General features: G+C 54.1%; 59 protein-coding genes and 1 tRNA gene (2 of these 60 running past the window's edge). 38 read left to right on the forward strand and 22 right to left on the reverse strand.

The annotated features are described in order from the left end of the window. From RHH27_RS12690 to RHH27_RS12700, 3 genes are all read right to left on the reverse strand, one after another. Positions 1-435 carry the beginning of an RNA polymerase sigma factor, RpoD/SigA family gene (locus tag RHH27_RS12690; protein WP_206200434.1) on the reverse strand. 513 nt of this gene lie to the left of the window's left edge, so the window shows 435 of its 948 coding nt (coding positions 1-435); it begins with the start codon at positions 433-435; its stop codon lies beyond the left edge, outside the window. 355 nt (positions 436-790) lie between these two features. Further along, positions 791-2626: a flotillin family protein gene (locus tag RHH27_RS12695; RefSeq protein WP_302678457.1), complete on the reverse strand. Its 1836-nt coding sequence runs from the start codon at positions 2624-2626 to the stop codon at positions 791-793. Between the two features lie 71 nt (positions 2627-2697). Continuing rightward, positions 2698-3018: a hypothetical protein gene (locus tag RHH27_RS12700; RefSeq protein ID WP_206200436.1), complete on the reverse strand. Its 321-nt coding sequence runs from the start codon at positions 3016-3018 to the stop codon at positions 2698-2700. A gap of 349 nt (positions 3019-3367) precedes the next feature. Between RHH27_RS12700 and RHH27_RS12705 the strand changes: the two genes are divergently transcribed. Then, positions 3368-4909 carry a bifunctional pantoate--beta-alanine ligase/(d)CMP kinase gene (locus tag RHH27_RS12705; protein WP_302678458.1) on the forward strand — a complete coding sequence of 514 codons (1542 nt, stop codon included), beginning with the start codon at positions 3368-3370 and terminating at the stop codon, positions 4907-4909. Positions 4910-4967: 58 nt separating this feature from the next. Continuing rightward, positions 4968-5321, forward strand: a complete 354-nt coding sequence (locus RHH27_RS12710; RefSeq protein ID WP_302678459.1) for a hypothetical protein — start codon at positions 4968-4970, stop codon at positions 5319-5321. 44 nt (positions 5322-5365) lie between these two features. On the opposite strand, the gene RHH27_RS12715 is transcribed toward RHH27_RS12710, so the two are convergent. Continuing rightward, a complete protein-coding gene (locus RHH27_RS12715) occupies positions 5366-5587 on the reverse strand; it encodes a DUF4327 family protein (RefSeq protein ID WP_024123956.1) in 222 nt (73 codons plus the stop codon). A gap of 268 nt (positions 5588-5855) precedes the next feature. Between RHH27_RS12715 and RHH27_RS12720 the strand changes: the two genes are divergently transcribed. From RHH27_RS12720 to recF, 4 genes are read left to right on the forward strand one after another with little or no spacing between them, the layout of a single operon-like run. Beyond that, a complete protein-coding gene (locus RHH27_RS12720; RefSeq protein ID WP_302678460.1) occupies positions 5856-7064 on the forward strand; it encodes a M20 family metallopeptidase in 1209 nt (402 codons plus the stop codon). A gap of 7 nt (positions 7065-7071) precedes the next feature. Further along, positions 7072-7725 carry a response regulator transcription factor gene (locus tag RHH27_RS12725; protein ID WP_149821413.1) on the forward strand — a complete coding sequence of 218 codons (654 nt, stop codon included), beginning with the start codon at positions 7072-7074 and terminating at the stop codon, positions 7723-7725. Positions 7726-7772: 47 nt separating this feature from the next. Beyond that, on the forward strand, positions 7773-8261 hold the full coding sequence (locus tag RHH27_RS12730) for a DUF427 domain-containing protein (protein ID WP_206200441.1): 489 nt from the start codon (positions 7773-7775) through the stop codon (positions 8259-8261). Positions 8262-8271: 10 nt separating this feature from the next. Then, positions 8272-9411, forward strand: a complete 1140-nt coding sequence (gene recF, locus RHH27_RS12735; protein WP_302678461.1) for a DNA replication/repair protein RecF — start codon at positions 8272-8274, stop codon at positions 9409-9411. On the opposite strand, the gene RHH27_RS12740 is transcribed toward recF, so the two are convergent. Together RHH27_RS12740 and RHH27_RS12745 are read right to left on the reverse strand one after the other, a co-directional pair. Next, a complete protein-coding gene (locus RHH27_RS12740; RefSeq protein ID WP_206200443.1) occupies positions 9350-9736 on the reverse strand; it encodes a hypothetical protein in 387 nt (128 codons plus the stop codon). The two genes, recF and RHH27_RS12740, sit on opposite strands and share 62 nt — an antisense overlap. 7 nt (positions 9737-9743) lie before the next feature. After that, complete coding sequence (locus RHH27_RS12745) at positions 9744-10049, reverse strand: cell division protein SepF (RefSeq protein WP_149821405.1); 306 nt, start codon at positions 10047-10049, stop codon at positions 9744-9746. Positions 10050-10286: 237 nt separating this feature from the next. Here RHH27_RS12745 and RHH27_RS12750 point away from each other — a divergent pair, with 237 nt between their 5' ends. From RHH27_RS12750 to RHH27_RS12770, 5 genes are all read left to right on the forward strand, one after another. Then, on the forward strand, positions 10287-11063 hold the full coding sequence (locus RHH27_RS12750) for an energy-coupling factor ABC transporter permease (RefSeq protein WP_302678462.1): 777 nt from the start codon (positions 10287-10289) through the stop codon (positions 11061-11063). Then, positions 11056-11361: an energy-coupling factor ABC transporter substrate-binding protein gene (locus RHH27_RS12755; protein WP_206200444.1), complete on the forward strand. Its 306-nt coding sequence runs from the start codon at positions 11056-11058 to the stop codon at positions 11359-11361. The genes RHH27_RS12750 and RHH27_RS12755 overlap by 8 nt, the downstream gene beginning before the upstream one ends. Positions 11362-11368: 7 nt before the next feature. Further along, positions 11369-12157, forward strand: coding sequence for a cobalt ECF transporter T component CbiQ (gene cbiQ, locus RHH27_RS12760; protein ID WP_302678463.1), 789 nt, complete (start codon positions 11369-11371; stop codon positions 12155-12157). Between the two features lies 1 nt (position 12158). After that, entirely contained in the window at positions 12159-13019 is an 861-nt protein-coding gene (locus tag RHH27_RS12765; protein WP_302678464.1) for an energy-coupling factor ABC transporter ATP-binding protein, read from the forward strand. 116 nt (positions 13020-13135) lie between these two features. Continuing rightward, positions 13136-13498 carry a response regulator transcription factor gene (locus RHH27_RS12770; RefSeq protein ID WP_206200447.1) on the forward strand — a complete coding sequence of 121 codons (363 nt, stop codon included), beginning with the start codon at positions 13136-13138 and terminating at the stop codon, positions 13496-13498. A gap of 2 nt (positions 13499-13500) precedes the next feature. On the opposite strand, the gene RHH27_RS12775 is transcribed toward RHH27_RS12770, so the two are convergent. Together RHH27_RS12775 and RHH27_RS12780 are read right to left on the reverse strand one after the other, a co-directional pair. Next, entirely contained in the window at positions 13501-14763 is a 1263-nt protein-coding gene (locus RHH27_RS12775; RefSeq protein ID WP_302678465.1) for a phospholipid carrier-dependent glycosyltransferase, read from the reverse strand. A gap of 1 nt (position 14764) precedes the next feature. After that, entirely contained in the window at positions 14765-15919 is a 1155-nt protein-coding gene (locus RHH27_RS12780; protein WP_302678466.1) for an HhoA/HhoB/HtrA family serine endopeptidase, read from the reverse strand. A 128-nt stretch (positions 15920-16047) separates the two neighbouring features. Here RHH27_RS12780 and RHH27_RS12785 point away from each other — a divergent pair, with 128 nt between their 5' ends. After that, positions 16048-16908: a prephenate/arogenate dehydrogenase gene (locus tag RHH27_RS12785; RefSeq protein ID WP_225901722.1), complete on the forward strand. Its 861-nt coding sequence runs from the start codon at positions 16048-16050 to the stop codon at positions 16906-16908. On the opposite strand, the gene RHH27_RS12790 is transcribed toward RHH27_RS12785, so the two are convergent. The 4 genes from RHH27_RS12790 to RHH27_RS12805 all read right to left on the reverse strand — a co-directional run bounded on the left by RHH27_RS12790 (position 16885) and on the right by RHH27_RS12805 (position 19813). Further along, positions 16885-17376, reverse strand: a complete 492-nt coding sequence (locus RHH27_RS12790; protein WP_302677354.1) for a phosphate-starvation-inducible PsiE family protein — start codon at positions 17374-17376, stop codon at positions 16885-16887. The genes RHH27_RS12785 and RHH27_RS12790 overlap by 24 nt on opposite strands. Before the next feature lie 2 nt (positions 17377-17378). Then, positions 17379-18134 (reverse strand): MBL fold metallo-hydrolase, encoded by a 756-nt coding sequence (locus tag RHH27_RS12795; protein WP_302678467.1) that lies wholly within the window; start codon positions 18132-18134, stop codon positions 17379-17381. Positions 18135-18144: 10 nt separating this feature from the next. Next, on the reverse strand, positions 18145-19641 hold the full coding sequence (locus RHH27_RS12800) for a serine/threonine-protein kinase (RefSeq protein WP_206200453.1): 1497 nt from the start codon (positions 19639-19641) through the stop codon (positions 18145-18147). Positions 19642-19740: 99 nt separating this feature from the next. Beyond that, positions 19741-19813, reverse strand: a tRNA-Thr gene (locus RHH27_RS12805). A 241-nt stretch (positions 19814-20054) separates the two neighbouring features. Between RHH27_RS12805 and RHH27_RS12810 the strand changes: the two genes are divergently transcribed. The 5 genes from RHH27_RS12810 (at position 20055) to RHH27_RS12830 (ending at position 24846) form a co-directional block, all read left to right on the forward strand. Continuing rightward, positions 20055-21299 (forward strand): protein kinase domain-containing protein, encoded by a 1245-nt coding sequence (locus RHH27_RS12810; protein ID WP_302678468.1) that lies wholly within the window; start codon positions 20055-20057, stop codon positions 21297-21299. Positions 21300-21330: 31 nt separating this feature from the next. After that, the gene (locus RHH27_RS12815) at positions 21331-22002 is read left to right on the forward strand and encodes a DUF1614 domain-containing protein (protein WP_206200455.1); all 672 of its coding nucleotides are present in this window, start codon (positions 21331-21333) and stop codon (positions 22000-22002) included. A gap of 69 nt (positions 22003-22071) precedes the next feature. Then, entirely contained in the window at positions 22072-22524 is a 453-nt protein-coding gene (ndhN, locus tag RHH27_RS12820; RefSeq protein WP_149821379.1) for a photosynthetic/respiratory NAD(P)H-quinone oxidoreductase subunit N, read from the forward strand. A 130-nt stretch (positions 22525-22654) separates the two neighbouring features. After that, a complete protein-coding gene (locus RHH27_RS12825) occupies positions 22655-22915 on the forward strand; it encodes a TM2 domain-containing protein (RefSeq protein WP_206200456.1) in 261 nt (86 codons plus the stop codon). Positions 22916-23040: 125 nt separating this feature from the next. After that, entirely contained in the window at positions 23041-24846 is a 1806-nt protein-coding gene (locus tag RHH27_RS12830; protein ID WP_302678469.1) for a DNA polymerase III subunit gamma/tau, read from the forward strand. Positions 24847-24859: 13 nt separating this feature from the next. Here RHH27_RS12830 and RHH27_RS12835 read toward each other — a convergent pair whose 3' ends face one another. Continuing rightward, complete coding sequence (locus RHH27_RS12835) at positions 24860-25225, reverse strand: DUF309 domain-containing protein (RefSeq protein ID WP_302678470.1); 366 nt, start codon at positions 25223-25225, stop codon at positions 24860-24862. Between the two features lie 71 nt (positions 25226-25296). On the opposite strand from RHH27_RS12835, the gene psb29 reads away from it, so the two are divergent. The 4 genes from psb29 to ruvC are packed head-to-tail and all read left to right on the forward strand — an operon-like array spanning position 25297 to position 28382. Then, positions 25297-25965, forward strand: a complete 669-nt coding sequence (gene psb29 / locus RHH27_RS12840; protein ID WP_302677349.1) for a photosystem II biogenesis protein Psp29 — start codon at positions 25297-25299, stop codon at positions 25963-25965. Beyond that, a complete protein-coding gene (locus tag RHH27_RS12845; RefSeq protein ID WP_206201708.1) occupies positions 25952-26698 on the forward strand; it encodes an HAD family hydrolase in 747 nt (248 codons plus the stop codon). The genes psb29 and RHH27_RS12845 overlap by 14 nt, the downstream gene beginning before the upstream one ends. Positions 26699-26709: 11 nt before the next feature. After that, positions 26710-27897 (forward strand): NAD(P)/FAD-dependent oxidoreductase, encoded by a 1188-nt coding sequence (locus RHH27_RS12850; RefSeq protein ID WP_302678471.1) that lies wholly within the window; start codon positions 26710-26712, stop codon positions 27895-27897. A 5-nt stretch (positions 27898-27902) separates the two neighbouring features. Next, the gene (gene ruvC / locus RHH27_RS12855; protein ID WP_206200461.1) at positions 27903-28382 is read left to right on the forward strand and encodes a crossover junction endodeoxyribonuclease RuvC; all 480 of its coding nucleotides are present in this window, start codon (positions 27903-27905) and stop codon (positions 28380-28382) included. On the opposite strand, the gene RHH27_RS12860 is transcribed toward ruvC, so the two are convergent. Next, on the reverse strand, positions 28332-28601 hold the full coding sequence (locus RHH27_RS12860) for a hypothetical protein (protein WP_206200462.1): 270 nt from the start codon (positions 28599-28601) through the stop codon (positions 28332-28334). The genes ruvC and RHH27_RS12860 overlap by 51 nt on opposite strands. Before the next feature lie 112 nt (positions 28602-28713). Between RHH27_RS12860 and RHH27_RS12865 the strand changes: the two genes are divergently transcribed. The 4 genes from RHH27_RS12865 to RHH27_RS12880 are packed head-to-tail and all read left to right on the forward strand — an operon-like array spanning position 28714 to position 32342. Further along, complete coding sequence (locus tag RHH27_RS12865; RefSeq protein ID WP_206200463.1) at positions 28714-30759, forward strand: NAD(P)/FAD-dependent oxidoreductase; 2046 nt, start codon at positions 28714-28716, stop codon at positions 30757-30759. Positions 30760-30793: 34 nt separating this feature from the next. Beyond that, positions 30794-31213 carry a hypothetical protein gene (locus RHH27_RS12870; RefSeq protein ID WP_206201709.1) on the forward strand — a complete coding sequence of 140 codons (420 nt, stop codon included), beginning with the start codon at positions 30794-30796 and terminating at the stop codon, positions 31211-31213. A gap of 25 nt (positions 31214-31238) precedes the next feature. Next, on the forward strand, positions 31239-31880 hold the full coding sequence (locus RHH27_RS12875; RefSeq protein ID WP_206200464.1) for a MarC family protein: 642 nt from the start codon (positions 31239-31241) through the stop codon (positions 31878-31880). Positions 31881-31919: 39 nt separating this feature from the next. Then, positions 31920-32342, forward strand: a complete 423-nt coding sequence (locus RHH27_RS12880) for a gamma-glutamylcyclotransferase (RefSeq protein ID WP_206200465.1) — start codon at positions 31920-31922, stop codon at positions 32340-32342. On the opposite strand, the gene aspS is transcribed toward RHH27_RS12880, so the two are convergent. Beyond that, a complete protein-coding gene (gene aspS / locus RHH27_RS12885; protein WP_206200466.1) occupies positions 32339-34144 on the reverse strand; it encodes an aspartate--tRNA ligase in 1806 nt (601 codons plus the stop codon). The genes RHH27_RS12880 and aspS overlap by 4 nt on opposite strands. Before the next feature lie 260 nt (positions 34145-34404). Between aspS and RHH27_RS12890 the strand changes: the two genes are divergently transcribed. The 3 genes from RHH27_RS12890 (at position 34405) to RHH27_RS12900 (ending at position 37750) form a co-directional block, all read left to right on the forward strand. Continuing rightward, a complete protein-coding gene (locus RHH27_RS12890; protein WP_206200467.1) occupies positions 34405-34641 on the forward strand; it encodes a hypothetical protein in 237 nt (78 codons plus the stop codon). 83 nt (positions 34642-34724) lie between these two features. Further along, complete coding sequence (locus RHH27_RS12895; RefSeq protein WP_206200468.1) at positions 34725-36473, forward strand: mechanosensitive ion channel family protein; 1749 nt, start codon at positions 34725-34727, stop codon at positions 36471-36473. Beyond that, positions 36473-37750, forward strand: a complete 1278-nt coding sequence (locus tag RHH27_RS12900) for an NAD(P)/FAD-dependent oxidoreductase (RefSeq protein WP_302678472.1) — start codon at positions 36473-36475, stop codon at positions 37748-37750. Before RHH27_RS12895 ends, RHH27_RS12900 begins: the two co-directional genes overlap by 1 nt. Here the strand turns inward: RHH27_RS12900 and RHH27_RS12905 are convergent. Genes RHH27_RS12905 through RHH27_RS12915 form a run of 3 tightly spaced genes read right to left on the reverse strand, consistent with a single transcriptional unit; the run spans position 37684 to position 39591 of the window. Next, on the reverse strand, positions 37684-38445 hold the full coding sequence (locus RHH27_RS12905; RefSeq protein WP_206200469.1) for a carbon dioxide-concentrating mechanism protein: 762 nt from the start codon (positions 38443-38445) through the stop codon (positions 37684-37686). The two genes, RHH27_RS12900 and RHH27_RS12905, sit on opposite strands and share 67 nt — an antisense overlap. Then, the gene (locus RHH27_RS12910) at positions 38445-39209 is read right to left on the reverse strand and encodes a pantothenate kinase (RefSeq protein ID WP_206200470.1); all 765 of its coding nucleotides are present in this window, start codon (positions 39207-39209) and stop codon (positions 38445-38447) included. Before RHH27_RS12910 ends, RHH27_RS12905 begins: the two co-directional genes overlap by 1 nt. Next, entirely contained in the window at positions 39190-39591 is a 402-nt protein-coding gene (locus RHH27_RS12915; RefSeq protein WP_302677341.1) for an AbrB family transcriptional regulator, read from the reverse strand. Before RHH27_RS12915 ends, RHH27_RS12910 begins: the two co-directional genes overlap by 20 nt. A 421-nt stretch (positions 39592-40012) precedes the next feature. On the opposite strand from RHH27_RS12915, the gene RHH27_RS12920 reads away from it, so the two are divergent. From RHH27_RS12920 to RHH27_RS12930, 3 genes are all read left to right on the forward strand, one after another. Further along, positions 40013-41149 carry an ABC transporter permease gene (locus RHH27_RS12920; protein ID WP_302677340.1) on the forward strand — a complete coding sequence of 379 codons (1137 nt, stop codon included), beginning with the start codon at positions 40013-40015 and terminating at the stop codon, positions 41147-41149. 47 nt (positions 41150-41196) lie between these two features. Continuing rightward, positions 41197-42372 (forward strand): SpoIIE family protein phosphatase, encoded by a 1176-nt coding sequence (locus RHH27_RS12925; protein WP_315862934.1) that lies wholly within the window; start codon positions 41197-41199, stop codon positions 42370-42372. Between the two features lie 73 nt (positions 42373-42445). Then, positions 42446-43864: a hypothetical protein gene (locus RHH27_RS12930; RefSeq protein ID WP_302678473.1), complete on the forward strand. Its 1419-nt coding sequence runs from the start codon at positions 42446-42448 to the stop codon at positions 43862-43864. On the opposite strand, the gene RHH27_RS12935 is transcribed toward RHH27_RS12930, so the two are convergent. The 3 genes from RHH27_RS12935 to RHH27_RS12945 form a co-directional block, all read right to left on the reverse strand. After that, complete coding sequence (locus RHH27_RS12935) at positions 43861-45483, reverse strand: MBL fold metallo-hydrolase (protein WP_302678474.1); 1623 nt, start codon at positions 45481-45483, stop codon at positions 43861-43863. The genes RHH27_RS12930 and RHH27_RS12935 overlap by 4 nt on opposite strands. Positions 45484-45515: 32 nt before the next feature. Beyond that, the gene (locus RHH27_RS12940; protein WP_256468078.1) at positions 45516-45650 is read right to left on the reverse strand and encodes a hypothetical protein; all 135 of its coding nucleotides are present in this window, start codon (positions 45648-45650) and stop codon (positions 45516-45518) included. Positions 45651-45714: 64 nt separating this feature from the next. Further along, positions 45715-46530: an FAD-dependent thymidylate synthase gene (locus tag RHH27_RS12945; RefSeq protein ID WP_302677336.1), complete on the reverse strand. Its 816-nt coding sequence runs from the start codon at positions 46528-46530 to the stop codon at positions 45715-45717. A gap of 136 nt (positions 46531-46666) precedes the next feature. On the opposite strand from RHH27_RS12945, the gene RHH27_RS12950 reads away from it, so the two are divergent. The 7 genes from RHH27_RS12950 (at position 46667) to RHH27_RS12980 (ending at position 56045) form a co-directional block, all read left to right on the forward strand. Further along, positions 46667-47302: a Uma2 family endonuclease gene (locus RHH27_RS12950; protein WP_302678475.1), complete on the forward strand. Its 636-nt coding sequence runs from the start codon at positions 46667-46669 to the stop codon at positions 47300-47302. Between the two features lie 155 nt (positions 47303-47457). Further along, on the forward strand, positions 47458-48288 hold the full coding sequence (locus RHH27_RS12955) for an alpha/beta fold hydrolase (RefSeq protein WP_206200477.1): 831 nt from the start codon (positions 47458-47460) through the stop codon (positions 48286-48288). Positions 48289-48291: 3 nt separating this feature from the next. Further along, positions 48292-49626, forward strand: coding sequence for a GGDEF domain-containing protein (locus RHH27_RS12960; protein ID WP_302677334.1), 1335 nt, complete (start codon positions 48292-48294; stop codon positions 49624-49626). 91 nt (positions 49627-49717) lie between these two features. Then, the gene (locus RHH27_RS12965; RefSeq protein WP_302678476.1) at positions 49718-52909 is read left to right on the forward strand and encodes an efflux RND transporter permease subunit; all 3192 of its coding nucleotides are present in this window, start codon (positions 49718-49720) and stop codon (positions 52907-52909) included. 58 nt (positions 52910-52967) lie between these two features. Beyond that, a complete protein-coding gene (locus RHH27_RS12970) occupies positions 52968-53765 on the forward strand; it encodes a phosphate ABC transporter ATP-binding protein (protein WP_206200480.1) in 798 nt (265 codons plus the stop codon). Positions 53766-53939: 174 nt separating this feature from the next. Next, a complete protein-coding gene (locus RHH27_RS12975; protein ID WP_206200481.1) occupies positions 53940-54584 on the forward strand; it encodes an FHA domain-containing protein in 645 nt (214 codons plus the stop codon). Between the two features lie 42 nt (positions 54585-54626). Further along, a complete protein-coding gene (locus RHH27_RS12980; RefSeq protein ID WP_302678477.1) occupies positions 54627-56045 on the forward strand; it encodes a protein kinase domain-containing protein in 1419 nt (472 codons plus the stop codon). Positions 56046-56049: 4 nt separating this feature from the next. On the opposite strand, the gene RHH27_RS12985 is transcribed toward RHH27_RS12980, so the two are convergent. After that, positions 56050-56496 carry the 3' portion of a DUF4335 domain-containing protein gene (locus RHH27_RS12985; protein WP_302678478.1) on the reverse strand. 693 nt of this gene lie beyond the right edge of the window, so 447 of the gene's 1140 nt are visible here — the last part of the coding sequence; its start codon lies off the right edge, out of view; its stop codon occupies positions 56050-56052.

The following is a 56496-nucleotide window of genomic DNA, read 5'->3' on the forward strand; positions in this document are numbered from 1 at the left end:
TGTAATGGCTTGGCGAATCCACCAGTAGGCATAGGTGGAGAAACGATACCCCTTGGTGGGGTCAAATTTTTCTACCCCCCGCTGCATCCCGATTGTGCCCTCTTGGATTAGATCAAGCAGATCCACATTGCGCTTGATGTACTTTTTGGCAACCGAAACCACCAGCCGCAGGTTGGCCTCCACCATTTTGCGTTTGGCGCGCTCGCCATTTTCGATAATTGTCTCTAATTCTGCTTCACTCATGTTGGCGGCGGCGGCCCATTCAGCACGGGTAGGTTCACGGTTGAGTTCTGCTGCGAGCTTTTCGCGAATCTCGTTCATGGCGCTAAGCTGCTGCACCTGTTTGCCGTAGATCACTTCCTGTTCGTGGGTGAGCAATGGCACACGGCCAATCTCCCGTAGGTAAGTGCGCACTAAATCTTTTGAAGTATCCATAGTCCCTATCGCTCGTTCTCAAGGTTGACAGCAGTGATTCGTCCAAGGCCTAGGAATATCGTTTTCTCTATAGGATGGGCGATCGCCCCTGCTAAAGATCGCGGCCAAGCCAACGGTGCTTTAACAGCGTTTTCGTAGATACGTTACATATATTAAGAATCTTAACATTTCTAAATCTGTTCATCGGAATACTAACACCGACCTTTGGTGGTTCTTAATCTTTTTTTTATATTTACCCCATTGAAAAATCTCTATGAATTTTGAAAATATAGATGGAGTTAATAAATCTTTGGTTCACGCCTCAGACCTACTGAAGAGTTATCCATTCTTGCGGCTAGGGGTATGCAGTCGCGTCTTAGGAATGAGACGTATTTTCTTGGAGTAGGGATTTAATTTGTGCTAACAACTGCCCCAGTTTCCCCTCCTCAAAAAGGGCATTGATCAGGGCTAGCCCGCTGGTGGATAGGAGCAGTTTATTGAGATCAGCAGGGGTGCCCCCGTTGGCAAAGGTATAAATTTTGGCATCGCCAATCACCCCCGGTTGCGGGGCAAGGGCTTGGAGAACTTGTGGCAGTTGCGGTGCCAGTTCTGGCCAGAGGGCTGTAATCACTTGAGCTGTCAAGTTAGCCTTGCTAATCACATTTTTGGCCGCGAGCATGGCCTCCATCCCTTCAGCTTCAGCAAGGGCTTTATCACGGTTGGCCGCCGCAAGGGTGCGAATCGCTTCCGCCTCCAGTTCCGCTGCCTGTTGGGCAATTTCCGCTTGCCGCCGCCGCCGAAAGGCATCAATTTCCACAACGTTTTGCTCTAGCACCCGTTTTTCAGCCGCTTCCCGCTCTGCGGCAATAATCGCTAGGTTTTTCTGGCGATTGGCTTTTTCCACTTCGATGGCGGTGGTGACCGCAGATTCTGCCCGTGCCCGCTCGGCTTCGGCAATCAGACTTTCTTTTTTCTTGGTGGCAACGGCGATCGCCACATCCTCTTGGGCAAGACGCGCTTGACGCTCGGACTCCGCAATGGCCACCTGTGCTTGCAAACGGTTGGCCTCCACCTGCTGCTGGCGACTGATCTCGGCGATTTCTGCCTCCTGCTGTTGCTGGGCTTGCGTTACCTTCAGGAGTTTATTTTTTTCCTCCAGTTCAATGCTGGCCTCGATTTCCTTCTGTTGGATGGCAAGTCTTTTGCGGATTTCTTCTTCCTCAACCGCTTGGGCTTGGAGCAACTTTGCCCGCTGAATCGCGGCTGCCTCTGCTGCTTTGGCCTCCTCAATTTCCCTTTCCCGCTGCGCTTTTAGGGCTTCCACCTTCAGGCGTTGGCTTAACAGTGCCGCTTCTTTTTCCTCTTCAATTTGCAGGGAGCGTTTTTGGGCATCCAGTTCCTTTTGTTCGATCGCGACCCGGGTTGAGAGTTCGACTTCCCGCTTTTGTTGAATCGAGCGTTGAATCGTTTCTGTGCGCAGCCGCACCCCCTGAGCATCAAAAAAGTTGTTTTCGTCGTAGGTGTCACTCTCTTGGACTTCTGAGATGGCAATGTTGTTGAGGGTGAGTCCAACTTTTTGCAGATCCTGCTGCATCAGGTTGAGTACCTCTTGGGCAAACCCTAGTTTGTCGGAGTCAATTTCAGCCAAGGACTTGTGTTTTGCAGCTGCGCGAATGGCATCGTCCGCCCGTTTTTCAAGGGCATTCTTGATGTCTTCGGGGGTAATGCGGTTATTTTGGGAAAGGCGAGCGGCGGCAGTGAGGACATCCTCTTCGGTGGCATTGATGCAGACATAAAAGGTGACCCGCATATCAGCCCGCAGATAATCTTGGGTACGCACCGCCAATTTGCCCGTTCGCTCTACGTCAATGGAGATTTCCCGCAGCGGTACCCGTGTCAACTCATGGAACCCCGGCAGGGCAATGCAGCCACCATTGAGAATGACTGTTTTTTTCTTAACAAAAATCCCCCCCGTGCGCACAAAGGCTTCGTTGTTGGGGGTAATGACATAGACGCGCGTGTAAGCCCAAATGCTCAGGAGCAGTAAAATCACAATGCCGGCAATCACACCGGGAAAAAAGAGCAGCCCACCCAGATTACCCATGACAATGGGGGGAGACTCCGCCAGTACTGTGGCTTTGGTTTGGGTGCGGGGAGGTGCTGGCAATTCTGGTGTCGGTAATGCCTGCAAAAATGTCAGCCAGTAAAGCATAGAACTGCCCCCTCAGCGTTAATTTCAGTGTGGCATTTTGGGGGCGATCGCCCGCTATTTTTAAGGGTTCTTTAATTCGCTGGAGCCACTTCAGTGGTTGAGGCCACGGCGGCATCTTTGCGCTTTTTCTTCTCTGTGACTGTCACAGGTCGCATTTCAATATGGTTGAGCAGTGTCGTGACAAAGGCAAAGAGCAAAAAGGGCAAGGTTAAGACCAAAATTAGCCCCCCGACCAGAAACGCCTGCACGGGATTGTTGTAGAGGGTGAGGGATGCGGCCAAACCAATAAAGATCACAATCAGCCAAACAATGACTTGGCCATAAATATCTCCGAAGGTGAGGGTGCAGACGAAACGGTATTTTTGTAAGCTGTTTTGTAGTTCATTGGCCATAGGGGCTATCCTCGCGGCGTATGCTGAACAGTTCCAGTTAAAAAATAAGCTTTTGGCTCAGGGGGAGTAAAACGGAGGTTGCGTGACAGGGTTGGCAAGTACAGAGAAACGAAGGTACCTGAATTTTAGAAAACCTGCCCCCAAGATTAAAGCCCTTGCAACAAATGTACAAACTTTGGTTAGAAAAAGCGGGCACGGGCATTGGACAGCCCTTTTCTAACATTGGGATCCACCAAACCCGCCTCTCTGATCGTGGCTTTCAGAAGCTGGCGTGTCTTCTCTCGGTGTGAAAAGGGCTGTAATATGACAGATTGTATCAAAACTGCACCGATCGCCCCCGAAGCACTCTATGGGTAAGTTTTACCGTTTGACCACCACGGCGGGTTTACAGGCTGCCCTCGGCACATTACCTCCCGCAACCACCCTTGGTTTTGTGCCGACAATGGGGGCACTGCATGGGGGGCATGCCGCCTTGATCCAGCGGGCACGGCAAGAGTGTGATGTGGTCGTTGTCAGTATTTTTGTCAACCCGCTTCAGTTTGGCCCCCAAGAGGATTTGGAGCGCTATCCCCGTGCCCTTGAGGCGGATACGGCACTTTGTCAGCAGTTAGGGGTGGATCTGCTCTTTGTGCCCAGTGTGGCTGAACTGTATCCAGCGGGGATGGAGAGTCTCACGGTAGTTGAGCCACCAAGGGAGTTAACGGAACGCCTCTGTGGGCGATCGCGCCCCGGCCATTTTCGCGGGGTAGCAACAATTGTGCTGAAGCTCTTGCATTTGGTGCAGCCCGATCGCGCCTATTTTGGCCAAAAGGATGCCCAGCAGTTAGCAATTATTCGCCGCTGTGTGGCGGATTTGAATCTGGACGTGGAGATCATTGGCTGCCCCATTGTCCGCGATGCCGATGGCCTTGCCCTCAGTTCCCGTAATCAATACCTCAGTGCGGGCGATCGCGCCACCGCCTTAGCCCTAAGTCAGAGCCTAGAGGCAGCGACTGCTGCTTTTCGTCAAGGTTGCTTTGCTGCCAGCGATCTCTTGGAGCAGGTTCACAACCATCTGCGCCAGTTTCCCCAGTTGCGCCTCGACTATGCCGAATTGGTGCATCCCCAGACCCTTGTGCCCTTGGAACGCATTGAGACCGTGGGACTGCTGGCGATCGCGGGTTGGGTGGGGCAAACGCGCCTCATTGACAATTGCCTATTGGATCGCCGCCTGCCGATTCTGGCTGTGGATGGCCCTGCCGGCGCGGGGAAGTCAACCGTGACGCGACTAGCAGCCCAAGCCCTAGGGTTGCAGTACCTTGACACCGGTGCCATGTATCGAGCAGTAACTTGGTGGTGCTTGGACAATAACATTGATCTCAGGGATGAGCCAGCCGTCGTAGAGGCGATCGCCCATTGTCAGTTGCGTCTTGAGAGCAGCGATCCCCCTCAACCCACACGGGTGTGGATCAACGATTGCGAGGTCAGCCAAGCGATTCGTTCCCTAGAGGTGACGCAGCGAGTGTCCCAAATTGCCGCCCTGCGGGGTGTGCGACGACTCATGGTACAACAACAGCGGGCGATCGGAGCCAATGGGGGCATTGCTGCCGAAGGTCGTGATATTGGTACCCATGTCTTTCCCGAGGCAGGCTTGAAAATTTTCCTAACGGCCTCGCCCGAAGAGCGTGCCCAGCGCCGCTGGCAGGAGTTACAACAACAAGGACAATGCGACCTCTCCTACGAGGAATTGCTCGCTCAGATTACCGCTCGCGACACAGCGGATCAGCAACGCACCTACGCCCCTTTTCGCAAAGCTGCCGATGCCATAGAAGTCTGTACGGACAACTTGGGGATCGATGAGGTGGTGAGTAAAATTGTCCATCTCTACCGCAGTCGCTTTCCTCAACCTTGATGAGCAAGGGAGATTTCCCGTACAGTAGCAGAGGAGAGTTCACGCCGAGCACATTTCTATGGATCGCAATCCCCTCGATCTTGTACAACAACTCTACTACACCGGTATTGGAGCGGCTGCTGCTGCCATTGAATCCCTACAGGATGAGGCCAAACGCCAAGAATACCTGACGCAACTGCGGGTGGATGCCCGCCAATTGGCCACCGTCTGTGCTGAGAAAGGCCGCCTCACCGAAGCGCAAGCACGGGAACTGATTCAAGCCTTCATTGCCCAACAGCAGCAACCCTCTTCGACCCCTGAGCCTGCTCCTCGCGAGAGTGCTGACTTAGCCGCAGATATTCAAACGCTTCTCGAAACGCTGCGCGCCATTCGCCAAGACCTACAGCAGGATTCTCAGGCACCCACGTCCTAGGATTTGCGCATTATTGGGAAGTCGGTGCCCTGAATGATGGCTCTTTAGTCGTTGTCCCAGCACTCACGGCCAATGAGGTCGCCAATGCGATCGCGCAGCATAAAATCACAGCGCTCTAGCTCTGCCTCAATGAGGGGCCACTCCCGAACGGGCACAAACTGGCAGAGGGTGTAAATGGGCTGCTGCCGACTCACCACACCTTTGGCCACCAGTCGTCGTGCTTCATCTTTGACGAGTTCGATGGAGTATTGAAGGGATTGAACCATAACATCCTCGTTTGGCTGAAGAGACCCTAGGATTCAGAATTGGCAAAGTGTAATATCCAATACTGAACTATTTTAACTTTTGCCCTAGGGAGCTACCTGTCATAATAACAAATGTTTCCTAAGTCAGGGGGTTCTGATCAAAAAATCCTACTACTGGTGGAAGCGAGTGGCGCGTCACCTGTTCTTGAGGTTACATTGACTGTCACTGCCCCAGAGCATCGTTTATCCTAGAGAAAGGCAATGCTAAACAAAATCTAAAGACTGCCCCATGGCTTTCCATCTTCCCCAATTGAGCTGCCAACTGCGTCCAGAGGTGGCTGCCCTCCAAACCGAACTTGTGCAGTGGCGACGCTATTTGCACCAACGACCAGAATTGGGCTTTCAAGAACACCTGACGGCGGCCTTTGTCAGTGAGAAACTACGGCAATGGGGCATTCAGCATCGCACGGGTATTGCGGAAACGGGAATTGTGGCCGTGATTCCGGGAGCGCGACCGGGGCCAGTGCTGGCGATTCGCGCCGATATGGATGCGCTGCCAGTGCAGGAGGAAAACGATAAGCCCTACCGCTCTCTCCATGAGGGGAAAATGCACGCCTGCGGGCACGATGGTCACACAGCGATCGCCCTTGGGACTGCGAAATACCTTGCTGAGCACCGCGATTTTGCTGGTACGGTCAAAATCATCTTTCAACCAGCGGAAGAAGGCCCCGGTGGGGCTAAACCCATGATTGAAGCGGGAGTTCTCGATGCCCCGAAAGTGGATGGCATTATTGGCCTGCACCTCTGGAACTTTCTGCCCGTTGGTACGGTGGGGGTGCGTAGTGGGCCGTTGATGGCGGCAGCGGAATTCTTTGAGTGTGAAGTACACGGCAAGGGGGGACACGCCGCTTTACCCCAATTTACGGTGGATACGGTTCTCGTTGTTGCCCAGATCATTACGGCTTTGCACACTATCGTCTCGCGCAACGTGGATCCCCTAGAGACAGCGGTGATTTCCGTGGGGGCAGTACATGCGGGCACCGCCAAGAACGTGATTGCCGATACCGCGACCTTTCGGGGAACAGCGCGATACTTTAAGCCAGAGTTGGGGGACTGGCTACCCCAGCGCATTGAACAGGTGATTGCGGGTATCTGTCAGAGTCATGGCGCCACCTATGACTTTCGCTATGAGCGGATGTATCCCCCCACGGTGAACGATGCCAAGATGGCGAAATTAGTGCGCTCTGTTGCTGAATCGGTGGTTGAAGTGCCGGCTGGGGTCACGTCCCACTGTCAAACCATGGCGGCGGAAGATATGTCATTTTTCCTGCAAGCGGTTCCGGGTTGCTACTTCTTTTTGGGGTCAGCCAATGGCACACTGGGGTTAGATTTTCCCCACCACCATCCCCGCTTTGATTTTGATGAAACTGTTTTAAGTATTGGGGTTGAGCTGTTTATCCGCTGTGTGGAGAAGTATTGTGGTCTAGTGGAGACCTAAATTTCCTATGTCCCTCACAGTGCTTATTGCCGATGATGATCCGGGCATCCGCCTGTCAGTAAGCCGTTTTTTAGAGTCTGAAGGGTATTGCTGCCTCACGGCGGGAGATGGTGCCCAGGCTCTCGAAATGATCCACCGCTATCAGCCCCATCTGCTGATTACGGACATTGCCATGCCCAACATGAATGGCTATGAGTTGGTGCGGCAGGTGCGCCAGCATCCCTCATTGCGCTTACTACCAGTAATTTACCTCACCGCACGCACAGAACTAGAAGAGCGAATTCGCGCCTATCGCACCGGGGGCGATGTCTATCTTTCCAAGCCCTTTGACCTCAATGAGTTGGCAGCGGTGGTGCGTAACCTGTTGGATCGGGCGCAACTGGTACAAATCGAATGGCAGCAACGACAGCAACCCTTTGCGGCGCCGAAAACACGAACCCTCAGCGTTGATCTCACTCAACGGGAAAAGGAAGTGCTAGGGTTACTCGTGGCAGGACTCTCCAATGCCCAGATTGGCGATCGCCTGCACTTGAGCGCCCGAACGATTGAAAAGCACGTCAGTAGCCTCTTTCAAAAAACAGCGGTTCACAATCGAGCTGAGCTGGTGCGACTGGCCATTGAACAGGGCTTGGTGGAGCGACAAACCAGTTCCCAAGCTTGAGCCATAGCTGTTACCGTCAAGGAAGAGTGTTGAGGACCTGAAACGCGATGCAACGGATTCCCCCTGCCCCCGGCCAAGAATCGGTTTGGGACTATCCCCGTCCGCCCCGTGTTGAACCCACCTCAAAACACCTGCGGGTGGTCTTTAATAGTGTGGTGATTGCCGACACCCAGCGGGGACAGCGGGTACTAGAAACCAGTCATCCCCCAGTGTATTACTTTCCGCCAGAGGATGTACAGGTGCAGTATCTGGTGCCCTCAGCACGGCAAACCTTTTGCGAGTGGAAAGGACAAGGCGCCTACTACCACGTCAAGGTGGGCGATCGCCAAGCGGATAATGCAGCCTGGTACTATCCCAAACCCACCCCTGCTTTTGCGCCAATCTGCAACTACATTGCCTTCTATGCTGCTTTGATGGATGAATGCACCGTGGATGGTGTGGTGGTGATTCCGCAACCGGGGGGCTTCTATGGCGGCTGGATTACTCCGGACATTGTCGGCCCGTTTAAGGGGGCACCGGGGACTTGGGGCTGGTAAGGGCTGCTAAGTGTTTCTCAAATCACTCCATCTGCGCCACTTTCGCAACTACAGCGAGCAATCGGTGACGTTTGCTGCGCCAAAAACCATCGTCGTTGGGGACAATGCCCAAGGCAAGTCCAATTTGCTAGAGGCTGTGGAGTGGCTGGCCACACTGCAATCCCATCGCACCCATCGCGATCGCGACCTTATTCAGCAGGGACAAGAGAGTGCCCAAATTGAAGCCACCCTAGAGCGCCAAGGCGTCCCCCTTGATCTGGCGGTGAGTTTGCGCCCCCTCGCAGGCCGTGTCCTACAGGTGAATGGCTGTACCGTTAAGCGCACGGCGGAATTTCTGGGGCAACTCAATGCGGTGGAATTTTCCTGCTTGGATTTGGAACTGGTGCGGGGCACACCGGCCATTCGCCGCAACTGGTTGGATCGGATTTTGGTGCAATTGGAACCCCTCTATAGCCAACTGCTGCAAACCTACCAAAAAGCCCTGCGCCAACGGAATGCTCTCCTCAAACAGGCCGGCAGCCAAGGATGGGATGAAGCCCTCTGGCAGGCATGGAATCAGCAATTGGTGATCAATGGCACTCGCATTATCCGCCGCCGACAGCGCCTCATTGAACGCTTGGCACCCTTGGCTCAGGAGTGGCATCGCGTGTTGAGTGGCGATCGCGAGACACTCACCTTGACTTATGAGAGCCATGTGCCCCTTGGGGATGGCACTTCTGAAGTGATTGTGGCTGCCTTTAATGAGGCCTTGGCCGCTCGCCGCACTATTGAACTGCTGCAAAAAACCAGTCTGGTGGGACCGCACCGTGATGATGTGGGCTTGTGCCTCAATGAGCAAAGTGCCCGTCAATTTGCTTCCCAAGGGCAGCAGCGCACGCTGGTATTGGCGTTGAAACTGGCGGAACTGGCTCTTGTGGAAAGTGTGGTGGGCGACACTCCCCTTTTGTTGTTGGATGATGTCCTCGCCGAATTGGATTTGCAGCGGCAGGGAATTTTATTAGAGGTGATGGGCGATCGCTACCAAACGCTGATTACCACCACCCACCTTGCCCCCTTTGCCACCCCTTGGCGGCAACAAGCACAAATTCTCAAGGTGACGGCGGGGACGATCGCAAGCGTGCCTGACACTGCTGCTGAAACCAGTGACTAATCTGGGAAACGGTTAGCTCAGCAATGGGCACCCCCTCCCTTGCAGCAATTTGCCGCAGTTGCTTGAGGGCACTGATTAAAATTTGGCCATACCATGTCATAAACCCCCCTTGGCGCTGCTCCTCCGCTTGCAACTGGGGATCGGCAGCAACAAGTTCATAGACTTGGGCTTCCGTCAGGTCTTCGAGGGGGTTTCCCTCAGTCTTAGCTCGCAAATAGCGCTGGGCATACACCGCCACTCGAATAGCAAAGCGATCTGCGGCCGGTAAGAGCAGTTGATCAATCTCTTGACACTCACTGACGGTGAGCAGATCTGCAGGATTCATGAACGGCTTAGGCCAGTCCAGCGGGTGTCGGTGCTGCTGTGGATTCTTGGATATTAATCACGTTGGGCGTAAAGAGAAAGACCCCATCCCCAAGGCGCGATTGATGGCCATTGATGGCATAGGTGCTACCAGCGGCAAAATCAGAAATGCGCTGTGCCTCGGTGACATCGAGGTGCTCTAGGTTGAGAATCACTGCCTTGTCAGCCCGCAGCGCTTGAACGATCAGGGTCGTATCACTGAGGGACTGCGGCTTGATCACCACTACTTCATAGCCACTACTCAAGGAATGACCAAAGGCAGTCAGTTCACTCATGACAACTCCCCCCTGGGAACATAGCAACAGTACCTACGATTCAATAATGACATTAGACTTCATCCTGTTATACCGACTACATCAAAATTTATGCAAATTCCAGCCTTACAGTCTTGGCACTGCGTGAATTTTTGAGCAGGCATAGCTCTTTCTAATATCGGTTGCAGCCCCCACTGGGCATAGGCAAGTTACTGGTTGCGCACTAGAATAGGCGCACTTAGGTTTAGGACTATCTCAATGATCAAACGTAGCCAAGCGAAGCGATATAGCTCCCTTGGGGCGATCGCCCTTCTGAGCGCGTATCTCGTGGTCGCGAGTCCTCACCCCGCCTTGGCGATGCACATTAGCGAGGGGTTTTTGCCCCTTGGCTGGGCAGTGGGCTGGTGGCTGGTTTTTTTACCCTTTTTGGCATGGGGACTATGGGCACTGCGACAACAGATTCAACAGCAACCAGAGTCAACCCTGCTGATTGCCTTAGCCGGTGCCTATGCCTTTGTCCTCTCTTCGTTGAAGATTCCTTCCGTTACGGGTAGCTCTTCCCATCCGATGGGGATTGCCTTGGGAGCCGTTCTCTTTCGGCCACCGCTGATGGCCGTGCTGGGGACATTGGTGCTGCTCTTTCAAGCCCTGCTCCTTGCCCATGGCGGCCTGACCACCCTAGGCGCTAATGGCTTTTCGATGGCGGTGGTGGGACCTTGGTTGGCTGGGTTGACCTATTGGGGGATGTCCCGTGCCACGGCTAAGCCAGCGATCGCGATTTTTAGTGCTGCTCTGATCAGTAACTTGGCCACCTACTCGGTGACTTCTTTACAATTGGCATTGGCCTTTCCCGATAGTATGGGTGGGGTGGCGACGGCTTTTGCCAAGTTTGCGGCGCTCTTTGCTGTGACGCAGATTCCCTTGGCGATCAGTGAAGGGTTACTCACGGTGTTGGTGTGGAACTGGTTGACCACGTACTGCACAGCCGAATTGCAAACCTTAAAACTCTTGCCTGGAGGGGAATCCAATGAATAAAAAAACAGTGGCCTTCCTATTGGGCGGCGCAATTCTCTTAAGTACACTTCCCCTACTGCTGGTTAAGGGTGACTTTGAAGGTGCCGATGCCCAAGCCGAAGCGTTAATCAGCGAGGTGGCACCAGACTTTGAACCTTGGGCAGAGCCATTGTTTGAACCGCCCAGTGGTGAGATTGAATCCCTGCTGTTTGCTGTGCAAGCAGCTCTGGGGGCGGGGGTCATGGGGTTTATCTTGGGTCAGTACCGCGAACGCCATCGCCAAAGGGCAACCGCTGCCTCAAAATCGCAACAGTCCTGAGCAGTCAATGCACCATCACCTCGATACCTATGCCTATACCAATGGTCTGCGGCATTTGCACCCTGAACAAAAGTTGATTTTTGCGATCGCCAGCCTGTTATTGACGTTTTTTGCTCGTCCCCTTGTCCAGAGTTTGCTTTGGCTGTGGCTGAGCCTTTGGATTCTCGGCTATGCCCGCATTCCGTGGCGGGTTTATTTCACCCTCTTAGCCACAGTTGCTGCGTTTTGGCTGGTGAGTTTGCTAGGGTTAGTGGTGCAAATCATCCCGACGGAGACTTTACGGACTTCGGGGCAAGTGGTTCTCAGTGACATCTCCCTAATGGGCTGGTCGTTCTTTATCAGTGCCGAGAAATTGCACCAAGGCTTAACCCTAGGACTGCGGACAATGGTTGCCAGCACCTGTTTACTATTGATTTTATTGACGACCCCCTTTCCAGCCCTGTTGAGTGTGGCCGAGCGCTGGCGGGTTCCCCATTTCATCCTCGATATTCTGATGTTGATGTACCGCTATATCTTCACCCTCTTAGAAACCGCTTTCGCGCTGCAATTGGCGCAGCGGGCACGGGGCGGCTATCAACGGCGATCGCGCTGGCTCGTTAGTGTCAGCCTGTTGGCGGCTCAACTCCTGCGGCAGTCTCTGTACCGCTATGAACAGGTGAACCTTGCCCTGCTCAGTCGGGGTTTTCAGGGGCAGTTTCGGGTATTGCGCCCCCAGTCCTATGCCTATTCCCAACGGTATGGCCTTGAAATCGTCATTGGTGGCGGTGCCCTCATTCTGCTGAACGCAATCATCTGAGATGTCTGTGCCGCTACTGGAATTTCATCAGGTTGGCTTTCGCTATCCCAATACCACTACCCCCGTGCTGCAAGACTGCTCCTTTACCCTAGAGGCGGGACAGAAAGTTGCCCTTTTGGGGCTGAATGGCTCAGGCAAATCAACGCTCTTTTATCTGGCAGCGGCCCTCTATCGGCGCGATCGCGGTGAAATTTACTGGCAAGGGCAACGGCTCGTCCATCAACCAGAGCGACTGCGGCAGTGGCGGCAACGCATTGGCTTGGCCTTTCAAGACCCCGAACAGCAACTGGTGGCAGGCACCGTGGCGGAGGACATCTCCTATGGGCTGTGTAACTTAGACCTACCCACCGCCGAAATCGAAGCGCGTTTGTACCAAACCCTAGAGAACTTTGATTTAGTGGAGCTTGCCGATCGCCCCCTGCATCATTTGAGTTTGGGGCAAAAACGGCGGGTGGCACTGGCTGGGGTAATGGCCTTAGCACCGACGCTATTACTGCTTGATGAACCCACCACCTATCTCGACTATCAGCAGCGGCAGCAACTGGAGCAGGCCCTAGAGAACATTCACCAGCAGGGAACCACGATTATGATTGCCACCCATGATCTTGATTTTGCCTATGGCTGGGCAGACTGGATTATGGTGCTGGTCAATGGTCAGGTCACCGTGAGCGATCGCGCTTCCCATGTCTTTGGGCAGTGGCCGACCCTTGCCCCTGAATTGGGAACGCCTACCCTACTGCACCTGTGGCAACAATTTCCGCCCTTTTGGCGTCGCCAGCGACCCTTGCCCCGCACCCCCCTAGCCTTGAGTCAAGAATTGGCTGCTCTCTTTCAGGAATTCCAAAGGAGCGATCGCCCCTAAAGACCAAGGTGCCGATGTTCAGGACTCCGGTGAAAATGATAAGCTAGGCGATGGGTAGAATATCCAACTGTTCACTAATTACCAGCGTATTATTTGCGGCATCAGGCAGAACCTTTATGGCCACAATTATGGTTGTTGATGACAGCCCCACCCTGCGGGCAATGATTGTTCAGCTGATGAAAGAGCAGAACTATGACGTTGTTGAGGCTGAGGATGGTATCGAAGCCCAAGAAAAGATCAAGGCTCAATGTCCTGATTTGGTGATTCTGGATGTGGTGATGCCGCGCATGAATGGTTACGAACTGTGCCGCTGGATTAAGGGTGAAGCGGCTTGCCAAAGTGTGCCCGTGATCATGTGCACCACCAAAAGCGAAGAGTTTGATATTCACTGGGGTAAAAAGCAGGGGGTGGATGCCTACATCACCAAACCCTTTGATCCTGCAGAACTCATTGCCACTGTTAAACAACTCCTAGGATAGTCCTAAATCCAAGACGGCAACCACATCCGCCTCAAAAAGTCTTGGGGCGTCAGGGGTAGTCCTAAATACAGGGGGAGCCAGTAGAGGAAGCCCCCAACAACCACCCCTAGGACGGCAATGCCTGCCCAGCGTGCCCAAGCTCCCCAATCGTGGCTGGCTTCCCAGAGCAAGGCCAAGGCCATAAAGCTATAGAGGGCAGCGGGGAGGTAGTGATAGATAAAGACACAGCGGCTCACCAGTGCCCAGGGCAAGAGATTGGCAGCATAGTTTAAGAGCACAAAACGGCCTGCGGTTGTCGTCAATCTAAGGGGGATAAGAGCCAACGTGGCCAAGGTCCCCAGCCACAGGAGGGGGGGATTGAAGAGGGCATAGACGGCATAAACCCATTGGGTATCTGCCGGTGGTAGGGGCGGGCCAATGACGGGCACGGGTTCACTGAGGGTTTGCACCCGCTGAAAAAAGTAGCTCATGGGGCGCAGCAGGAGCGGCCAAGACCACCACGGCGAACAGTAGGGATGGGCAGTACTGGCCACACTGCGGTGAAAGTTAAACATTTGGCGATGGAGGTCAAGTAGGCTCTGGTGGGGATGAAACTGGAGATGGGGTAGCCAGAGCAGAGTATAAACCACAAAGGCGACAACGGGGAGTAGCAGGCACATCTGCCACCACTGGTAAGTGGTCTTCCATTCAGCAGGCAGCGGTAAACTCTGCTGGAGAAGCCAGAAAAGCCCTACCCCCAACAGGAATCCCAAGCCACTCCACTTCACTGCCCCACAGGCGCCAAAGGCAATGCCTGCGGCCATCAGCCAGAGCGATCGCGCCCTTCCTTGGTAGCGCAACCCCCATAGCCAGAGAATCTGTGCCACCACACCCAAAAGCACAAGGGAGATATTGATGAGAGCATAGCGAGACTCCACCAAAAAGAGGCCATCGAGGGCAACAAAGAGTCCCGATAGCAGTGCCACTCGCGATCGCCGCGTCAGGAGATAGGCCAACACTGCCACCGCTATGGGAATCAGTGATCCCATCAGGGCATTCAACCAGCGATAGCCCCAAGGGTGAAAGCCGCCCCCCAGCCAGATGCTCAGGGCAATCAGGTATTTTCCCAAAGGCGGATGGGCATCAAAGAAAGGAACACCGGCGAGATAGTTGCGGCCAAAGCGGGCAAAATAGACCTCATCAAATACCAGTGTGGGAAAGCGAGTCAGCCCCCAAAAGCGGGTGGCAAGGGCAAAGAGCCACAGCAGCAGTAGCCCCAAGGGCATCCTAAGCCGCTCCCTGCAACTCCGCTGTCCGCACTGCAATCCGTTGGCTGCGATCGCCCCGTTGAACGGTCAGGTTGAGAACTTGCCCCACAGCGGCACTATCAACAATCCCCTGCAACTGATCGGCACTGGTAATCGGTTCCCCATCCACGGCTGTAATCACATCCCCCCAGCGCAGACCAGCTTTTGCGGCCGGTGTATTGGGCAACACTTGCAGGACAAGAACGCCATTGACCTCTGGCAGAATCACTGGTGAGTTGGGATTAGCATTGTTTTCCTTGGCCATTGCTGGCGTGAAGGTGGTCATTTGAATGCCAATGTAGGCGTGTTGAATTTTTTCACCGCGAATCAGGCGCTCTTGCAGGGCTTTGGCCTTATTAATTGGAATCGCGAAGCCAATCCCCATGGCATCGGCACGAATGGCAGTGTTAATGCCAATCACTTCCCCCTCTTCATTGAGCAAAGGCCCCCCAGAATTGCCGGGGTTGATGGCCGCGTCCGTTTGAATAAAATCAAGGCGCTTATCGGGGATACCCACTTGGGCGCTGGAACGGTGGAGTGTACTGACAATGCCCAATGTGACGGTGTTATCAAGGCCAAGGGGATTCCCGACGGCGATCGCCCAATCCCCCACTTTCACGTCACTGGAATTGCCGAGGGGCGCAGTGGGTAGGGGTTCGGTGACCCCTTTGAGTTTGACAATCGCTAGATCAGATACCTCATCCACGCCGCGCACTTCTCCCTCAAAGACCCGGCCATCCTTGAGGCGCACCGTCACCGTATCTGCTTGACTCACCACATGGGCGTTGGTCATGACAATGCCACTGGGATCAATGATGAACCCCGACCCCTGACCCCGCAGCCGATCCTCTTGGGGGGGCAAGGCTAAACCGGGGAAAAATTGGCGAAAGAAGGGATCACTCAAGAGGGGATCCGCTGGGCGCACAATCGTGCGTTCGGTATCAATGCGAACAACCGCATCGCCAACCCGCTCCACTGCGGCTGCCACAAAACTATGGTGAGCTGCTGCTGCCCACACCGGTGTACCGCTACTGAGGCACCAAACAAGAGCAAGGCCAAGGCAGCATTTGAGGGTCTGCTGAAGCAAATGGGCAAGGCGTTTCATCATTGGTGGCCTAAAGCGCAACAGAGTCATTTCTGATTGTATCGAAGCCCCCCCTCTGGCTGTGAATCCAAAGCACAAATCTGCATAGGAGGGGAATGTCCCTCAGAACAAGAATCAATGTCACAATCGTAAAGGTATTCAAGTTTAGGGGCACTATGCTGCGGATTGGCATTGTCGGGCTGGGACTCATTGGTGGTTCACTGGGCATTGATCTGCGGGCAAAGGGGCACTATGTGGTTGGGCTGAGTCGGCGTCCTGAAACCTGTGAGCGGGCGATCGCCAAGGGTGCCATTGACTGGGGCAGTACGGAGCCAGAAATTTTGCGTGCCCTTGATCTGGTGTTTCTCTGTCCCCCCATTGGCAGCATTCTCAGTGTCGCCTTGGATATTACCCCCTACCTCAGTCCAGAAACAGTGCTGACAGACGTGGGATCCGTCAAGGGAGAAATTGTCCCCGCCCTCGAAAAACTCTGGCCTCGCTATGTCGGTGGGCACCCGATGGCCGGTACCGCAGAATCCGGCATTGAAGCGGCGCAAGCCCATCTCTTTGACAATGCCCCCTATGTTCTCACCCCAACCCTCTACACTGACAGTGCGGCCATTGACTGTGTGGCTGGTGTGGTCAATGATCTCGGCGCCAAGCTACTCTATGCCACCCCCTCGGATCACGATCGCGCTGTTGCTTGGATTTCCCACCTTCCCGTCCTCGTGAGTGCAGCACTGATTCTTGCGAATGCCCAAGAAGCCAATGAGCCGATTCGGAAGCTTGCCCAGCAGTTGGCTAGCTCCGGCTTTCGCGATACCAGCCGTGTTGGCGGCGGCAATCCAGAGTTGGGACGGATGATGGCGGAATATAACCGCGCGGCGTTGCGCCACTGCCTGATCCACTACCGTGCCACCCTTGATGATCTGATTCGCCAAGTGGAGCAGGAGGACTGGGAGCGGCTGCAAACCACCCTAGAACAGGCGCAAGCCTACCGCGAGCAGGTCTATCCCTCAGGGACGCCGCCGGTAGTTTAAACGACGCACAATCCAGTAACTGGCAGACAAGGCCAAGATGGCGATCGCCAGCCCCAAGAGCTTTGCCACCGTTTCCGGTTGGCCAATATCCAGAATGATAATTTTGCGGGCAATGGCAATTAGAGACGTGACAATTACTAGCTCAACGATTTGCGACGAGACGTGGGTTTTCAGGTAGGCGGTGATATTTTCAAGAATCTCCAGAGCCACAAGCACATTGAGAAAGAGGCCAAAGATTTTCACCAGTTCAAGGCTAAACTGTCCCAAGGGGGGTGAGAATAGCTCCACGGTCAAAATCCGCCCCAAATCAATAATGGCGACGATGACCACCAGCAGCATCCCGATCGCCAGCACCCGGGTCGCGATCCCCTCAATCTGACTGAGCAACTGCAAAAACCGCTGATTGTCCTGAAGTAGAAGAATTACCTCTTGCCAAAAGAGAATCAAAGGCCGTAGCCAGCATCGCATCCCTAGACCTCAGCCAGAAGAACAAGGGGAGTGTAGGCTACTGGTTCCACCAAACGAGTGTTGAGGCCTAGCCGCTGAAACGACACTTGCAGTTCCTCAAGGGTGCCTTTGACCGAGAGCAGTCGCGGTAGCCATCCCTGAAGACGGAGGGTACCATTGCCAGCAGTGGTGATCATCACCTTGGGCTGAAGCCATTGTCCCAATTCCAATGCCGTTTTGCCCCCCTTGAGAATCGCACCCACCATGGGTAAACAGACATCCAACAGCGGCGTAATCACCACATCCACCTTGCCGTAGGTGCGCAGCCACGAATCATGACAGCCGTGGGGTTCATAGTAGAGACTTTGAGTGCCCCAGCGCACAATGTAACCATTTTCCTGTTGACGAGGGCCGATACTGGCGCCCTTGGTGGCTTGGATTGTGAGATCGCGGTACGTGTAGGTTTGGTGGGGGCTAAGGGCAATTACTGTTTCAAAGCCAAGACCTTGAGCAACTTTGGCGGCACTGGGGGAGGCAATGACCGGTAGGGCGCGATCGCAGGTGCGGAGGGTAGGTTCATGGCAGTGATCTGGTAGCCCTTGGGAAAGCAAAATGACATCCCCATCGCTTGGCATGGGGCAGGGGCGCGATCGCTCCGCCTGAAACAGCCAAGGCGTGTTGCCAAAAGTCAGTGCCCCCACAAACCACGGATCAACCAAAATCCGCGTATGACCTAACTTCCACAACCAAGTATTGCTCTCCAACCACGTTAACTGCATTGCCCCGCTCCTACAGTAATCGCGCCAAGATATTGTAAATTAGCAAAAAAATGTTGCCCATAACCATGCAACCCAACCCCACTAAACCACAAATGAGCAGCGCTGTCACACCCCCTAGGCCTGCTTGCAAGAGGGGGACAAAAAAAAGAACTGCCCCTGAAATGACTGCAATGATCAACTGCTCCCAGTGTTCAATCCAGCGTTTGTACTGCAAAAACACCAAAAAGGCAAATAGAGCACCAATCAACCCCGCACTCACACCAACAGGCAACTGCCAAGCGGTCATCAAACTAAAAATCATCAACCCCAAGGCCGTCATTTCAAAGCCCGTAAAGCCAGCACCAATGAGAATTTTCAATGCCGGTAAGGGAGGCGCAGGCTGGCGGGGCGGTTTTGCTTTCGGACGTGGTGTGCTGGTCGGTGGCATCACCGGTCCAGGTGAAGGAGGGGGTGCCGGTTGTGACACTACGGGTGGCGGGGAAGGGGGTGCTACTGTTACTGGTTGTGGCAGTGGAGGCGGTGGTGGGGCGGGGGTAGAGTAAGCATTTAAGTCCGCTAAGACCTCTGCCGCTGATTGGTAGCGATCGCTAGGCGCCGGTTGTAGCATGCGATCGAGAATGGCTTGCAGTTGTGGACTGACTTGGGCATAGGAATGCCAATGCCAGCGGTTGTTATAAGCGTCGAATAGCTCACTGGGATCTTTGCCGGTCAGCAATATGATACAAGTCACTGCTAAGGCATAGAGATCTGAACTGGGATAGACCCGTTCCCCCCGTGCTTGTTCCGGTGGCGCATAGTATTGGGTATAAATACCCGTAAAGTGTCCTTGTTGTCCCCCCGCTTGGGAAATCTGCTTCACCGCACCAAAATCCAGCAGATAGAGCCGCCCTTGGCCGGGAAACTTTGTCTTGCTGGGGTGCTGGCGCATAATATTTGAGAGCTTAATATCACGGTGGATCGAGCCGTGGTCATGGACGTACTGCAACACGGGTAGGAGTTCCCGCAGCACCTGCCGCACCTCTTCCTCACTAAAGCATCCCTTTTGAGCCAGTTCATCCTCGAGGGTTTCGCCGTCAATATATTCCTGTACCAAGTAGAAATACTGCTCTACCCCTTGTCCATCCACACTGGGGACTTCTTCAGCAAAAAATGCTAGTAAATCAGGAATCTGCGCATGCTGCCCCAGTTGGTCGAGAACTTCACCCTCTCGCTCAAAGAGTTCCTGAGCTTTTTGCCGACTCTGGGGATCGGACACGTTGGGACGAAATTGCTTAATCACACACTCACGCCGACCAGGGGTATCCAAATCCCGTGCTAGATAGGCCGCCCCAAACCCCCCCTGACCCAGAACCCGCTCTGCAACGTATCGTCCCCGTAGAATCAAGGGCATCCCACAGGCCGTACAAAATCGCTCCGCCACGCGACTGTAGCGTTTGTTGGGGTTGTCTAAGTCTGGAACATCGTTTTGGGGACAACGACAGTGGGGACGGGTGCAATAGACAAGCATGGCAAGGGTAGCAAGATCGTTTCCTTGATCATCATAGTGCCGTCATGGCAGGCAAGGCTAAGCCAAAGACCCAATACTTTTTGGGCGAACACTGAGTAAAGCTGATGGTCGGACTCGAACCGACGACCTACTGATTACAAGTCAGTTGCTCTACCAACTGAGCTACACCAGCACTACCCCTAGTGTACTACGCTTTGGCAGTCGTGAGAAATCCGAGACTATAGTCTCTTTCATAAAGAATTGCGCACTGTCAAGCCGGATAGACAGTCTAGAGTAGGGCTGCATGCTCCGTTAGAACACTTAGCCTTGGCATCTTGAGCTGTTTATGATTTATTGCAAAACACTGCAGACATCGGCAAAGTGTAGGAAAATAGGCTAAATCTCGATGAGTTTGCTGTGGCAGTTCCACATCCGTGATTATTCTGCACCTGTTAGATCCTTGGAAACGCACCCCGGTCAAAACATGGCGTTTCCCGATTAAAACGACCATCCGTATTGGTCGTGCCGCAGATAACGATGTGATTCTCAATGATATTCTCATTAGTCGCTATCACGCTGAACTGTGTTGCTATCGGGATCCAGAAAATCTCGGGCGTTGGTATCTCAAAAGTTTGGGGGCGATCGGGACGTTTGTTGATGGTCGCCTTGTTGATGAGAGCAAACTTGCCAGTGGCAGTCTCATTCAGCTAGGCCCCACAGGCCCAATTCTTGAATTCCATGAGCAAACCTTTCGCCGCAGTGCGCCCACCCTCAGTGAGTGTACCCATGCCGGTAATATGCCGGGGAATCTGTTTTGCATTCACTGTGGTCAACCCCTCAATGTGCAGCGCACCGTACGCAACTATCACATCCTGCGCCTTTTAGGGCATGGCGGCATTGGCACAACCTACTTGGCCTGTGAAGCGCAACCCTCCGGGGGATGGACTGGCAAGGTACCGGAGGTGTGGGTTCTCAAAGAACTGCGGTCTGATATGGAGGACAATGAAAAGGCACAGGAACTCTTTGAACGGGAAGCTCGCATCTTACAGCTCCTTGACCATGCAGGGATTCCCCGCTTTTATGACTTTTTTGTGGAAGATGGTAAAAGCTATTTGGTGATGGAACTCATTCATGGCATTGACCTAGAGCGCTGGGTACTGCGCAATGGCACGGTGCCGATTCCTCAGGCGGTGCAGTGGATGATTCAAACCTGCGGTGTCTTGGACTATCTGCACAATCAGGATCCACCCGTGATTCATCGGGATCTCAAACCCAGTAACCTACTGGTGCGATCGCGCGATAACCAAATTGTTTTGATTGACTTTGGGGCGGTCAAAGAACTGGGGCATTCCCCCGGTGGCACCCGCATTGCCGTGGAGGGCTACAGTGCTCCGGAACAGATGATGGGTCAACCCACCATTCAGTCGGATCTATTTGCAGTAGGCGCAACCCTAGCCTTTTTGCTGTTGGGGGATAGTCCGATTCGTTTCTATCACCACTGTGATGGCTTTCATCGCCTTGATGTTTCGGATCGCCCCGAGATTCCCGACCCCTTGAAACAGGTGTTGCACCGCGCTACGGCTCCTCTGTTGCCCGATCGCTATCCTTCCGCGATTGCTTTGGCCAAAGCGCTGAGGGAGGCTCTGGCGGCAGTGTCCCAGGCGTCCTCCCACGTTTGAGTCCCAAGTTTTAAGGTCATTTTGCGTTTCTATGATTTATCTGCCTGTTACTGCTCTACTTTTTGTGCTGCTGTTACTGTCGCTGCCTTTCCTTTGGCTAGCGATCGCCCTCGATGCTGTACAAGTGGCCGTTGCCAAGTTGGGCTTTTCACCTACTGCTGCTTCGGTCTTACTGCTGCTTGTGATTCTCGGCAGCACGATTAATATCCCCCTCTATGAGCGGGTTTCTACGGTGGCCATTGTTCCCGACTTTGAAGAACTCTGGCTCAGTCGGTTTTGGGGCATTCCCCTGCGCAAAATTGAGCAAAAGACGATTGTGGCGCTGAATGTGGGGGGCGGCTTGATCCCGACGGTGCTAGCCCTCTATCAATTTACCCGCGTCAGTCCCTTGGCAATTCTCTTGGTGACGGCAATTGTGGCCGCTGTCAGTTACTACTCTGCTCAGGTGGTACCGGGGATTGGTATTCAAATGAATGCCTTGGTCGCGCCCCTAACAGCAGCAATGACAGCCATTTTGATTTCTGGGGGCGTGGCGGCGGCACCCATTGCCTTTGCCGGAGGTGTGCTGGGAACCCTGATTGGTGCAGATTTACTCCACCTACGGGAAATTGAGCGGATGTCGGCGGGAGTGCTGAGTATTGGTGGTGCGGGTGTTTTTGATGGTATTGCCTTATGTGGGCTATTTGCCCTGCTATTAACTTAGGCATACCCGCAGTAGGAATGACCATGATAAAGTGCTGGATGGAATGCTAAAACCTGTGAGAAAGGATCTATGGGTCTGCTGGCTGGCTATCAATTTGTCAAAGATTTAGAATCCGCTGGGGCATTGGCACTCTTTGTTCCCCCGGAGGGTGGTTTTGAGGGTCGTTATCAACGGCGACTGCGTTCCAAGGGCTATACCACCTTGCACATGAGCGCACCGGGTTTGGGGGATTTAGCAGCCTACCTGACCCAAGCGCACGGGATTCGTCCGGCTCACACGGGCAAGGAAGACATTCGCGTTTATTTCCAGCCCCCCCTAGTGACCTACCACTTGGAAAACCTGCCCCCCAATGCCAAGGGACTGGTGCTTTGGCTGATTGATGGCAAGCGGCTCTCAAGGCAGGAATTTGCCTACTTGGCACAGTTAACCCAGACCCTACCGAAGTTCAAAGTGGTGGTAGAAGTGGGGGGCGATCGCACTGTGCGCTGGGAACCCCTTGCTGATTGGGTCGCTGCCGCTTAAGACCAGACACGTCTTGCGTCAATCAATAAACTGCCTACTCACCCCTTGACGGTTCCCCTGAAACCCTGAAGGATATAGGTCAAGAGAGCGCGATCGCGCTGTATCAAAAATAACCATTGGGGAAGGGACAATGACCTCGAATTCCGATATTTCAGGGAAAAAAACTGCAGCCGGCATTTGCGGTATTCTCTTGGGTGCCTTGGGCATTCACAAGTTTGTTCTCGGCTACAACACGGAGGGCTTGATCATGCTACTGGTGAGTCTTTTGACCTGTGGCCTGCTTGCCCCTGTCATAGCCATTATTGGCCTCATTGAGGGCATTATTTACCTGACCAAAAGTGATCAAGAATTTCACAGAACATACATTGCTAACAAAAAAGGCTGGTTTTAGATCCTAGGGCTGGTTCCATCGCAGGCGCATCAGGGGGTCAGCCTATGGCCATCGTTGGCCTGTTAGAATAACATGCGTGGCATTTACCCATCAGCGTCTTCTGGCATATCCATTGCAGCCCAGCAGTGACCTACGAACCCCTGCATCACAAATATCGTCCCCAACGCTTTGCAGATCTAGTGGGTCAAGGGGCGATCGCCACCACGCTTACCCAAGCCCTACTCAAGGAGCGCATTGCCCCTGCCTATCTTTTTTGTGGTCCTCGCGGCACGGGTAAAACCTCTAGTGCCCGTATTTTGGCTAAGTCCCTCAACTGCCTGAGGAGTGCCAAGCCTACCCCCGATCCCTGTGGCCAGTGTGAAGTCTGCCGTCAGGTGGCCAACGGCAACAGCTTAGATGTGATTGAAATTGATGCTGCCAGCCACACGGGGGTGGACAATATCCGCGAACTGATTGAGAAGGCACAATTTGCCCCAGTACAGTGTCGCTACAAAGTTTATGTGATTGACGAATGCCACATGCTCAGTGTGTCGGCCTTCAATGCCCTCCTCAAAACCCTAGAGGAGCCGCCGCCCCATGTGGTCTTTGTCCTTGCCACCACAGATCCGCAGCGAGTCTTGCCAACAATTATTTCCCGCTGTCAGCGGTTTGATTTTCGGCGGATTCCCCTAGGGGAGATGGTTGCCCACCTTCAGCACATTGCCGATAAGGAGCAAATTGACATTGAGCCGCAGGCCTTGACCCTGGTGGCGCAATTGTCCCAAGGGGGACTGCGGGATGCTGAAAGCTTGCTGGATCAGTTGAGCTTATATCCTGAACGGATCACCGTAGAACATGTATGGCAACTGGCTGGGGCAGTACCGGAACAGGATCTGCGGCAATTGCTGGGGGCGATCGCCCGTCGGGATGCGGTGGCGGTTCTTGAGCACACCCGCCAATTACTAGAACGGGGTCGCGATCCGCTGACAATTCTGCAAAATCTGGCCAGTCTCTACCGTGATTTGCTCTTGGCGAAAACCGTCCCTGAACGGCAGGACTTGGTAGCCCTGACAGCAGAAACTTGGCAGGCTTTGATTGCCGTTGCTGAGGGATGGTCCGTTGAGGAGATTCTGCATGCCCAACAACATCTGCGCACCTGTGAAAGCCAAATCAAACAGAGCAGTCAACCCCGTCTCTGGCTGGAAATTAGCATTCTGGGGTTGATGACGGAAACGGCACCCCAATCCAGTGTGCCCAATGTAGCGCCTACTGCCATTCCGAAGCTCACGATTGTCTCGCCCCCTCAGCCTGACCCCCCAGGGATTGCGGCACCCCCCAAGGAGTCAGAGTCACCAGTCAAACATATTCAAATTAAAGACACGAAAGACACGGTTGCTCCAGCTCCTGAACCCAAGCCAACCCCTGAACCGCGGGCAGATCATACCGAACCTGTGTGGGAACAGGCACTACAGGTCTTGCAGCAGATGCAAATGAGCACCTATGCTCTGCTCTCGCAGCATGGTCATCTACGACAAATGAGCGATCGCGAGGTGCACATCGGCATTGTTAATCAAACTTTGTTAAATCTGACAAAGAATAACCAAGCCAAAATTGAAGCCGCCTTTGCCCAAGTTCTAGGCCGCCGCATCAAAGTCGCCTTTGAGATTGCCCCCCTACCCCACAAAACCACGCCTGCGCCAAAAGCCAAGGAGCCGCCGCACTCCGCTGTCGTCGTTCCCTTTCAGCCACGGGAAGAGCCACCGCCACCCCCCATAGAACCAACCTCTACTCCACCCCCGCCCCCTCTCACCACTGCCCCGGATCCTGTGCGTGAATCTGCCGAAAAACTGGCACGATTCTTTAACGGGGTGGTTATTCGCTTACCCGATGAGGGAGAAAGTCCAGACACCCCAATTGCTGAAGCCTCTGAGGAGGATGAGCTTGAGTTTTAAGGGCTGTCGGGGTCTAGGCTTGATCGAGGGATTGCGCAACAGCAAGATGCAACTGAATTTTTGGCTCTGAGTCAAGGGGGGTCTGAAGCTGCGCCTGTAACGCCGCCACTGCCGTCAAAAAGGCTGTCAAATCTAGGCCGCAAAAGTTCGGATCACACTGCTCTAGACGACGCCGCCCTTCTGCCAAAAGCAAGATCGCCCCCCGCTGGTTGCCCCGACTCAGGTGATAGCAGGCCACGGCAATTTGTAGCAGACCTTGGTAAAACGTGCGCTCAGGTTCACTGGCCTCTAACCAGAGGGCTTCGAGGGCGTCATGGCAGGCATAGAATTCGCCGCTGTTGAATTGAGTGATGGCTAGGGCAAGCTCAGGACGCATCATTGATTGGGAAAGCGCAATGGGCGATAATAGTAAAGAATCATGACATTTTTTAACGAATATCGGCAGAGCTTGTGCAAAATCCTCGAACTGTCTCTGATACCAAACGCGCCTTTTATGCAGCTCACACGCGACCGATTCACTCAATCTACCGTCGCTTTATTGAAGAACTGCTGGTCGAAATCCACCTGCTGCGCGTCAATGTAGATTTTCGCTACTCTCCCCTATTTGCCCTTGGGGTCGTGACCGCCTTTGACCAGTTTATGGAGGGGTATCAGCCTGAGGGCGATCGCGCCAGTATTTTTCATGCCCTCTGCGGGGCTGAGGAAATGAACCCGCAACAGCTGCAGGCGGATGCCGCCAGTTGGCAACAGTACCAAGGCCGCCCCTTGAGTCAAATCCTCGATGAACTCAACAGGGGTCAACCCAGTGCCCCCCTCAACAGCCTCAACCACGAGGGCAAATATAGCCGCCTCCATGCGGTAGGACTGTATGCCTTCCTTGAGGAGCTGGCGGGGGATCTGACAACGAATCTCAACGAGACACTGGATCAACTGGCTCCCGTCATTAAGCTGCCGATCGAGAAAGTCAAGCGGGATCTTGAACTCTACCGCAGCAACCTCGACAAAATCAATCAGGCTCGCAGTCTGATGAAAGAACTTGTGGAGCAAGAACGCAAGCGTCGTGCTCAGGAGACCTCTCCCCCACCCGCTGTAGATGCTAGTTCCGATGCACCGGCCTGATCCGCCCCAACTCATTACCCTCGATGCGGTCGGCACCCTCTTTGGCCTACGGGAATCCGTGGGTACCGTTTATGGTCGCTTTGCTGCTGAAGTCGGGGTTCAGGTTGATTCAGCCGCATTAGATGTGGCCTTCTTTAAGGCCTTTAGGGCTACCCCGCCCTGCGCTTTCCCTGATCTTGAGGCTTCACAACGGGCAGAGGCAGAATTGCGGTGGTGGCAAGGGGTTGCGGCAGACACATTTCGCCGCGCGGGCGTCTTGGATCAATTTGCTGATTTTGAGACGTTTTTTGCTCCAGTCTTTGCCTACTATGCCACGGCTGAACCTTGGTCTCTGTATGAGGATGTCTTGCCTGCTTTGAAGAATTGGCAAACGCAGGATATTCCCCTGAGGGTGGTGTCCAATTTTGATAGCCGTTTGTATGGTGTCCTCGAGGCCTTGGGGTTAGCGCCGTTTTTCAAGGAGGTGTGGATTTCCAGTGAGGTGGGGGCGGCGAAACCGAATCGGCTGATCTTTGAGCGGGCGGTGACCCCCTATGCGACCTCTCAGGTTTGGCACATTGGTGACAGTTGGGAGGATGATGTCCTCGGTGCCCAAGGTGCTGGTCTGCAAGCGATTTGGCTGCGGCGCGATCGCCCGCTCTTGCCAGATCCAAGTATCAAGGAGACCCGAGCAGTGCCACAAATTGCTGACCTCTCAGAGGCGCAAGTTATACTGAGTGGGAAAGCGTCATAACGGAATCAGCGGTGACAAGCCAAATTTGTATTCTAGGTGGTGGGTTTGGCGGCCTTTATACCGCCCTCCGCCTTGCTCAATTTCCTTGGTCTGCGCCTCCAGAGATCACCCTTGTGGATCAGAGCGATCGCTTTGTCTTTACTCCCCTCCTTTACGAATTAATTACAGGGGAGCTACAGGCGTGGGAAATTGCCCCGCCCTTTGTTGAGTTGCTCAAGGAGACTCCGGTCGTCTTTCATCAGGGAACTGTGAGCGCTGTGGATCTCAAGGAAAAAACGGTGCACTTGACTGAGGGCACCCCGCTCACCTACGACAAACTGGTTCTCGCCTTGGGAGGGGAAACCCCTAAAAACAGCATTCCCGGTGTCGCAGAGTATGCCTTGACCTTCCGAATTCTCAGTGATGCCTACCGTCTCGAAGAAGCGTTGCAACGGCGGGAGCGCTCCGATCGCGATCGCATCCGCGTGGTGGTGGTCGGTGCTGGTCCTAGTGGCGTGGAATTGGCCTGTAAACTAGCGGAGCGCTTGGGCAGCCGCGGGCGCATTCGTTTGGTGGATCGCAACACCGAGATTCTCAAGTCTTCTCCAGAATTTAATCGCAAGGCAGCTCTGCGTGCCCTTGAAGAGCGGGGGGTTTGGATTGATTTAGAAACAACCCCGGTTGCTGTCACTGCGGATCAGATTTCCCTGCAATACAAAGACCGCGTGGATGATCTGCCCGTTGATATTGTCCTATGGACGGTGGGTACAGCCGTTTCACCCGTGATTGCTGCCCTTGATTTGCCCAAAACCTCCACGGGGCGCCTGCAGGTGATGCCCACATTGCAAGTCGTTGATCATCCAGAGATTTTTGGCCTTGGGGATGCCGCGGATGCGGTAGATGAACAGGGACAACCGATTCCCCATACGGCACAGGCGGCTTTTCAACAGGCGGATTATGCGGCTTGGAATCTTTGGGCCAGTCTGAGCGATCGCCCGCTACTGCCCTGTCGTTATTCCCATCTCGGTGAGATGCTCACCCTCGGAACTGATCGCGCCGCCTTGGCAGGGCTAGGACTGACCCTCGATGGCCCTCTGGCTTACTTGGCACGGCGACTGGCCTACCTCTACCGCATGCCCACCTTTGAACATCAACTGAAGGTGGGGCTGAACTGGATGGCGAAACCAATTTTGGATCTGTTGATCGGCACCGTGAACTAGAACGTGTGCGCATTCTTGGCCTAGACCCCGGCCTTGCTACCCTTGGCTATGGCTGTATTGAGGTGCAGAACAACACCTGCCAAGTGTGTGATTTTGGTGTGATTACCACTCCTGCGGATATGCCCGCGGGCGATCGCCTCCAGAGTCTCTACAGCGATCTGCACACGTTAATTCCTGCCCTCCAACCAGATTTAGTGGCTTTGGAGCGCCTCTTTTTCTACAAAATGAGCCATACGATTGTGGTTGCTCAAGCGCGGGGCGTGATTCTTTTAGTCCTGAGTCAACTGCACTGTCCCCTAATGGAATTCACCCCTCCCCAAGTGAAGCAAGCCCTCACCGGCTATGGCAATGCCGCGAAAATAGACGTTCAACAGGCGGTGCAACGGGAACTCAATCTCAGCACGCTGCCCAAGCCCGATGACGCTGCCGATGCCCTAGCGATCGCCCTCACGGCCAGTCGTCACTGCCCCTGCCTCGACACTTGACCAAGCCATTGCCACCGCTTCACTGAGCCATTGGCGGGTTTTGCGATCTAGCAGATCATCCTCGGCGAGTACCCATTCCTGCACCTGTGCCAAACTGTGGCCTTCGGCACGGCAAATCGTAATCACGCCGGCGATCGCTGCCGCCACCACCTCTTCACTGACAGGCTGCTGGCTGAGGGCTGCTATTTCTTCGAGACTCCTTGGAATGGGATAATGCATAGGGCAACAGGGTAATTCTGAGAAACCGTAAACTCTCTTAAACTGTTTAGTACAGTGAAGTTTACGCCAAATCGTGCCGTTGTCAAGCTCCTTAGCGGACTTTTGAAACAAAATGCAAGAACTGTTATACCTTGAGGTGCCCACTCCCGATACCGCAGCGGTGATTCACTGGCTGCACCACACCTTTGAGCCGCGCATTGGCACCATTGCGCCAAAACCGACCGGGGGTTGCTGGCAGGTTCCTGAGGCGCCCACGGAACTGGCCATTTTCCTGTGGAGCTTGCAGCGAACCACATACCTCAAGGTGATGCGCTGGGGAGAGCGGCCTTTCCCTCAGGAGCGTGCCTGTCTCCAACACCTTCAACAGCATTTGCGTTTGGCCTTTCCACTGCAACCTGAGGCGCTTCCCCCTTGGCCGGCTGGCAAGACAATTTTTGAAGCTTTGGCCGATCGCTATCCGCTGACCGTGAAATACTTCCAACACATGCCCCAAGGTGAGGCGGATTTAGAGCGGGTTTATTGGTGGGAGCAACGCTGGCGCCAAGGGGTACAACAGCCCACGCCCCCGGTTCCTGTTTTGCACACTGCAACGACACCCTGTGATCCCCCTCGCTATGACCTAGTTTATGTGGGGGGTGCCTTGGGGGTGATCCACGCAGCAGTGATGGCGCGGTTGGGCTATCGGGTTCTGGTGATCGAGCGGTTGCCCTTTGGCCGCATGAATCGGGAGTGGAATATCTCCCGCATGGAATTTCAGAGTCTGATTGATTTGGGCTTGTTTACGACTGCGGAGTTTGAGAGCCTGATTGCCCGCGAGTACCGCGATGGCTTTAACAAGTTCTTTGATGCCACTAGTCCTCCCCATTGTCGGGCACCCGTACTGCACACCCCGACGGTTCTCAATATTGCCCTTGACTCGGCCAAATTCCTGCATCTGTGCGGTGAGAAACTGCGCCAAGCGGGGGGTGAGATTTGGGATTGGACGGAATTTGAGACAGCCACGATTCATCCCAATGGTGTGGTTCTGCAAACCCAGCACCGCCAAACCCAAGAACAGCGACAGGCGATCGCCCGTGTCCTCATTGATGCGATGGGCACCGCCTCCCCCATTGCCCGTCAACTGAACGGCGGTCGTGCCTATGATAGCGTCTGTCCGACGGTGGGGGCGATCGTCAAGGGCATTGTCCCAGAGGTTTGGGATGGCAACTATGGCGATGTTCTCTTTAGCCACGGCGATATTTCGCGGGGACGGCAACTCATTTGGGAACTGTTTCCGGGAGCGGGGGAAGAGCGCACCATTTATCTCTTTCACTACCACCACATCCAGCCAGAGTTTCCCGGCTCTTTGCTGGAACTGTACGAGGACTTTTTTACCATCCTGCCGGAGTACCGCCGCTGCGATCTCGATCAACTCACTTGGGTCAAACCCACCTTTGGTTACATCCCCGGCTACTTTAGCCACCACCGGGGCGATCGCGCGGTGGCCTTTGATCGCGTCTTGGCCATTGGCGATGCCGCCTCACTCCAGTCTCCCTTGGTGTTTACTGGTTTTGGCTCCCTGGTGCGCAACCTGCCCCGCTTGACGGATCTACTGGACACCGCCCTGCGTCATGACCTTGTGCAAAAGCAATTCCTCAACCAAATTCGCGCTTATCAGAGCAATACAGCGGTGACATGGCTCTTTTCACGGGGAATGATGGTGCCCAGCGATCGCCCCCTGCCCCCAGAGCGCGTCAATGCCACGTTGAACACCTTTTTTGGCATCCTCGCCCAGGAATCCCCCGAATTGGCCGATCGCTTTATCAAAGACCGTGCGGGCTGGCTGCCCTTTAACCGTATGGCACTGCGAGCTGCTTGGCAAAACCCCGGCCTCCTTTGGTGGATCTACGAAATGGTGGGGGTTGGGGATCTGCTGCGCTGGCTGCAAAGCTACCTCAGTTTTAGCTTGGATGCCCTGTACCATGCCCTCTTTGGCTTTTGGCTGCCCCCCTTGGTGCGCCGTTGTCAACCGTGGCTAGAACCCATGGCACCACAACTTTGGTTTTGGCTCTTGGTGCAAAGCTATGCCCTGAGCTACTCTGTGGGGCAACCCCGCCTTGAGCGTCCTTTGGCACCGCTGCCAACCCCTAGAGTTGATCAAGCGGTTTCCCCTCGTTAACCTTGGGAACAAAGGTGTTGCGGAGAGAATGACGGTGAATGCAGCAGAGCAGGCAGTGACCGTGCAGATGGCCAGCAAATTGGGGGCGATCGTCCACCTCTTTAAGCAGTGCAATGCGGATCTGCGGGCAGACCTGCACCCTTGGGCCGATGACCCCCATACCCGCAACCTAGTGGATCCCGATTCAATTGACATTGGTTTTCACCTACCGGGCTGGAGTCGCCGCTGGCAAGCCCGCAGTTTGCTTCTGCAAATTCGCCTCTATTGCGATCCAGACTCTCCCCAGCGCCGTGCCATTGGTCTAGACATCGTGGGGTTTAGCTATATGAGTGAGCAGTGGCGGTTCAGTAGTATTGGTGCTGGCGTATTCAGTGGTAACAATCTGCCCAGCGAAGACCTCCAACAGCAACTGCGCTCGATTAGTCAAAAAATCCTTGCGGTCTTAAATACTTAACTTGTAGGGCAGCAACTCTTCGGCAATGCTACATCCAACCGTCTCCTTTCTGGTGGGAACCTTGGCTGCATTGTTTCCAATTGCAGACCCCATTGGTGCAGTGCCTGTCTTTTGTGCCCTAACAGCTAGACATCCCCTCAAATACCGTCGGCAGAAAGCCAAAGAAACGGCCGTGAACGTTTTCGCGGTTTTAGTCACCTTCTTTCTCGTGGGTAAGTTTATCCTTGGCTTTTTTGGGATTTCCTTAGCAGTGGTGCGCATTGCTGGGGGCTTAATTGTCGCTCACACCGCTTGGCAAATGGTCACTTCGCATCAGCGCTTAACGCTTCAGGAGCACGCCGAAGCCATTGATAAAGACGATATTGCATTGACACCCATGGCGGTTCCGTTGATTAGTGGCCCAGGGGCGATCGGGGTGACGATGACGTTATCAACACGCTGCCAAATTTGGGAAGAGTACCTCGGTTGTCTATTGGGAATTGGATTGTTTAGTGGCGTAGTTTATCTTTGTCTTTTGTTAGGTGAATCTGTGATGCAAAAGTGGGGCAAAACGGGTGTCGGTGCATTAACCCGTATTCTCGGATTCCTGATTCTGGCGATCGCTGTGCAGTTTATCGCCGATGGCAGTCTGGAATTGATGAGGACAAAGCTATGTGAAAGTCGCTAAACTAAGCCCTTGATGGCATGAACCTAATTGATTTTCAACATGACCCTATTGCGCCTTTTTGTCTATGGCACCCTTAAACCCGGCTATCAACCCCATGAAATCCTCTGTCGGCCTTGGCTGAGTGCCCATCAATCAGCGCTGGTGAGAGGTCGCCTTTATCACCTACCGATGGGGTATCCCGGTCTGACGGCTGAGGAAGGTTGGGTGCAGGGGGAGTTACTGATCTTTCATGATCCACCTCCCAGCGTATTGGCGCGGCTGGATGCCTTTGAAGGCTACCATCCGAACTTGGCTCCCGAAGTAAATGCCTACCATCGCCAACAGGTGCCAGTGTATGACTTGAATCATCAACCTTTGGGCACAGCATGGGCTTATATGATGAGCACTGAGCGGGTGCGGGATGTCAACGGCGAATGGCTGCTAGAGGGGGTGTGGAATCGGCCAACAGACCTACGTGCCTAGACTTGGGTTTTAGCAGTGGTTTTTGCGGGCTTGGCGGAAGCCACATGGAGTTCCTTGAGTTGCTGTGGCTCAACACTGCTGGGGGCACCGGTAAGAAGGCAACGCGCCTGTTGGGTTTTCGGGAAAGCAATGGTGTCGCGAATGGAGTCTTCGCCGGCAAGGAGCATGACTAAGCGATCTAGGCCATAGGCAATACCCCCGTGGGGAGGGGTACCAAATTCAAAGGCCTCGAGAAGGAAGCCAAATTTTTCTTGGGCAGCCGTCTCATCAAGGCCGATGGTTTCAAAAACTTGCCGCTGCAATTCCGGTTGATAAATGCGCAGACTGCCGCCGCCCACTTCGTAGCCATTGAAGATCAGATCGTAGGCTTGGGCACGGGCAGTTTTGAGATCCTCAAGGTCGGCGGGATGGGGTGCCGTAAAGGGATGGTGCAAGGCCTCAAGGCGCTTTTCTTCGGCATTCCACTCAAACATGGGGAAATCCACCACCCACAGCAGATGGGTTGCCGTCGGATCAATGAGGTCAAATTCACGGGCAATGGTCTGGCGCAGGCGATCAAGGGTTTTATTCACCGTTGCCGTATCCCCTGCCCCAAACAGGAGGAGATGCCCCGGCTCGGCACCCGTGCGCTCTAAGAGCGTGGCTTTCTGCTCTGGGGAGAGGTTATCCTTGATGGCACCAATGGTGTCAATCTCGCCGTTGTCGCGAACACGGATATAAGCCAGCCCCTTGGCGCCGGCAGTGGTGGCCTCTTGGAAGAGATCGCCGCCGGGTTTAATGCGCACGTTCGAGATGCGGTCGTTACCATTGGGAATCGGCAAAATTTTCACCACGCCCCCTTGGGCGATCGCGCCACTAAAAACTTTGAAACCAGAGTCTTTCAGAATATCGGAGACATCCACCAGTTCAAGGCCATAGCGGGTATCGGGCTTATCGGTGCCATAGCGATCCATGGCCTCTTGGTAACTCAGGCGGGGAAAGGGGCGCGGCAGATCAATGCCCTTCACGGTTTTGAAAATGTGGCAGATGAGTGCTTCGTTGAGATCAATAATTTCATCCTGATCCATGAAGCTCATTTCCATGTCCAGTTGCGTAAATTCTGGCTGGCGATCGGCCCTTAAGTCCTCATCGCGAAAGCAGCGGGCAATTTGGTAATAGCGATCGCACCCCGCCACCATCAACAACTGCTTGAACAATTGCGGCGATTGAGGGAGGGCAAACCATTCTCCCGGATTCACGCGACTGGGCACTAGATAATCGCGAGCCCCCTCCGGCGTCGAGCGGGTGAGAATAGGAGTTTCCACCTCAATAAAGCCCGCCTCATCCTCGAGGAAGCGCCGCATGGCTTGGACAACGCGATGGCGTAACTGCAAATTCCGTGCCATCCGTTCCCGCCGTAGATCAAGATAGCGGTAGCGCAGCCGCACCTCTTCCCGCACTGGCTCATTCTCGGTGCTGGAGATGGCAAAGGGCAGTTGCTGGCGCACCGTATTGAGGACATCAATGTGATCGGCGTAGATCTCAATGTCCCCCGTGGCCAATTTTGGGTTCACCGAATCCGCAGGGCGCTTGCTGACACGGCCAACAATTTTTACCACATACTCACTGCGCAGGCGATCGGCTTGAGCATAGGAGTCGGGAGTGCGCTGGGGATCACTGACAATTTGGACAATGCCGGAGCGATCGCGCAAATCAATAAAGATCACGCCGCCATGATCACGCCGCCGATCCACCCAACCGTAGAGGGTGACGGTTGTTCCGACATCCGTTAGCCGAACATCGCCACAGTAGTGTGTGCGCATAGACCCCAATGATTTGTGAGTATGTTGGTAAAGCCTTACTATTTTAGCGGTTCACCGCCCTACCGTTAGCGGAGCATCCCCAAAGAATCACAGGTTTGCAGGAGGGCTGCACTTTAGAAATCGCAACAGAAGTTTGCAGGACTTCATGTGGATTCCCTAACTTTAGTTGCAGCTTCAGCAGATTGCGCCCCAATTTCCGAGGGGCAACGTATGGTAGTAGATAGGTAAAATCTAAAGAAAACCTTAAAAGGAGGGCAAGTATGACCCCCTCTCTCCTCCGGCAGTTCTGGCACTTTGTTGAGCAAGTACAGGTGGGACGATTGTTGAGTATGGATGATCACGCCCTACAGGGGTGGCTGGTGACGCAGTTTAGTGACGTTTATCCTTTAGAGCATAACCAGCGCTATCATCTGGAACGCTACATTTCCTCGCGTCTCTCGTTAATCCGCGATGTGGCAAGAGAGCAGGTGCTGCAAGCTAGGGTCGACTGCCCCTAGGGAACCGTGAACTGAGTTCAGCCTTCAAAAGGTGAGAGGATAGTCCTAGTTCGTGTTGCCGTGCAGAATATCAGTACGTGCGAATGATCAACGGGTATCAGCGATTATGGCGGTGGGGAGCGATCGCCCTTGTGACCTTCTTGCTAGCCATTCTCTCTCCTTGGCCAAGTGTGGCTCAGCTCGCCGTACCCGGCATCAGTCAAACCGCAGTCACCCCCCCACCTCCCGGTGTTACCCGCATTGGTGAGCTGGAAATTGCCGATGTTCGCTTCGATGGCAGCACCCTTTTTACCATTGCTGCGCCGACGGTGCGCGATCGCACTCATCCCAGTGAGGCCATTCCCGTTGAAGTGCGCGCTGAACTCATTGAGTCAAATCTACGGCGCGTCCTCCATAGTGCTATCCGCCAGCGACGGCGATCGCCCGAACTTGTAAACATTGGTGTGGCTCGCCTCAATAATGTTTTAGTCATCAGTGCCCGCATTGGCCAAGCGGAACGCACCACTCGCCTCCTGACGGTGACAGAGGCCGACAGCGACTACCATCAACTGCCCCCTGAAACCCTTGCCCAGCAGTGGCGAGACATTTTGCAACAGCAGATGAACCGAGCGATTCAGGAACGCACCGACACAGCCCTGATGTCGCAAATTCAGGAGGCTGTCTTGATCTTTATCAAGGTGGGTGCAGGTAGTTTCGTCATTTTAATTGTGCAACGCTTCTTGATCCGCCAACGCAAGCATCTACAAGGGCAACTCGACACAGTGACCACTCAAACGACGGAACCGGAGTGGGTTTTGCCGCTTCTGCCCCATCTGCGGCACCACTTTTTTCTCAAGCAGCGCATCAAGCTCATTAGTCTCGTTCGGTATCTACTGTTGTGGGGACAAGTGGCTTTGTGGCTACTCGGCCTAGCGGCAATTCTACGCCTCTTCCCCATGACCCGCTGGCTGAGTTCCCAAGTCTATGGCTTGCCGATTCTGTGGATGGTGGTCTGGTTTGGCACGGGGCTGCTGAATCAATTTGCTGACTTGGCCTTTGATCGCATTCGTGTTTTCTGGGAGCAAAATAATCTGCTCAAGTTTGCTGATACCCAGCGTAAAACCCTGCGGATTAGTACCACTGTGGAAGTGATGCGCGGCTTTAAGACCGTTGTCATTTATTTGATTCGACTAGTGGTTATCTTGGGTTCCTTAGGGGTACCTGTTTCCTCCATTCTCGCTGTGGGGGGCTTTTTAGCCTTGGCCATTTCCCTAGGGTCACAGAACTTGGTGAAGGACATTATCAATGGTCTGCTCATTGTCTGGGAGGATCAGTACGGCATTGGCGATGTGGTGGAAATTGAACCCTACTCCGGCTTAGTGGAAAATCTCAATTTGCGCATTACTCAGTTGCGCAATGCCGAGGGTCAGCTGATTACAATTCCCAATAGTACGATTACCAAGGTAGCCAACCTGACCCGCACTTGGTCACGGGTTAATCTCGAACTGTGGGTGGATATTGAAACCAATCCCGATCGCCTGTTGTCGTTGCTGAATGACTTGAGTATCCACTTTTACGAAGAACCGGAGTGGCAACTGAAGATGCTGGAGCGGCCAGAAGTTCTAGGAATTGATCAGATTACCGCCAGTGGCTTACTCGTGCGCATTTGGATTAAAACCCAGCCAGGACAACAGTGGGCGGTGGGGCGCGAGTTTCGGCGGCGGGTGCTCAACCTGATGGCCACAGAGGGGATTGCCGTGGGTCGGCTGCATCAACAGCTGCATTTGGCGCGCGATCGCAACGGCAAAAACGACAACGATGAACATACCTATCCTTCTCCTTTGGAATCTTGATGGCAGGTCAGCGCATTTTGGTCATCGGCGGTGGTGCCGCTGGATTTTTTGGAGCGATCGCCTGTGCGACGGCTAATTCTCGCAATCTCGTCACGATTTTAGAAGCTGGGGCAACGCTGCTGAGCAAAGTCCGCATCTCTGGTGGTGGTCGCTGCAATGTCACCCACCACTGTTTTGATCCAGCGCTATTGGTGCAGCACTATCCCCGTGGTGGCAAGGCCTTGCGGGGTGCCTTTAGTCGCTTCCAACCCCAAGACACGATCGCTTGGTTTGAGGCGCGGGGGGTGAAGTTGAAAACCGAAGCCGATGGGCGAGTCTTTCCCGTCAGTGATGACTCAGGAACCATTATTGACTGTCTGGTGCAAGAAGCAACGGCTCTGGGCATTCGCCTCCGTACCCGCGCAGCAGTGAAGGAAATGGTGAAAGTCGGCAATGAGTTTCAAGTCACGGTTGCTCAGCAGCCTCAACCCCTTGTGGGCGATCGCGTCCTTCTGGCCACCGGCAGTAGTTCCCAAGGCTATCGCTTGGCGGCACAATTGGGACACACCATTATTCCCCCCGTCCCTTCGCTGTTTACGTTTCACATTGATGACCCGCTCTTGCAGGAGCGCTCAGGCCTCAGTGTCGAACCCGTGGAAGCAACCCTCAAACTGTTGCAGCAGCCCCCCTTAACCCAAACCGGTGCTATTCTCGTTACCCATTGGGGCTTGAGTGGCCCTGTGGTCTTGAAACTCTCGGCATGGGGGGCACGTGCCTTAGCGGCGCAGAACTATCGCGGCACCTTGGTGGTGAATTGGCTCCCCCATCTGTCACTGCCGCAGATTCAAGGGGAGTTGGCAGCCTGTCGTAGCCATACCCCGAAGCGAGCGATCGCCCGCCATTGTCCCTTTCCGCTGCCGCGCCGCCTCTGGAGCTACTGGACAACCAGCGTGGGGATTCCGGCTGAGCAAACTTGGGCACACCTCAGTAAAAAACAACTGCTGGCACTGGCGGAGGCCTTGCACCGAGGTACCTTCGCGATCGCTGGCAAGGGCGCCTTCAAAGAGGAGTTTGTCACCTGTGGTGGGGTGGCTCTCAAGGAAGTGGACTTTAGAACCATGGCCAGCCGCTGCTGTGAGGGGCTATTCTTTGCGGGCGAAGTTCTCGATATCGATGGCGTGACGGGGGGCTTTAATCTGCAAAGTGCGTGGACAACGGGCTGGATTGCCGGTCAGGGATTGGCAGAGGGTTCGACGGGCACCGTTTCGGCAGGCGCTTCCACGGCCACACTCTCTTGAGCCGCACCTTGAAGGGCAAGGGGTTCGGTTTCTTTTTGCTTGAGGGTGAGGGGTAGGCGCAGGGGTTGCAGTTCCCGTTGTAGGGCGGGTGCCAAGGGCAACGATTGATCCAAATCCTCAAGGGGACGAGGTACCAACATCACTGCATGGAGTTCACCAATGCGATCGGCTTCTGCCATCCCGGCCTCAAGGGCGATCGCGGTATTGGAGGCCGTGCCGCGAATAATGGCCGTACATAGACCGGCGCCAATGGTTTCGTAGGCCGTTAGGATCACATCTGCCGCCTTGAGCATGGCATCCGCTGCCCCCACCATGGCTGGAAATCCTCGCGTTTCCAATAGGCCAACCGCGTGGCTACTGAGGCGATGGCCGCGACTTTTAGAGGCAATCTGGGCGAGGAGACTGCCAATCGGAAGAATTTTCTCTAGGTTGGGGTCAGGCCGGGGAATGACTAAGGTACTGAGTTCTTGACCAAACTGCTGTGCCCGCTCAGCGCCCTCTTCCACAGCTAGACGCACATCGGCAATTCGCCCGCGCACGATGGCGGTACAGTGGCCACTGCCAATTTTTTCATAGCCCACTAGGAGGACATCGGCGGATTTGAGCATGTGATCGGCAATGCCCACTATCGCCGGAAAGCTCTGGGCTGAAACCAGTCCCAAGGCTAAATCCGTAAAGTCATCCCGTCGCTCCATTAGCGGAAGTCGTCAATCCTGTTCATCGGGTGCATTTCTATCTTAACGGTTGGGTTGCGGAGGGCGCGGATCCCCCAAAAAACCAGATGATCATCTTCATGCCAGCGATCGGCATCTAAAAATGTCTTTAACAGTTCACTGAGAAAGGGGCGATCGCCCCCGGTCACAATCACCGTACCTTGGGGAAACGCCTGAAAAAAGGCGCCCAGATAGGCGTGCAACATGGCGGCAGTACCGTAGTAAAGACCGCTTTCAATCGCTGTGGTAGTAGTGGTTCCCCAACGGGGGGGTGGTTCGGGGGGAAGCGTCACATAGGGTAACGCCGCCGTATAGTCCGCCAGTGCTCGTGCCATTAACCCAACACCCGGGAGAATCACACCGCCCGCAAATTCAGCGCGATCGTTGGCTAGGGTCAGCGTTAATGCAGTTCCCGCATCCACCACACACACTGGTGCCCCATAAACCTGAAGCGCTCCCCAGAGGGCAAGGGCACGGTCAATCCCTAGGCTGGGGTACATCCGAGGAATGGGAATATCCTCGAGGGTGAGGGCGATCGCCGTCGGATAGACTTGGTGCAAGGACACAGCACCAACACTCGCACCCCAGCAGGGGAGGTTGGGATAGTTTTGGGCAGGATTAAAGGCAAATTCCTCAGGGGTGAGGTGCCAAGTGCGGCTGAGGTGTTCACCCGTAAAGAGAGCCCAGTGCTGCCGACTATTGCCAATCATTAGGGCAAACCATTGATTACTCTGTGGGGGCGCCATCCACTTCTTCTGGATCGATGAGATAGAGATGAATATGTTTATACCCCCGCTTAATTTTGAAGGTATCCCCCGGCTTTAGGTTCATGGCTTTGGTATAGGCAGCACCAATGACAATCTGGCCATTTTGGTGCACCTTCACTCGATAGGAGGGCGATCGCCCCCGTCCTGATTGACCATTGACGTCTTTTTCTGATGACTGGACTTCTAGTCCGCCGGCAGCGAGTACCGCTTCGTAAAATTTCCCTAAGTTAACACGCACCTCACCAGATTTTGTGACGCGATAGTAGCCACAGAGCTTTGCGGCTTCTTTACGGGATGCAGAACCCAGTTCACTTAATCGCTGCAAGAGCGCTTTACCAGTTAGGGGCTTTGGTTTTTCCATTCGCTCTATATTTCCTCTGTCAGAACACTATTCAAATGAATAAAGCAACTCAATTGTTCTTTAATCAACAGGTACCCGCACTAGAGAGAAAAAGGGAGCCTGCGAGAATGATCTGACTAGAAATCATTAGATTTAATCAAGTTACCACTTTATTTGAAACAAAAAGTATTTTTTTAACAATATGTTAGTTTGAAGCAATCAGTATAATCATATAGTGATACCGAATCTATTTAACAAGAAAAGGAATTTGATGTTAGTTTGTTAAGTTTTATTTATCACTTATTGATTTTTGAGTCAAATTTATCTATAGCATCATGCCTCTCTAAAAAGAGGGAAGACATGTCGGCATTGAGTCTGTCAGAGCAGCCCTAGGATAGCAAAAAGGCTGTATAGTGGCTGTACCCTAGCGGATGAGTGACGAATGACCCCTTGGCAAGCGTTGCGGCGCAACCCCTTAGTGATGGTCAGTTTGGGGGTGTTGCTGACGTTGTACCTGCTGGCGATCGCCGCGGATTTTATTGCTCCCTACAGTCCCTATACCTTTCAAGTGGAGGGTGCGCTGCTGCCCCCTACCCGCATTTACTGGCGCACCCCCAACGGTCAGTGGCTTGGCCCCCATGTCTATCCCACCCGCTTGGGGCCTGTGAACTTGGAAACAGGGGAACGTCCCCTGATTGTAGACTGGCAGGAACCGTCGCCGATTCGCCTCTTTGTCAAGGGCAGCCCCTATCGCTTCTTGGAAATTACCCTGCCCCTACCGACTCGCTGGAGTCTCACCAATCCACAAATTGAACCACGTACGATCTTTGCCGGGTTCCCCAGCGATCGCCATCTCTTTGGCACGGTGGGTAAGGGCTATCTGAATCTGTTGGGCACGGATGACCAAGGACGCGATCAGTTCAGTCGGCTGCTCTTTGGTGCCCGCATTAGCCTCAGTATTGGCCTAGTGGGGGTGGCGATCGCCTTCCCGATTGGCATTCTGGTGGGGGCAATTTCTGGCTACTTTGGCGGCTGGCTCGATGCCGTTTTGATGCGGGGCGTTGAGGTGCTGATGACGCTGCCGACCATCTATCTGCTGGTGGCTTTGGCGGCAGTACTCCCCACGGGACTCAGTAGTGGTGAGCGATTTTTGCTAATTACCGTAATCACATCCTTTGTGAGTTGGGCGGGGCTAGCACGGGTGATTCGCGGTCAGGTGCTGGGGATCAAAGAAATGGCCTTTGTCCAAGCGGCGCAGGTAATGGGGGGGCGATCGCTCTATATTATTGTGCGGCACATTATTCCCCAGACAGCAACCTACGTGATGATTGCCGCAACGCTCTCGATTCCCAGCTTTATTGTGGCGGAATCGGTACTCAGTCTCATTGGTCTAGGCATTCAGCAGCCGGATCCCTCTTGGGGCAATATGCTCTCGTTGGCAACGAATGCCTCAATCTTAGTGTTGCAGCCATGGTTAGTCTGGGCACCCGCCACACTGATTGTACTGACGGTGCTGTGTTTCAACATTGTTGGCGATGGCCTGCGGGATGCCCTTGATCCGAGGCAAACCCCAAAATAGCCAAGAGCCTTGGGATACACTAGGGGGAGATTTTGCAGGCTGAAGCTATGAGCGGCGATCGCCAGCCCTATCGAATTCTCGTCATTGATGATGACCCTACTAGCCGACTGCTGCTGCGCAAAACCCTAAAGGATCTGGGCTACCAGGTCTCGGTTGCTAGCCATGGCCGCGAGGGAATCGCGATCGCCACCGCTGAGAAACCCGCCCTGATCATCTGCGACTGGATGATGCCCGAACTGGACGGCCTAGAGGTGTGCCGTCAAATCAAGCAGGATCAGGAACTCTCCCGCAGTTTTTTTGTGCTGCTGACCGCCAAGGGGGAACTGGAGGATCGCATTCAGGGCTTAGATGCTGGTGCGGATGAATTCTTATCCAAGCCCATTGACCCCAATGAACTGCGGGCACGGATTCAGGCGGGTCTGCGCCTTTATCAACTTAACCAAGATCTGCTCAAGCAGAAACAACTCCTAGAGGCGGAACTGCACGAGGCTGCGGATTATGTGCGATCGCTCCTACCGGCTCCCCAAGAAGCCCCCTGCAAAATTAACTACTACTTTTTGCCGTCGAGTCAGTTGGGCGGCGATTGCTTTGACTTTTTTGGGGTGGGCGATCGCTATTTAGTGCTTTACATTCTCGATGTTTCAGGCCATGGCTTGGGGGCGGCTCTGCCTTCGGTCTCCGTCTTGAACCTCCTGCGCAGCACCACGCGAGAGCAAACGAGCGGCACATTTGACTATCGGCACCCTGCCCAAGTCCTCGAAGCCCTCAACAATGGCTTTCAAATGACGGATCAGCACGAGAAGTATTTCACGATTTGGTACGGCGTGTACGATCGCCAAACACGGCAGTTGACCTATGCCAGTGGTGGACACCCGCCGGCACTGCTCCTCACCCCTGAGGCTGATGGCTGGCGAGCGACTCTCCTCAAGACACCGGGCATTCCCATTGGCATGTTTGCTGACATGGCCTTTAGCCAAGCCACGATTGAAGTCCCCCCTTCGGCAGTTCTCTACCTCTTTAGTGACGGCATCTATGAGTTTGAAACAACCGACAATCGGGTTTGGGGTCTCGAAGCCTTTAGGGAGTTGCTCATTGCTGCCCACACCCAAGACCCTGTGCCGGCGCTGCCCCAGTTGATTGCCCAAGTGCAGAGCCATGCAGCGCCCGATGCCTTTGGCAGTGATGATGTTTCATTGGTGCAAGTGGCCTTTCCATCGGCTTAACTTTGCATCTGAGATTGCATAATGTGGCCTTTTCTGTGCAATATCCTAAGCAGTGGGAGAGTGAAAATGAGCTATGGGCGGATGGGAGTTTTTACTGCAAAAGGAGGGCGATCGCGCTTGGTTGCCCCTAGAACCACCCTCGGCGGAAGTTTTGGAGGGCAGTTACCGCTTGATGGCGCGCTGTCCGGTTGCCGAAACCTCGGTGGAAGTGCAAATTACCCATCTTTACGATGATCAGGGGGTGCCCAAGCAGCGCTACCAACGCCGCACCCACCGCAGCAGCTCCACAGGACTCATGGGTATTCTGCCCTTTACCTATTTGCAGGCGGGGCGTTGGGAATTTCAATGCCGTGTGGCCCAAGAGGGGGTGCTGGATGCAGAGGTGTTTGTGATCGCCCTTGATGTCCTTGCCCAAAGCGAAGAGTGGGATTTACCGGCACCAGAAACCTTGCCTGCGGTTCCAGAGCAGCCGGTGAAAGCTGCCGACCCCCCTAAGCCGCAAGCACCCTCCCCTGCTGAGCTGCCCACGACGCTCATTGAGCTGCCCCAAAGTGCCTATACGATCTTTGCCGATGAAACGCTGGTTTTAGAGGGCACAGTTGCCGTTCCCGGTACGGTGGTGATTCGTTTGCGCAATCCCGTCACCCGCGATGTGGTGCAGGAGCACTCAGTGCCCGCGATCGCCCGCGAGGGGAAATGGGGGTTTCATTGTACACTCACCCCCTTGGCCGATTATCCAGTCATGGTGGGGGAAGCCCGCCTCCTGCCCAACCAACCCCTAGAGCACAGCGATCTTCGCCAAGTGCAAGCCTTTATGGTCACGGTGTTACCGGCACCGGAGATGCCTGCCGTCTCTGCGCCCCGCCAACCCGCCCCACCTAAGAGCGAAACACCCGCTGGCCCGCAGTTGCCCATCTTAGGGGATAAGACTCTCGAACCTGTGCCAGTGAGCGGCTTTTCCCTACCGCCCCAACTGAAGCCTGTAAAAGCCCCTGTTGTCGTGGATTTGCCTAGCTTTTGCCAGCCCCTATCTGCCGTTACCGTACCGCCGCCTCGGGATTTGCCCATTGATCGCCAAGAGCGATTTTGGTCGCGATTGCAACAGTTAGCGGAATTAGCGCCCCCCGTTGAACCCACACCGCCAGTATCCACGAATCCTAAGAGTCCCTATCTATTGACCCCCCCCCAGCTCCTGCTGTCACCGGAGCCACTGGTATCGCCGCTGCACCTCAAGGTGAATTTGCCGGCAACACAACGGGGTTGCTCTGTGAAGGTGTGGATCACCAATGGCGAAACAGGAGAGTTAATTGCTGGCCCCCGCTGGCTCGTGGAGTTTGATTTTTATCGCTATGGGGACTACTGGCAAACCGTGCTTCACATTGACGTGCCCGCGAGTGTGCGTTCCATTGCCCTGATGGCGATCGCCATTGACCCCAAAACAGGCGCGGAAAGTCCGACGGTCACCCTGCGGCGACAGCTCCAAGGGGCCTAGCTTTCGGGTTCCGGCTGTGTTTCTGCCCGCTCAAAGGCTGGACAATAGCCCTCTGGTGCCACTTTGAAGTTGTAGAGCGCAGAAGCCTCGTTCCAGCAGCGCTGACCGCGATAAAACTGGCAATTAAAACAGCTCTCCTGATCGGGGGCGATCGGGGTCGATGTTCCACCCAGCACTTCCTTGGGGGTCATGCCGCGAATCAGCAACTGCTCCCCCTGCCATGAGGCAAGGACAAAGCCCGTATCCGCCAACCGTCGCCAGCGTGGATCTGTGGTAATAGAAGCGGGTAGGCGAATCATCGCTTCATCGTTCCACTCACTCACCTCCCCCTCATAGGCCAGTTGCACCAACGAACTCGGCGTCGAAAGCGTCAGTTGGCCAATGGGAAATTGAATCGTTGAGCCACTGGTGGGGGTGTGCAGATGGTAGCGGTTGCTCAATTCATTCAGGCTGGCTAAATCGGCAAGGTAGTTGGGGTCGCCGTGGATAAGCACCACATGCTGCGGGCGAATATTGTGAATCAGTTGCGTCGTTGCAGGGCCATCGGCATGGAGGGAAAGTAAAAACGTATCCACCTCTACATTGGGCAAGCTGGCTAAGGTAGGATCACCGCCCCGAAAAGGCTGACCATAGCGCAGACGTGGATAGAGTACCAGCCAAGGCCGTTTCCCCTGAGCTAGGTAGGGACGCAGGTCTTGATCCTCCTCCACAAGGACAATGGTGGGGGCTGCGCCTCGAATTTGCGCCAAATCGCTTAAGGGCTGCACTTGGGGTTTGACCCGCTGATCCCAAAAGAGGGACTGGTGTTGGGCAAAATTTTGAATGGCCGTGGGTAAATGGGGCAAAACCGTGAGGTAGGCATCACAGCCGCGAGCGATCGCTGGCGTGACCCAAATTTGAATCGGCTGTCCCGTAAAAAGATGATGACTGCGCAGTAGGATGAGAATTTCTTGAGCAGTACCGAGGGGCGGCAGCGGCAGTAGGACATTGTAGCCTTGATCAACCGCCGTGCGGATGCGTTCTGCCAGTTGGTTTTCCTGTTGACGGCGGTGGGGATGACGCGCGGTGCCCAAGCTGGCCTCAATGATCAGCACATCCGGCTGCAATCCTCGCAGATCCGCAAGGGGTAGCCCTTCCGTAAAGCGAGTATGGGACAGGAAAAAATCCCCAGTATAGACCACGCTCAGGGGCGATTGCTCTGGGTTGGGGTCTTGGTAGGTGAGGGCAAAAACAGCAGCCCCCGGTAAATGCCCTGCAGGAAAGAGTTCGGCGGTCAGGCCATCCCCAAACTCAACGGGCGATCGCCAAGGCAAAGCACGACAGAAAGGGGGAACCGTTTCATGCGGCCAATTGAGGGGCAAAAGCTGGGTCGTGACCTCACTGGCATAGATGGGAATATGGGGAAAACGGCGATGGAGTGCCAATAGACTCTGGGCATGATCCGCGTGGGCATGGCTACAGAGCACCAAGTCAAAGGGATGCTGTTCAATTTCATCAAGGGGCAAAACATCAAGGGACGGCACACCACAGTCCAGCAAAATCCGATAGGTGCCAATTCCTAAGCCAATGCACACCCCCTCATCTGCGTGACCCACCCCATAGTTGAGGCACTCGATCATGAATGACGAACAGTCACCCTCCTTGGTTAGCTTTAGTGAGCAGAACCGTTGCCGTGGTAGTTATCGGTGTCGTAGAAGCCATTGCGGGTGCCAAAGACCAAACACAGCAAAATAAACACCGGCGTAATGGCCAGTAGAATGGGTTTCACGTTAATAGCAACGTCCATGGCTGCACTCCTCGCTCTTGTCAACTCAGTCAATGGTGTCTTCTGCTACTCAGTGTATCGTGGATCATTGGGGGGCATGTGCTGATTTTCTCTCCTCAAAGTAACGCAACTGCCGCCAACCCACAAAATTGGCATAGGGCTGGCGATCGCCCATGCATTCTGCCACGTGTTCTAGGGGCGACAGGTGCTTCGGTTCTGCCCCCGCCAAGCGTTGATAAAGCGCCAGATCAGAGGCGGGGTCACTGCGTTGGCCATCCCGCAGATAGTAGGACACCCGTGCACAGCGAGCCACGGACATGTACTTACACTCCTCAAGGCTATATTGCTCGCGCTCACTGGGATCGATATAGGGAAGGTGCCAATCCCCCACCGCCACAGGTGTCGGTTCATGGGTTTCCAGCAAATGCTGAATCAGCTTAGCCAAGGCTTGCATTTCGGGCTGGGCATCGGGGTGGTTGCGCAGGCGCAAAAAATTATCCCACTCCGTGCTACTCACCACCGTTTGCATCCACAGCCACGGCTCCAGCATGCGGTTCACCACCTGCTTGTGAATGCCTAGTTCATGGAGTTGGCGTGCCCCCTCAAGAACCGCGAGGCGGGTTTTCAGCCAAATTTCCTTGGCAGCCTCCTTATGTTCACTTTCTTGGCGCGCCTGCATCCCCCGCTGGTTTTTTCCCCAATGGTAAGGAATGACCGGGTTGTGTTCGACTTGCTCCATCATTTTGGCCACAGGCACCGCTCGCGAACTAGCGGAATTACGGGAAAACACGCGATGGGTGAGCAGTTCACTATGGATAAAACGCGGATACGTCAGTTGCAGCGTCACCAAGCGCACCCCTGCTGGCGAAATTGAATCGGCAATCACACGCCCGTCTTGCATCTTTGTCTCGTCTGAATCTCTGCCTTTTCTAGGCTAGTGCAAGGGGAACACTGTCCGCGCGATTCGCAACCGCAAAGCGCGTCAACCTTGATGCTGTGGCACAGTGGAACTAGACCTGTTGTGGATATACCTTGCCATGTATGCGGTTGTTTCTCCAGCCAAAATTATTCTTCCCCCCGGCAGTGTCCTACGCATGCCCGGTACGTGGCAAGATTACTGTTGCCTCCGCAACAGCCGTGGCGATGGTTCGATTCCCCGCATCAAGTTTCGTCGGGGGGAAATTTTGCTCATGAGTCCCTTACCCCGTCATGGCCGCGAAGCGAATATCGTTGCCGATGTTGTCAAAATTTTGCTGGATAGTGAGGAGCGCAATTACGAAGCCTTTACGCCGATCACCATGGAGATTCCTGAGATGGGTGGCATTGAGCCTGACTATTGCTTCTATATTGACAACTGGACGGCAGCCGTCGGCAAAGACCGTATTGATTGGCAAACCGATCCGCCACCCGACTTGGTGATTGAAATTGATGTCACCACCTATACGGCGGCTGAGGACTACCTTCTTTATCGCGTTCCTGAAGTGTGGCTCTTCAAGTCAACGGGCTTGAGCATTTATGCTCTCGATGGCCAGACCTATGTCCCTCGATCCAAAAGCCGCTATTTTCCAGACATTAACTTAGTAGCGTTGATGAGTGCTGTCCTCGAAGAGGCGGCAACCCAAGGCACAGGGGCTGCGCTGCGACGGTTGCGGCAACGGTTCGCCGGTCAATAGCAAATTGTTAAAGATTTCTTTCTCAGGTGAATGGAGTTTTGTAAGATCATCTAGGTGCTATGTTTTTTCTAGCATTGCCCTTCAAGTTTCGAACTCAATTTATCCACTGAAAATTAAAAAAACTTAATTAATTGGCTGAGTAGTGCGAAACGTTTATGCAAATCACGCATCAAGTTGCTGGTCTTCCCGAGTCTCTCAAGCCATACGTCCAGATTGACCAGTGGGGGACAGTTCCCGTTGTTCTAGGACACGGTTTTGGTACCGATAAAAGCGCTTGGGATTACCTAATGCCTTTCTTCCCTGAGGGCTTCACCTATATTCGCTATGATCTTGCAGGCTGTGGCTCCGACGAAGACACGTTGCGCCGCTACGACCTGCAAAGACACAGTCATTTGTATGGTTATGCTGACGATCTCATTGAATTACTAGATAGCCTTGGTGTCCAATCCTGCATATATGTTGGTCATTCCGTCAGTTGCATGATTGGCGCAATTGCCGCGATCGCCAGACCTGACTTGTTTCGACGACATATCTGGCTCAACCCCTCCCCTTGCTATCTCAAAGATGAGAATTATCCCGGTACCCTCACCCCCGAAGACCTACAGGCCATTTATGACGCCATGGTCACCAACTACCAAACATGGGCTGCGGGTTTTGCTCCCCTGATGTTTGGCCTGACCGAGGATCACCGGCTAGCTGATTTTTCAAAAACCCTCTTTCGATTGCAGCCAAGTGTTGCATTGCGCACACTTCAGGTCATTTTTGATTCTGATACAAGGGCGTTTGTGGGCAAAGTCTTTCAACCCGTGCACCTCATTTTCAATCGTGACGACTTTGTGGTTCCCCAACCTGTGGCACTGTGGCTGCAGGGGAAACTGCCAAATAGTACACTTGATTGGATCGACGCGCGAGGCCATCTTCCCCACATGACTCATCCTGAGGCCGTTGGCTCTTTACTCAAAAAATATATAATCCATTCTGATTAGGGCATGCTCAAAAGTTTGCACGAACACCTCGCCCGCCAACTTCTCCCTACTCCCGATGCCATTACAGCATTTTGTCATCTAGTTGCTAATTGGTCGCAGTCTGAGCTTGTCTTAGCCTTAACAGTCGATGAACATGGCAATCGGGCAGAGATTATCACCACAACCAGCACCAGCCGATTTCCCAACGTCGAAATTATTGCTCCGTGGCCAGATTTGGTTGAGGAGGCTGTCATTGATATCACGCCTTTTCTAAAACTGCCTTCTATCTTTTTCTGCCTTTTGGATAAGGTTGAGCGAATCGTTTATATTCCCTGCGGTGAGCCAGAGCAGTGGCGGCAAGGGTTGCTATTGGTGAATCCCGTAGAGGGGCTGCTGTGCCAACTCGCAGAACAAAAAGGCTACATTGCAGCTCTTTACCGGCAACTGTTGGCTCATCATCGCCAACGGCAAAACAGCTTCATCTTTGAAGTGCAATTCCAAGATATTTTCGACACCGTGCCGCTGGGCTTGGTTTTGATCAAGGGGGATGGCTCTACAGCGATGGTTAATGCCTATGCCAGTCAATGGTTGCAACTGCCAGCCGGAAGCCATCCGGTTCAGATTGTTGCCGAGCACATGAAACAAGCACGCCAGAGATGCGATAACCGCGATGAGTTAACCAGAATTTTTCAAGGGCTGAGTGCCGATGCCAACTTTAGTGCAAAGGGGGAGTGTCTGATGGGCGAGAAAACCTTCCTCATTGATACCCACCCCGTGCGAGGCGACAGTCGGCTAGGGCGTGTGTGGATCGTTTCTGACATCAGTGATATGCGCCAGCGAGAGCAAGCACTTTTGGCCTTGGCTTGGTTGGATCCCTTGACTGGGGCGTTTAATCGCCGCTTTCTCTTGAGTCGGGTTGAGGCTTATCAGTCCCAAGCAGCGACAGGAGACGCGCTGCTAATCGTCATGATTTTCGACATTGATCACTTTAAGCGCATCAACGATACCTATGGGCATGATCAGGGCGATGTGGTTCTGCGCACATTGGCGGCAAGGACAAAGCAGGTGATAGAGGCCTGTAAAGATAGTATTTTGGTTCGCTGGGGAGGCGAAGAATTTGTGCTGTTGTTTTTTGCCACCAATGAAGACCATGCTAAATCCGTTGCCGAGGAACTTTGCGCTGTGGTGAGAAGCCAACCAATTGAACTAGGGGATCAGCAGTTTTTGACTGCAACCATTAGTTTGGGTGGCACGCTTTTTCGACCCGGTGAACAGGTGCTCAGTGACTCGATTCCTCGCGCGGATCAAGCCTTGTATAAGGCGAAACATGGGGGGCGCGATCGCTGGGTTTGGGCATGACGCTTTACCCCACTGACTGGGATGAAAGCTCAGAAACGATTTGTTAGAGTAGCGGTGTCTAAAGGATGACTTGTACACCAGTTAAACTTGCATGACCTCCCCACGGTTTAGTTTTAGCGGCTTGGCGGTGACCCGCCACATCGGCACCCTGATGCTGACCCTGACTGTCATTGTGTTGGCGGTCTTTATTCTCATGCGGCTGCAAGTGGATTTGTTGCCGGCGATTACGTACCCGCGCATTGGGGTACGGCTGGATATTCCGGGCGTGGTACCTAGTGTTGCTGTTGAGGAGGTGACCAAGCCCCTTGAGGAAGCCCTGAGTCGCACGGAGGGGGTGGTGCAGGTCTATTCGCAAACCCGCGAAGGTCAAGTCAGTATTGATTTATTTTTTGAACCCGGTGGCGATGTCGATCAAGCCTTAAATGAAGCCACTGCTGCTTTTAACCGTGCCCGCAGTAGGTTGCCGGATATTATTGAGTCGCCGCGCCTCTTTAAGTTTGATCCGTCACAATTGCCGGTCTATGAGTTTGCCCTAACCTCAGAAACCCTCAGTGGCCGTGAGTTACGGGTCTTTGCCGACGAAGATTTGGATCGAGAGCTGAGTGTTGTCCCCGGCGTGGCGGGAGTCGATGTCTCTGGGGGGACAACCGAAGAAGTGCGAATTCTTGTGGATCTGGATCGATTGCAGGCCACGGGGGTGGGGCTAAATCAAGTTTTAACTGCTTTGAGCGATCGCAACCAAGATGTCTCAGGGGGACGCATTCGCGGCCAAACGGCAGAACCCTTAACCCGCACAGTGGGACGGTTTCGCAATGCCGGTGAAATTGAGGAGGTGATGCTGACGGGTGCCAATGGTCAGCGAGTCTATCTGCGGGATGTAGCGCAAGTCATAGATGGCAGTGCCGAGCAACGGGTATTTGTGACCCTCAATGGCCAACCTGCCGTCAAAGTCAGTATTCTTAAGCAGCCGGAAGCCAATACGGTGGAAGTGGCTGATGGTATCAAGCGCCGTTTAGCCGAGTTACAGGCAGCCAATCTCGTGCCCCGCGATGCGCAGATCATTCCTGTCCTTGATGAGTCGGTTTATATCCGCAACTCCCTGAACAATGTGATCACGGCAGGCCTGACGGGAACCCTGTTGGCGGCGATCGCGGTGCTGCTGTTCCTTGGCTCGGTGCGGCAAACCCTGATTATTTTGCTGGCCATTCCCCTGTCAACGATGGCCGCGATGTTGCTGATGGGGCTATTTAACTTCTCCCTCAATGTGTTTAGCTTGGGTGGACTCGCCCTTGGGGTTGGCATCGTTGTGGATAACGCCATTGTGATGTTGGAAACCTTGGCGGATATTGACCCCCACCCCATGAGCCAAGAACAGTACCTTGAGGAGGTAAAACGGCGTAGCCAAGGCATCGAATCAGCGCTTTTGGCCTCTACCCTCACTAACTTGGTCGCTATTTTGCCCTTTTTGTTGCTGGGGGGCTTGATTGCGCTGCTCTTTAATGAGTTGATTCTAACGATTAGTTTTGCGGTTGCCGCATCGCTGCTGGTGGCACTCACGGTCGTGCCGGCCTTGGCCTCCCGCCTTTTGGGGGTGCCGGTGCAAAATCGCCTACGGCAGGTCGCGTTTATTCGCCTTTTTAATGAAAAGTTCCTCTGGCTGACGGGGCGCTATGAATGGGCCTTGGGGCAGGTGCTACGGGCACGCTGGCTGGTGGTGGGGCTGGCGATCGCCCTTCTAGGGGGAGGCAGTTGGCTTTTAGCTCAGCAAATTCCCCAAGAACTGCTGCCGCGCATTAATACGGGTCAAGTCAACCTCATGGCCATTTTTCCACCGGGAACCCCCCTGCCCACCAGTCGGCGGGTCATGGCGGCAGTGGATCAGGTGCTGATGGCACAACCGGGCACAGAGGCCGTCTTTACCACAACGGGGGGTGCCCTCTTTGGCACGAATACAATTGCCAATCCGCTGCGAGCTAATAGCAACATCATTCTACGGCGTGGGGTGAATGTGGATCGCTACATTACAGAAGCAACAAAAGCCCTTGATCAACTTAACCTCCTGGGGGTGCGGCTGCGCTTGAGTCCCGGCCAAGTGCGCGGCATTATTCTCACCAACTCACCTGTACGCGGTGCCGATGTGGATGTGATGCTGCGGGGCAGTGATGAGCAGACCCTCAACCGCTTTGGTCGCCAAGTCCTCCAAGTCCTTGATGAAAAGGCTACATTGGTGCGCTTTCGTCCCGATGTAGATCCTCGCCAGCCAGAAATTGAAATTCTGCCGGATTGGGAGCGCGTCAGTGAACTGGGGCTGAATACCCTCAACCTTGGCCAGACGATTCAAACCGCCTTGGAGGGGTTTGTGCCCACCCGCCTGCAACGGGGCGATCGCCTAGTGGATATTCGTGTCCAACTGGACAGTGAAAGCATTCAAACGCCCGCTGACCTGACAACGATTCCCCTTTTTACCGCCAATAACCGTCCCCTCCGCCTTGGGGATGTCGCTCGCATCGAACCCAGTCAAGCCCCCGGTGAAATCCGCCGCATTAACCAGCAGCAGGTCTTTATGCTAGCGGGCAATCTTGTTGAAGGTGCCAGTCTCAGTGCTGCCCTTGCCCAAGTGAATGACATTCTCAACGATCTGGAGTTTCCGCCGGGGGTGTCCCTAATGCCAAGTACGGCGGCTCAAGCCAATCAGCAATTGCAACAGGCCTTAGTGGTCTTGGGTAGTTTGGCGGCCTTTCTCGTGTTTGTGGTCATGGCGGTACAGTACAATTCGCTGCTTGACCCCCTAGTGATTATGTTTACCATTCCCTTGGCCTTGGCCGGTGGCATTTGGGGCTTGTACCTGACACGGACGGCCATTGGCGCCACGGTCATTGTCGGTGCCATTTTGCTTGTGGGGATTGTCGTCAACAATGCCATCATCATGGTGGAGTTGGCGAATGAGATTTACCGACAGGAGGGCTGTAGCCGTAGCCAAGCCATTCGCAAAGCTGCCCCTGCCCGTCTGCGCCCGATTATGATGACCACGATTACAACGGTGGTGGGGATGTTCCCCTTGGCATTGGGGCTAGGTGAAGGCTCAGAATTTTTGCAGCCCCTTGGCATTGTTGTGTTTTCTGGCTTGGCTGTGGCAACACTGCTCACCCTCTTTCTTATTCCCTGTTTTTATGTGATTCTGCACGGCTTTGAGCGTATCGCCCAGCGCAGTCTTCCTGAGCCATTACCAGCACCAGTCGTTCCCCCCACGAGTCCCTCCCCTGAGGAGCTTCAGGAACGCTAAGCTGTAGGCCAACATTACTGTTTAGAGTGGTAGTGACGCCTCTGCCCAAGTCCTGCCGATGACTGCTGTTGACCCGCTTGCCGTTGGCCAACATACTCTCCTTGAGGTACGCCAACTGAGCGTGTTTTACCGCAATCAACCGCTGCTCAGCAATGTCAGCCTCACGATTCAGCCGCGCCAACTGGTGACCTTGATCGGTGCCTCTGGGTCTGGCAAGAGCCTACTGTTAAGCTGTTTGAACCGCTTGATTGAACTTTTTCCGCATCTCCATGTGACTGGCGAAATTCACTATCGGCAGCACGCCCTCAAGGAGTGGAATGCGTTGCAACTGCGCTGTCGTATGCCGATGATTTTCAGCAGACCGAGTCTCTTTCCAACATCAATCTATGAAAATGTCGCCTTTGGTGCTCGGGTGCATGGCTATCAAGGGGATCTCGATGCCCTTGTGCAATCTTCCTTGGAACAGGTGAATCTGTGGCAAACTCTGAAGAATCATTTGGGCGAGCCGGCACTAGAGCTATCCCTAGAGCAGCAACAACGCCTTTGTCTGGCGCGGGCGATCGCCCTGCAACCGGAGATTCTGTTACTGGATGACCCCTGCAGGGGGCTTGATACTACTGCGACCCGCCGCATGGAGGAGTGTCTATGCCACCTCAAACAAACCTACACCCTGATCATGGCAACCCATCACCTACGACAAGCAGCGCGGATTTCCGACTGGACAGCCTTTTTAGCCCTGCAAACCAATCCTCAGGGACAGACAGTGGGTCAACTGATTGAGTACGCTCCCACGCGCTTACTTTTTCAAAGGCCACAGCATCCCTTAACCTGCGATTATGTCAGTGGTCGTTTCTAATCATTCTCACTGAGCAGCAGTTTGGCAATGAACCCGTATAGAATTGGGGTGTAAAAGCTAACCTAAATATAGAGGCAGCTAGCTTTTTTAGCTTTACTCTGGGAAGTAGAGAGAAACGATGGGTACCTTAATCTTAGGTTGGTTGGATCGGCAGTGGCATAGGACATCATTTCTATGATGATCTGTTCCGAGTGTTTCCATCCCAATCCCGTTGGTGCTGTTCAATGTGAAGTGTGCTTTTCGCCCATGCCCAGTATGACTCCTTGTCCAAATTGCGGTGCCCCAGTTCAACCAGACGCTAGTTTTTGTGGCCAGTGTGGTTTCAATCTGCGTCGCCTTGCCGTCAGTGCACCCCCAATGCCAGAGGTAATGCAACACACAGCCAGTGCTGCACCAACCGTGGAAGCCGTTGCCCATCAAGGCCGCCTGACAACGCTACCCCCGCCGCCCCCACCACCGGCCCATGTCTTCTCGGTTGAGATTGCCACCATTGAAGCCAAGCTGATTCATGTGCAAACTCGCACAGAACTGCAAATTCCCACAGGGCGTCCCGTCATTCATATTGGCAAGCCCAATGATCGGATTCCCCCCGATATTGATGTGGCTGGCTTTCCCAACTCAGAAATTGTCTCCCGTATCCACGCAGATCTGCGGATTGAGGGGAATGCCCACTATATTGAAGATGTGGGAAGTGCTAATGGAACTTACATTAACAATACTCCCCTTTATCCGGGCAATCGTCACCGCCTGCAATCGGGCGATCGCATTGCCTTAGGCAAGGGAGATTTAGTCACTTTTATCTATGAACGCATCTCCTAGTTCTTTAGAGTGTATTCAGGTACGAAGAGGCGGTTAGACAACGTGATTACATTGACATTACTCCATCCCGTTCAAGCCACCCCAGTCCAAAGCTGGACCTTTGAGAATGAAAATGTCATCCGTATTGGCCGAGCAGTCGATAATCACGTCGTGCTCTATAGCGCGGTGGTGTCGCGTCACCATGTGGAACTCCGTCGTAATGGCTTGCAATGGGAAGTGGTCAATCTTGGCACCAACGGCACCTATTTGGATGGCAAACGTATTCAACAGGCAACCTTGATGGATGGTGGCATCCTGCGTTTGGCTCGCTCTGGACCCAATATTCAAATTCGCCTCGGTTCTGATCAGCGTCCCACCACTCCCAATGTCCGCATGGAAACGGTGCCCGAAGGTCGCTTGGTGGATGTTGAGAAGGGCACCTATTCAGGGGAAGAAGAAGCCATCGGTACAGCCGCCGAACCCACCTCCCGTGCTGAAGAAAGCACCCCCACCACCAGTAGTAGCAGTGCCACCGCCCAAGCGGAGGAAGAGGCTGAGTTTGCGGTGACAGGCCAACTACCGGTTCATTTACTCAGCGAGTGGCGTGCTCCCCCCGATTGCCAGCACAACCATGCCCAAGAGAACGATGTTTTTTGCATTGACTGCGGTGTGCCTCTGCGCGTCTGGAAAACCCTCGGCAACTACCAGATTATTCGTGCCCTTGGTCAAAGCAACATTTATTTGGGCTGGCGCAGTGGCTTAACGGCGGTGATTAAGGGACATAGTCTTGCGGCGTCACGCAACGAAATCCGTGCCTTTCAGCGCCAAGCGCGGCAATTGTGCAAAATCGAGCATCCGGTCTTACCCCAGTTTTGGGAGGCCTTTCAGTGCGGCAGCGATTCCTACTTGGTCTCAGAAATGATCTATGGCCAATCCCTAAAACAGCGGATTCAGGATCAAGGGCCAATGAACGTGATTGAGGTCAGTCGTTGGCTGATTCCTGTGTGTGAATTGCTTGAGGTGCTGCACCAGCAAGCCCCCCCTGTGTTGCATTTACACATTCGTCCCTCCAATCTCATTCATCCCTACGTTAAACGGGAAACAACAGAACTCGTGCTTGTGGGCTGGGGCAAAGCATCCGTCTTAACCTCTGACTCAGGGACATTTATTGGGACAGTGGGCTATTCGGCGCCAGAACAGCAGGAGGGAAAACCCGAACCCGCTTCCGATCTATTTGCCTTGGGGGCAACGATGGTGTACTTGCTCACGGGCTATGAACCAGAAACCTATTTCCGCTGGGGCACCCGTGAATATCGTCTCTATGCCGAGGACATTCCCCATTTGGATCCGCTGATGGTGGATTTAATTAACTGCTTGACCCATCCTGATCCTCGGGAACGCTATCCCAACGCCGCCGAAGTCAAGAAACGCTTGCAGGAAATTGCGACGATTACCCCCGCCGTCTCTTCAAGTGCCTCATAGAACATCAATTTTCACCAAACACTTGCACGCTTCCAGAGGGCATCAACACTAACCGCAGTAAAATCGGGCGATCGCCCCCCAAGGGACTGGCAAGGGGGCTTTGCTGTAAAGGAATTGGGGTGCGATCAATAAAGCGAACGGCTGCACCATTGAGGGGCAGCGCTTGAGCAAGGGTGCCATCGGGGTTGAGCACAATGCGGTATTCCAAACTCGTGTCTAAACTGGCCGGTGGGCGCCAACGGTCTTGAAAATAGGTTTTCACCTCCCGCAGGGTGGTTGCAGGGACGGGGGTGGTTTCGGCTGGAGGGGTGATCATTGGGGCAGGTTCAATACTGGCGGGCGCGCGGCCAGCGGGAGCTTGCACCACCACGTTATTTTGATCAGGGGGTTGCGGGGGAGGTGCCTCTTGGGGAACAGGGGGCGGGGGTGGCACGATCGCTGGGGGCGGCAT

Source organism: Thermosynechococcus sp. PP555, from assembly GCF_031583225.1.
GTDB lineage: Bacteria > Cyanobacteriota > Cyanobacteriia > Thermosynechococcales > Thermosynechococcaceae > Thermosynechococcus.

Coding starts and splice junctions, on each gene's coding strand:
- RHH27_RS12835 (WP_302678470.1), bottom strand. CDS start 25,225: ATGATGCGTCCTGAGCTTGCCCTAGCCATCACTCAATTCAACAGCGGC.
- RHH27_RS12730 (WP_206200441.1), top strand. CDS start 7,773: ATGCAACGGATTCCCCCTGCCCCCGGCCAAGAATCGGTTTGGGACTAT.
- RHH27_RS12725 (WP_149821413.1), top strand. CDS start 7,072: ATGTCCCTCACAGTGCTTATTGCCGATGATGATCCGGGCATCCGCCTG.
- RHH27_RS12715 (WP_024123956.1), bottom strand. CDS start 5,587: ATGGTTCAATCCCTTCAATACTCCATCGAACTCGTCAAAGATGAAGCA.
- RHH27_RS12880 (WP_206200465.1), top strand. CDS start 31,920: ATGACCCTATTGCGCCTTTTTGTCTATGGCACCCTTAAACCCGGCTAT.
- RHH27_RS12960 (WP_302677334.1), top strand. CDS start 48,292: ATGCTCAAAAGTTTGCACGAACACCTCGCCCGCCAACTTCTCCCTACT.
- aspS (WP_206200466.1), bottom strand. CDS start 34,144: ATGCGCACACACTACTGTGGCGATGTTCGGCTAACGGATGTCGGAACA.
- RHH27_RS12705 (WP_302678458.1), top strand. CDS start 3,368: ATGGGTAAGTTTTACCGTTTGACCACCACGGCGGGTTTACAGGCTGCC.
- RHH27_RS12915 (WP_302677341.1), bottom strand. CDS start 39,591: ATGGAAAAACCAAAGCCCCTAACTGGTAAAGCGCTCTTGCAGCGATTA.
- RHH27_RS12965 (WP_302678476.1), top strand. CDS start 49,718: ATGACCTCCCCACGGTTTAGTTTTAGCGGCTTGGCGGTGACCCGCCAC.
- RHH27_RS12895 (WP_206200468.1), top strand. CDS start 34,725: ATGATCAACGGGTATCAGCGATTATGGCGGTGGGGAGCGATCGCCCTT.
- RHH27_RS12790 (WP_302677354.1), bottom strand. CDS start 17,376: ATGCGATGCTGGCTACGGCCTTTGATTCTCTTTTGGCAAGAGGTAATT.
- RHH27_RS12720 (WP_302678460.1), top strand. CDS start 5,856: ATGGCTTTCCATCTTCCCCAATTGAGCTGCCAACTGCGTCCAGAGGTG.
- ndhN (WP_149821379.1), top strand. CDS start 22,072: ATGGGTCTGCTGGCTGGCTATCAATTTGTCAAAGATTTAGAATCCGCT.
- RHH27_RS12795 (WP_302678467.1), bottom strand. CDS start 18,134: ATGCAGTTAACGTGGTTGGAGAGCAATACTTGGTTGTGGAAGTTAGGT.
- RHH27_RS12920 (WP_302677340.1), top strand. CDS start 40,013: ATGACCCCTTGGCAAGCGTTGCGGCGCAACCCCTTAGTGATGGTCAGT.
- RHH27_RS12745 (WP_149821405.1), bottom strand. CDS start 10,049: ATGAGTGAACTGACTGCCTTTGGTCATTCCTTGAGTAGTGGCTATGAA.
- RHH27_RS12815 (WP_206200455.1), top strand. CDS start 21,331: ATGATTTATCTGCCTGTTACTGCTCTACTTTTTGTGCTGCTGTTACTG.
- RHH27_RS12910 (WP_206200470.1), bottom strand. CDS start 39,209: ATGGCGCCCCCACAGAGTAATCAATGGTTTGCCCTAATGATTGGCAAT.
- RHH27_RS12865 (WP_206200463.1), top strand. CDS start 28,714: ATGCAAGAACTGTTATACCTTGAGGTGCCCACTCCCGATACCGCAGCG.
- RHH27_RS12770 (WP_206200447.1), top strand. CDS start 13,136: ATGGCCACAATTATGGTTGTTGATGACAGCCCCACCCTGCGGGCAATG.
- RHH27_RS12900 (WP_302678472.1), top strand. CDS start 36,473: ATGGCAGGTCAGCGCATTTTGGTCATCGGCGGTGGTGCCGCTGGATTT.
- RHH27_RS12710 (WP_302678459.1), top strand. CDS start 4,968: ATGGATCGCAATCCCCTCGATCTTGTACAACAACTCTACTACACCGGT.
- RHH27_RS12750 (WP_302678462.1), top strand. CDS start 10,287: ATGATCAAACGTAGCCAAGCGAAGCGATATAGCTCCCTTGGGGCGATC.
- RHH27_RS12975 (WP_206200481.1), top strand. CDS start 53,940: ATGATGATCTGTTCCGAGTGTTTCCATCCCAATCCCGTTGGTGCTGTT.
- RHH27_RS12775 (WP_302678465.1), bottom strand. CDS start 14,763: ATGCCCTTGGGGCTACTGCTGCTGTGGCTCTTTGCCCTTGCCACCCGC.
- RHH27_RS12700 (WP_206200436.1), bottom strand. CDS start 3,018: ATGGCCAATGAACTACAAAACAGCTTACAAAAATACCGTTTCGTCTGC.
- RHH27_RS12945 (WP_302677336.1), bottom strand. CDS start 46,530: ATGCAAGACGGGCGTGTGATTGCCGATTCAATTTCGCCAGCAGGGGTG.
- RHH27_RS12955 (WP_206200477.1), top strand. CDS start 47,458: ATGCAAATCACGCATCAAGTTGCTGGTCTTCCCGAGTCTCTCAAGCCA.
- RHH27_RS12740 (WP_206200443.1), bottom strand. CDS start 9,736: ATGAATCCTGCAGATCTGCTCACCGTCAGTGAGTGTCAAGAGATTGAT.
- RHH27_RS12930 (WP_302678473.1), top strand. CDS start 42,446: ATGGGCGGATGGGAGTTTTTACTGCAAAAGGAGGGCGATCGCGCTTGG.
- RHH27_RS12780 (WP_302678466.1), bottom strand. CDS start 15,919: ATGACTCTGTTGCGCTTTAGGCCACCAATGATGAAACGCCTTGCCCAT.
- RHH27_RS12845 (WP_206201708.1), top strand. CDS start 25,952: ATGCACCGGCCTGATCCGCCCCAACTCATTACCCTCGATGCGGTCGGC.
- RHH27_RS12800 (WP_206200453.1), bottom strand. CDS start 19,641: ATGCTTGTCTATTGCACCCGTCCCCACTGTCGTTGTCCCCAAAACGAT.
- RHH27_RS12755 (WP_206200444.1), top strand. CDS start 11,056: ATGAATAAAAAAACAGTGGCCTTCCTATTGGGCGGCGCAATTCTCTTA.
- RHH27_RS12935 (WP_302678474.1), bottom strand. CDS start 45,483: ATGATCGAGTGCCTCAACTATGGGGTGGGTCACGCAGATGAGGGGGTG.
- RHH27_RS12925 (WP_315862934.1), top strand. CDS start 41,197: ATGAGCGGCGATCGCCAGCCCTATCGAATTCTCGTCATTGATGATGAC.
- RHH27_RS12860 (WP_206200462.1), bottom strand. CDS start 28,601: ATGCATTATCCCATTCCAAGGAGTCTCGAAGAAATAGCAGCCCTCAGC.
- RHH27_RS12695 (WP_302678457.1), bottom strand. CDS start 2,626: ATGCTTTACTGGCTGACATTTTTGCAGGCATTACCGACACCAGAATTG.
- RHH27_RS12970 (WP_206200480.1), top strand. CDS start 52,968: ATGACTGCTGTTGACCCGCTTGCCGTTGGCCAACATACTCTCCTTGAG.
- RHH27_RS12765 (WP_302678464.1), top strand. CDS start 12,159: ATGTCTGTGCCGCTACTGGAATTTCATCAGGTTGGCTTTCGCTATCCC.
- RHH27_RS12890 (WP_206200467.1), top strand. CDS start 34,405: ATGACCCCCTCTCTCCTCCGGCAGTTCTGGCACTTTGTTGAGCAAGTA.
- RHH27_RS12825 (WP_206200456.1), top strand. CDS start 22,655: ATGACCTCGAATTCCGATATTTCAGGGAAAAAAACTGCAGCCGGCATT.
- cbiQ (WP_302678463.1), top strand. CDS start 11,369: ATGCACCATCACCTCGATACCTATGCCTATACCAATGGTCTGCGGCAT.
- RHH27_RS12875 (WP_206200464.1), top strand. CDS start 31,239: ATGCTACATCCAACCGTCTCCTTTCTGGTGGGAACCTTGGCTGCATTG.
- RHH27_RS12950 (WP_302678475.1), top strand. CDS start 46,667: ATGTATGCGGTTGTTTCTCCAGCCAAAATTATTCTTCCCCCCGGCAGT.
- RHH27_RS12905 (WP_206200469.1), bottom strand. CDS start 38,445: ATGGAGCGACGGGATGACTTTACGGATTTAGCCTTGGGACTGGTTTCA.
- RHH27_RS12940 (WP_256468078.1), bottom strand. CDS start 45,650: ATGGACGTTGCTATTAACGTGAAACCCATTCTACTGGCCATTACGCCG.